The 57,006-nt window shown below is 66.2% G+C and carries 54 protein-coding genes and 3 pseudogenes (1 of these 57 only partly in view); 25 read left to right on the top strand and 32 right to left on the bottom strand.

What is annotated here, in order from left to right; all coding sequences use genetic code 11:
- The 7 genes from QOC76_RS29310 to QOC76_RS29280 all read left to right on the top strand — a co-directional run.
- Positions 1–461, top strand: the 3' portion of a protein-coding gene (locus tag QOC76_RS29310) for an NADPH-dependent F420 reductase (RefSeq protein ID WP_526363175.1). The gene continues 172 nt to the left of window position 1, outside the view; the window shows 461 of its 633 coding nt (coding positions 173–633); its start codon lies beyond the left edge, outside the window; it ends in the stop codon at positions 459–461.
- 40 nt (positions 462–501) lie between these two features.
- A complete protein-coding gene (locus QOC76_RS29305; RefSeq protein ID WP_526363173.1) occupies positions 502–1,446 on the top strand; it encodes an SDR family oxidoreductase in 945 nt (314 codons plus the stop codon).
- Between the two features lie 38 nt (positions 1,447–1,484).
- Positions 1,485–1,910, top strand: a complete 426-nt coding sequence (locus QOC76_RS29300) for a nuclear transport factor 2 family protein (protein WP_526363171.1) — start codon at positions 1,485–1,487, stop codon at positions 1,908–1,910.
- Positions 1,911–3,459: 1,549 nt separating this feature from the next.
- Positions 3,460–4,215: a dienelactone hydrolase family protein gene (locus QOC76_RS29295; RefSeq protein ID WP_526363169.1), complete on the top strand. Its 756-nt coding sequence runs from the start codon at positions 3,460–3,462 to the stop codon at positions 4,213–4,215.
- 5 nt (positions 4,216–4,220) lie between these two features.
- Positions 4,221–4,493, top strand: a complete 273-nt coding sequence (locus QOC76_RS29290; RefSeq protein WP_526363167.1) for a DUF6295 family protein — start codon at positions 4,221–4,223, stop codon at positions 4,491–4,493.
- Between the two features lie 243 nt (positions 4,494–4,736).
- Positions 4,737–5,921, top strand: coding sequence for a cytochrome P450 (locus QOC76_RS29285; RefSeq protein ID WP_526363165.1), 1,185 nt, complete (start codon positions 4,737–4,739; stop codon positions 5,919–5,921).
- A gap of 46 nt (positions 5,922–5,967) precedes the next feature.
- Positions 5,968–7,227, top strand: coding sequence for an ammonium transporter (locus QOC76_RS29280; protein ID WP_526363163.1), 1,260 nt, complete (start codon positions 5,968–5,970; stop codon positions 7,225–7,227).
- Positions 7,228–7,239: 12 nt separating this feature from the next.
- Here QOC76_RS29280 and QOC76_RS29275 read toward each other — a convergent pair whose 3' ends face one another.
- The 3 genes from QOC76_RS29275 to QOC76_RS29265 form a co-directional block, all read right to left on the bottom strand.
- Positions 7,240–9,483: a molybdopterin-dependent oxidoreductase gene (locus tag QOC76_RS29275; RefSeq protein WP_526363161.1), complete on the bottom strand. Its 2,244-nt coding sequence runs from the start codon at positions 9,481–9,483 to the stop codon at positions 7,240–7,242.
- On the bottom strand, positions 9,480–10,046 hold the full coding sequence (locus QOC76_RS29270) for a TetR/AcrR family transcriptional regulator (RefSeq protein WP_526363229.1): 567 nt from the start codon (positions 10,044–10,046) through the stop codon (positions 9,480–9,482). Before QOC76_RS29270 ends, QOC76_RS29275 begins: the two co-directional genes overlap by 4 nt.
- Positions 10,047–10,193: 147 nt before the next feature.
- On the bottom strand, positions 10,194–10,715 hold the full coding sequence (locus tag QOC76_RS29265) for a phosphate-starvation-inducible PsiE family protein (protein ID WP_526363159.1): 522 nt from the start codon (positions 10,713–10,715) through the stop codon (positions 10,194–10,196).
- Positions 10,716–10,916: 201 nt separating this feature from the next.
- On the opposite strand from QOC76_RS29265, the gene QOC76_RS29260 reads away from it, so the two are divergent.
- Entirely contained in the window at positions 10,917–11,441 is a 525-nt protein-coding gene (locus tag QOC76_RS29260) for a GNAT family N-acetyltransferase (RefSeq protein ID WP_526363157.1), read from the top strand.
- Here QOC76_RS29260 and QOC76_RS29255 read toward each other — a convergent pair.
- A complete protein-coding gene (locus tag QOC76_RS29255) occupies positions 11,399–12,802 on the bottom strand; it encodes a purine-cytosine permease family protein (protein ID WP_526363155.1) in 1,404 nt (467 codons plus the stop codon). The genes QOC76_RS29260 and QOC76_RS29255 overlap by 43 nt on opposite strands.
- Before the next feature lie 61 nt (positions 12,803–12,863).
- Between QOC76_RS29255 and QOC76_RS29250 the strand changes: the two genes are divergently transcribed.
- Together QOC76_RS29250 and QOC76_RS29245 are read left to right on the top strand one after the other, a co-directional pair.
- On the top strand, positions 12,864–14,015 hold the full coding sequence (locus QOC76_RS29250) for a DmpA family aminopeptidase (protein ID WP_526363153.1): 1,152 nt from the start codon (positions 12,864–12,866) through the stop codon (positions 14,013–14,015).
- A 48-nt stretch (positions 14,016–14,063) separates the two neighbouring features.
- Complete coding sequence (locus tag QOC76_RS29245; RefSeq protein ID WP_526363151.1) at positions 14,064–15,539, top strand: MFS transporter; 1,476 nt, start codon at positions 14,064–14,066, stop codon at positions 15,537–15,539.
- Here the strand turns inward: QOC76_RS29245 and QOC76_RS29240 are convergent.
- On the bottom strand, positions 15,536–15,964 hold the full coding sequence (locus QOC76_RS29240) for a type II toxin-antitoxin system Rv0910 family toxin (protein ID WP_526363149.1): 429 nt from the start codon (positions 15,962–15,964) through the stop codon (positions 15,536–15,538). The two genes, QOC76_RS29245 and QOC76_RS29240, sit on opposite strands and share 4 nt — an antisense overlap.
- A gap of 370 nt (positions 15,965–16,334) precedes the next feature.
- On the opposite strand from QOC76_RS29240, the gene QOC76_RS29235 reads away from it, so the two are divergent.
- The 4 genes from QOC76_RS29235 to QOC76_RS29220 are packed head-to-tail and all read left to right on the top strand — an operon-like array spanning position 16,335 to position 20,393.
- A complete protein-coding gene (locus QOC76_RS29235) occupies positions 16,335–17,426 on the top strand; it encodes an ABC transporter ATP-binding protein (protein ID WP_526363147.1) in 1,092 nt (363 codons plus the stop codon).
- Positions 17,427–17,483: 57 nt separating this feature from the next.
- Positions 17,484–18,656 (top strand): polyamine ABC transporter substrate-binding protein, encoded by a 1,173-nt coding sequence (locus QOC76_RS29230; protein WP_526363145.1) that lies wholly within the window; start codon positions 17,484–17,486, stop codon positions 18,654–18,656.
- A gap of 4 nt (positions 18,657–18,660) precedes the next feature.
- Entirely contained in the window at positions 18,661–19,536 is an 876-nt protein-coding gene (locus tag QOC76_RS29225; RefSeq protein WP_526363143.1) for an ABC transporter permease, read from the top strand.
- Positions 19,533–20,393, top strand: a complete 861-nt coding sequence (locus QOC76_RS29220) for an ABC transporter permease (protein WP_526363141.1) — start codon at positions 19,533–19,535, stop codon at positions 20,391–20,393. The genes QOC76_RS29225 and QOC76_RS29220 overlap by 4 nt, the downstream gene beginning before the upstream one ends.
- Positions 20,394–20,399: 6 nt before the next feature.
- On the opposite strand, the gene QOC76_RS29215 is transcribed toward QOC76_RS29220, so the two are convergent.
- Together QOC76_RS29215 and QOC76_RS29210 are read right to left on the bottom strand one after the other, a co-directional pair.
- Positions 20,400–20,753, bottom strand: a complete 354-nt coding sequence (locus QOC76_RS29215; RefSeq protein WP_526363139.1) for a nitroreductase/quinone reductase family protein — start codon at positions 20,751–20,753, stop codon at positions 20,400–20,402.
- Between the two features lie 71 nt (positions 20,754–20,824).
- The gene (locus QOC76_RS29210) at positions 20,825–21,694 is read right to left on the bottom strand and encodes an EamA family transporter (RefSeq protein ID WP_526363137.1); all 870 of its coding nucleotides are present in this window, start codon (positions 21,692–21,694) and stop codon (positions 20,825–20,827) included.
- An 83-nt stretch (positions 21,695–21,777) separates the two neighbouring features.
- Here QOC76_RS29210 and QOC76_RS29205 point away from each other — a divergent pair, with 83 nt between their 5' ends.
- The 3 genes and pseudogenes from QOC76_RS29205 (at position 21,778) to QOC76_RS29195 (ending at position 24,211) form a co-directional block, all read left to right on the top strand.
- A complete protein-coding gene (locus QOC76_RS29205; protein ID WP_526363135.1) occupies positions 21,778–21,954 on the top strand; it encodes a hypothetical protein in 177 nt (58 codons plus the stop codon).
- Positions 21,955–22,213: 259 nt separating this feature from the next.
- The gene (locus QOC76_RS29200) at positions 22,214–23,125 is read left to right on the top strand and encodes a LysR family transcriptional regulator (RefSeq protein WP_526363133.1); all 912 of its coding nucleotides are present in this window, start codon (positions 22,214–22,216) and stop codon (positions 23,123–23,125) included.
- Positions 23,126–23,254: 129 nt separating this feature from the next.
- Positions 23,255–24,211: pseudogene (locus QOC76_RS29195) on the top strand (LLM class F420-dependent oxidoreductase).
- Positions 24,212–24,442: 231 nt separating this feature from the next.
- Here the strand turns inward: QOC76_RS29195 and QOC76_RS29190 are convergent.
- The 3 genes and pseudogenes from QOC76_RS29190 to xylB all read right to left on the bottom strand — a co-directional run bounded on the left by QOC76_RS29190 (position 24,443) and on the right by xylB (position 26,878).
- Entirely contained in the window at positions 24,443–24,673 is a 231-nt protein-coding gene (locus QOC76_RS29190) for a DUF6400 family protein (RefSeq protein ID WP_526363131.1), read from the bottom strand.
- A gap of 103 nt (positions 24,674–24,776) precedes the next feature.
- Positions 24,777–25,474: pseudogene (locus QOC76_RS29185) on the bottom strand (MBL fold metallo-hydrolase).
- Between the two features lie 3 nt (positions 25,475–25,477).
- Positions 25,478–26,878, bottom strand: coding sequence for a xylulokinase (gene xylB, locus QOC76_RS29180; protein ID WP_526363129.1), 1,401 nt, complete (start codon positions 26,876–26,878; stop codon positions 25,478–25,480).
- A 59-nt stretch (positions 26,879–26,937) separates the two neighbouring features.
- Here xylB and QOC76_RS29175 point away from each other — a divergent pair, with 59 nt between their 5' ends.
- From QOC76_RS29175 to QOC76_RS29160, 4 genes are read left to right on the top strand one after another with little or no spacing between them, the layout of a single operon-like run.
- Positions 26,938–27,495, top strand: coding sequence for a dihydrofolate reductase family protein (locus QOC76_RS29175; RefSeq protein ID WP_526363127.1), 558 nt, complete (start codon positions 26,938–26,940; stop codon positions 27,493–27,495).
- Between the two features lie 48 nt (positions 27,496–27,543).
- Entirely contained in the window at positions 27,544–28,050 is a 507-nt protein-coding gene (locus tag QOC76_RS29170) for a DUF6328 family protein (protein ID WP_526363125.1), read from the top strand.
- 36 nt (positions 28,051–28,086) lie between these two features.
- Positions 28,087–28,941: a DoxX family protein gene (locus QOC76_RS29165; protein ID WP_526363123.1), complete on the top strand. Its 855-nt coding sequence runs from the start codon at positions 28,087–28,089 to the stop codon at positions 28,939–28,941.
- 41 nt (positions 28,942–28,982) lie between these two features.
- Positions 28,983–29,474, top strand: coding sequence for an RDD family protein (locus QOC76_RS29160; RefSeq protein WP_526363121.1), 492 nt, complete (start codon positions 28,983–28,985; stop codon positions 29,472–29,474).
- 31 nt (positions 29,475–29,505) lie between these two features.
- On the opposite strand, the gene QOC76_RS29155 is transcribed toward QOC76_RS29160, so the two are convergent.
- Together QOC76_RS29155 and QOC76_RS29150 are read right to left on the bottom strand one after the other, a co-directional pair.
- Entirely contained in the window at positions 29,506–30,975 is a 1,470-nt protein-coding gene (locus tag QOC76_RS29155; protein ID WP_526363119.1) for a GntP family permease, read from the bottom strand.
- Positions 30,972–31,490 (bottom strand): gluconokinase, encoded by a 519-nt coding sequence (locus QOC76_RS29150; protein WP_526363117.1) that lies wholly within the window; start codon positions 31,488–31,490, stop codon positions 30,972–30,974. The genes QOC76_RS29155 and QOC76_RS29150 overlap by 4 nt, the downstream gene beginning before the upstream one ends.
- 124 nt (positions 31,491–31,614) lie before the next feature.
- On the opposite strand from QOC76_RS29150, the gene QOC76_RS29145 reads away from it, so the two are divergent.
- Positions 31,615–32,334 carry a FadR/GntR family transcriptional regulator gene (locus tag QOC76_RS29145; RefSeq protein ID WP_526363115.1) on the top strand — a complete coding sequence of 240 codons (720 nt, stop codon included), beginning with the start codon at positions 31,615–31,617 and terminating at the stop codon, positions 32,332–32,334.
- Here QOC76_RS29145 and QOC76_RS29140 read toward each other — a convergent pair.
- Positions 32,331–32,861 (bottom strand): DUF4333 domain-containing protein, encoded by a 531-nt coding sequence (locus tag QOC76_RS29140; protein WP_526363113.1) that lies wholly within the window; start codon positions 32,859–32,861, stop codon positions 32,331–32,333. The genes QOC76_RS29145 and QOC76_RS29140 overlap by 4 nt on opposite strands.
- Positions 32,862–32,945: 84 nt before the next feature.
- Here QOC76_RS29140 and QOC76_RS29135 point away from each other — a divergent pair, with 84 nt between their 5' ends.
- Positions 32,946–33,833, top strand: coding sequence for an SCO6745 family protein (locus QOC76_RS29135; RefSeq protein WP_526363111.1), 888 nt, complete (start codon positions 32,946–32,948; stop codon positions 33,831–33,833).
- Here the strand turns inward: QOC76_RS29135 and QOC76_RS29130 are convergent.
- The 5 genes from QOC76_RS29130 to QOC76_RS29110 all read right to left on the bottom strand — a co-directional run bounded on the left by QOC76_RS29130 (position 33,830) and on the right by QOC76_RS29110 (position 40,151).
- The gene (locus QOC76_RS29130) at positions 33,830–34,168 is read right to left on the bottom strand and encodes a DUF3140 domain-containing protein (protein WP_526363109.1); all 339 of its coding nucleotides are present in this window, start codon (positions 34,166–34,168) and stop codon (positions 33,830–33,832) included. The genes QOC76_RS29135 and QOC76_RS29130 overlap by 4 nt on opposite strands.
- A gap of 6 nt (positions 34,169–34,174) precedes the next feature.
- A complete protein-coding gene (locus QOC76_RS29125) occupies positions 34,175–34,384 on the bottom strand; it encodes an HVA1 family protein (protein WP_526363107.1) in 210 nt (69 codons plus the stop codon).
- Between the two features lie 113 nt (positions 34,385–34,497).
- Entirely contained in the window at positions 34,498–36,483 is a 1,986-nt protein-coding gene (locus QOC76_RS29120; protein WP_526363105.1) for a DUF7064 domain-containing protein, read from the bottom strand.
- On the bottom strand, positions 36,470–38,488 hold the full coding sequence (locus tag QOC76_RS29115; protein WP_526363103.1) for a primary-amine oxidase: 2,019 nt from the start codon (positions 38,486–38,488) through the stop codon (positions 36,470–36,472). Before QOC76_RS29115 ends, QOC76_RS29120 begins: the two co-directional genes overlap by 14 nt.
- A gap of 154 nt (positions 38,489–38,642) precedes the next feature.
- Complete coding sequence (locus QOC76_RS29110) at positions 38,643–40,151, bottom strand: carboxylesterase/lipase family protein (protein WP_526363101.1); 1,509 nt, start codon at positions 40,149–40,151, stop codon at positions 38,643–38,645.
- Between the two features lie 75 nt (positions 40,152–40,226).
- Here QOC76_RS29110 and QOC76_RS29105 point away from each other — a divergent pair, with 75 nt between their 5' ends.
- The gene (locus tag QOC76_RS29105; protein WP_526363099.1) at positions 40,227–40,916 is read left to right on the top strand and encodes a hypothetical protein; all 690 of its coding nucleotides are present in this window, start codon (positions 40,227–40,229) and stop codon (positions 40,914–40,916) included.
- A gap of 7 nt (positions 40,917–40,923) precedes the next feature.
- Here QOC76_RS29105 and QOC76_RS29100 read toward each other — a convergent pair whose 3' ends face one another.
- The 7 genes and pseudogenes from QOC76_RS29100 to QOC76_RS29070 all read right to left on the bottom strand — a co-directional run bounded on the left by QOC76_RS29100 (position 40,924) and on the right by QOC76_RS29070 (position 47,137).
- Positions 40,924–42,015 (bottom strand): LLM class flavin-dependent oxidoreductase, encoded by a 1,092-nt coding sequence (locus QOC76_RS29100; protein WP_526363097.1) that lies wholly within the window; start codon positions 42,013–42,015, stop codon positions 40,924–40,926.
- Positions 42,016–42,022: 7 nt separating this feature from the next.
- A complete protein-coding gene (locus QOC76_RS29095; protein ID WP_526363095.1) occupies positions 42,023–43,054 on the bottom strand; it encodes an ABC transporter substrate-binding protein in 1,032 nt (343 codons plus the stop codon).
- A 28-nt stretch (positions 43,055–43,082) separates the two neighbouring features.
- Positions 43,083–43,847, bottom strand: a complete 765-nt coding sequence (locus QOC76_RS29090; protein ID WP_526363093.1) for an ABC transporter ATP-binding protein — start codon at positions 43,845–43,847, stop codon at positions 43,083–43,085.
- Positions 43,844–44,644: an ABC transporter permease gene (locus QOC76_RS29085; protein ID WP_526363091.1), complete on the bottom strand. Its 801-nt coding sequence runs from the start codon at positions 44,642–44,644 to the stop codon at positions 43,844–43,846. The genes QOC76_RS29090 and QOC76_RS29085 overlap by 4 nt, the downstream gene beginning before the upstream one ends.
- 134 nt (positions 44,645–44,778) lie before the next feature.
- Positions 44,779–45,504 carry a hypothetical protein gene (locus QOC76_RS29080; RefSeq protein ID WP_526363089.1) on the bottom strand — a complete coding sequence of 242 codons (726 nt, stop codon included), beginning with the start codon at positions 45,502–45,504 and terminating at the stop codon, positions 44,779–44,781.
- Between the two features lie 93 nt (positions 45,505–45,597).
- A pseudogene (locus QOC76_RS29075) lies at positions 45,598–46,792 on the bottom strand (alpha/beta hydrolase).
- 12 nt (positions 46,793–46,804) lie between these two features.
- Positions 46,805–47,137, bottom strand: coding sequence for a hypothetical protein (locus QOC76_RS29070; protein ID WP_526363227.1), 333 nt, complete (start codon positions 47,135–47,137; stop codon positions 46,805–46,807).
- A gap of 130 nt (positions 47,138–47,267) precedes the next feature.
- Between QOC76_RS29070 and QOC76_RS29065 the strand changes: the two genes are divergently transcribed.
- Positions 47,268–47,609 carry an RNA polymerase-binding protein RbpA gene (locus QOC76_RS29065; protein WP_526363087.1) on the top strand — a complete coding sequence of 114 codons (342 nt, stop codon included), beginning with the start codon at positions 47,268–47,270 and terminating at the stop codon, positions 47,607–47,609.
- Positions 47,610–47,616: 7 nt separating this feature from the next.
- Here the strand turns inward: QOC76_RS29065 and QOC76_RS29060 are convergent, their stop codons facing one another.
- Genes QOC76_RS29060 through cobN form a run of 7 tightly spaced genes read right to left on the bottom strand, consistent with a single transcriptional unit; the run spans position 47,617 to position 56,714 of the window.
- Entirely contained in the window at positions 47,617–48,387 is a 771-nt protein-coding gene (locus tag QOC76_RS29060; RefSeq protein ID WP_526363085.1) for a polyprenol monophosphomannose synthase, read from the bottom strand.
- Positions 48,384–50,216: an apolipoprotein N-acyltransferase gene (gene lnt, locus QOC76_RS29055; protein ID WP_526363083.1), complete on the bottom strand. Its 1,833-nt coding sequence runs from the start codon at positions 50,214–50,216 to the stop codon at positions 48,384–48,386. Before lnt ends, QOC76_RS29060 begins: the two co-directional genes overlap by 4 nt.
- Positions 50,209–51,801: an amidohydrolase gene (locus QOC76_RS29050; protein ID WP_526363081.1), complete on the bottom strand. Its 1,593-nt coding sequence runs from the start codon at positions 51,799–51,801 to the stop codon at positions 50,209–50,211. The genes lnt and QOC76_RS29050 overlap by 8 nt, the downstream gene beginning before the upstream one ends.
- A 1-nt stretch (position 51,802) precedes the next feature.
- Positions 51,803–52,300, bottom strand: a complete 498-nt coding sequence (locus QOC76_RS29045) for an FxsA family protein (protein WP_526363079.1) — start codon at positions 52,298–52,300, stop codon at positions 51,803–51,805.
- A gap of 40 nt (positions 52,301–52,340) precedes the next feature.
- On the bottom strand, positions 52,341–52,733 hold the full coding sequence (locus QOC76_RS29040) for a PPOX class F420-dependent oxidoreductase (RefSeq protein WP_526363077.1): 393 nt from the start codon (positions 52,731–52,733) through the stop codon (positions 52,341–52,343).
- Between the two features lie 5 nt (positions 52,734–52,738).
- Positions 52,739–53,122, bottom strand: a complete 384-nt coding sequence (locus QOC76_RS29035) for a PPOX class F420-dependent oxidoreductase (protein WP_526363075.1) — start codon at positions 53,120–53,122, stop codon at positions 52,739–52,741.
- A gap of 19 nt (positions 53,123–53,141) precedes the next feature.
- On the bottom strand, positions 53,142–56,714 hold the full coding sequence (gene cobN, locus QOC76_RS29030; protein ID WP_526363073.1) for a cobaltochelatase subunit CobN: 3,573 nt from the start codon (positions 56,712–56,714) through the stop codon (positions 53,142–53,144).
- Between the last annotated feature and the right edge of the window lie 292 nt (positions 56,715–57,006).

Here is a 57,006-nt window from a genome sequence, read left to right as displayed (position 1 = left end):
GGGACATCGTTATCCTCGCCGTGCCGTACGCCAGCGCGGCGGCGGTGGTTAGCGAGTACGGGGACGCTCTGAACGGCAAGGTCATCATCGACATCACCAACCCCGTTACCCCCGATATCAAGGGCTTCGTCACCCCCGAGGGCAGTTCCGGCGCGCAGGAGATCGCCAAGGCCGCCCCCGCAGGCGCGCATGTGGTCAAGGCGTTCAACACCCTGTTCTCCAATGTTCTGGCGGCCGGCCCAGTCGAGGGTCGCCCATTGGACGTGTTCATCGCCGGCGACGACGCGCAGGCGAAGGCACGGGTGTCGGCGTTCATCGAGAGCCTGGGATTGCGCCCGATGGACGCCGGTCAGCTGCTAATGGCGCGGGCACTGGAGAACGCCGGCCTGCTGGAGATGGGCCTGGTCGCCAACTCCGTCAAGCACACCAACTTCTTCCTCGGCGTCAACGTTCTCAGCTGAGCGCACCCGAACCTCCACCTACCCTCAGAAGGACAGCAGCATGCGCGTTTTCATCGCTGGTGGGACCGGCCACTCCGGTTCGTACATCATCCCCGAGCTCATCGCCGCCGGGCACGAGGTCACCGGGCTGGCCCGGTCGGACACCGCCGCGGCGGTCCTGTCCGCGCTCGGCGCCAAGGTGCGTCGCGGCAGCCTCGAGGACCTCGACGGGCTCAAGGAGGCGGCCGCGGACTCCGACGGTGTCATCCACGTCGCGCACAGGCAAGACCTGCTTCCGTCCGGCGGGATCGACGCCGTGACCGCAGCGGAGCTCCCAGTCATCCTCGCGTACGGCGAGGCACTCACGGGAATCGGAAAACCGCTGGTCGCGGCGGGCAGTATGGGCTCGCCCGGGAACCTGGGGCGGCCGGCCACCGAGGAGGACCCGGCCCTTCCCAGCGGCGATGAGTACAAGGGAACACTGCGGTTCCGTAACGCCGTGGAGACCGCCGTAGTCGGCCTGGCCGAGAGGGGAGTGCGGTCTTCGGTCGTGCGGCTTCCCACCATCGCGCACAGCACGACCGATAGTGCCGGCTTCCTCCCGGGGCTGATCGCGCTCGCAAAGGAGAAGGGCTTCGCCGGCTACCCCGGAGACGGCGCGAACCTGTGGGGCGCCGTGCACATCCGCGATGTCGCCTCCTTGTTCCGCTTGGCGCTGGAGAAGGGTCCGGCTGGCAGATCTTGGCACGCGATCGAGGACGGGGGCATCCCGTTCCGCGAGATCGCCGAGGCCATTGGCAGCCGTCTTGGCCTGCCCACCGTGAGCGTTCCCGCGGACGTACTGATGCTGCCGGGATATTTCGGAATGTTCACGAATCTGGTCACGATGTCCCTGCCGGCATCCAACCTCATCACGCGCCGCACCCTCGGCTGGGAACCCACGCAGCCCAGCCTGCTCGCCGATTTGGACAACGGCCATTACTTCTCCGGCCAGCTGAGGGCCTAGGCGCAACCACCATGTCTCACACATCGCGAGGAGTAGCCATGACCACGTTCGCCCCGCACCGCGACACCTTGGAGTCCTTCGTCGACTGCATCCACGGCGGCGCAGACAAAGACACCCTCACCCGTTTGCTCGCTGAGGACGTGGTGCTGTACGGCCCGTTCGGCGATGAGCCAGTCACCGGCCGCGAGGCCGCCGTGGAAACCATAAAGACCGTCAACAGACTGTCGTCCGACGACACCTATATGGAGGTCCTCAGTGGCGGAACGCACCACGCTGCACACTTCCGGCTGCAAGTCGGAGACGCCGCGGTCAACGGCATATTTTTCGTCCTGCTCGACGCGGACGGCAAGATCGCCGAGGTGAGCATCTTTTACCGCACGCTGCCGTCCGGCGTCGCGCTGCAGCGGAACCTTGCGGACGTACTGGGCATGCAGCCCTGGGAACTGCGCACGAACGGGGAGTAACGACGAAGACCGTGCCCGGTCTTCCTCCGGCAGCAGACCACGATCGGGAGAGTGGCGGGGGACGCTGCTCGGCGGACCACCGCTCGCCAAGTTGACATAATGTGGCTTATCGGCAAAAGGTGGTGAGTTGCATTAGATGCAAAGTGCTCGCAGTCCTTGACGAGTCGCCGATCTGACCACGTCACGACGCAGATTTCGGGTACTCAACTCTCCAGCGGGCTCCTTGCATGGAGGTTGCCATCCAGGTCAATCACTTTATGAATGATTCGGGCGTTAGGTGAAGCCTTGAGCATGCCCCTGGCGGTCGGCCCCGTGGTCGCAAATGGACCGCCCATCCTCGCTCTCCCCTGTGCCGCCGGTAATACGTCACAGTGACGAATTGTCCTGTGGCGCAGGGCTATTGGCGCATAGCGCACAGCACGCCGGCTATCGGCCACTGCGGCCCCGAAGGCGCATCCATCTTCGCAATGGTGCCAGAATCGATGCTGGGATAGCGACGGCTTCTTCGTAGGCGGGGTGCATCCCGTTCCCGCGTATTTGTCGGACACCGGCGGGCCGTGTGGGATCAGGCGCTGAGGCGCCTGCCCGATTGCGGGAGGACCTGAGCGTTTTCGTGGGGGCTATGTCCCCGTGGCGAAGGGACGGCCCTTGTCCCGGTGGGTCCGTTCGGTAATCGTACTTTTCAGCTACCAGGACGACGCGTGGCCCCCGGCCGTTTGGCACAGTGTGCTTCACCAGCGAAAAGACTCGTTATGGGAGGACCCTCAATGCCCAACAAGATGAAGAAACTGTCGAAGAGGCTGAAGAAGCTGGCCAAGAATCCGCAGAAAATGTCGAAGAAGATGAAGAAGGTGCTGGCCTAGACAGCGCCTCGCTGTGTCAAGAGCCCGGTATCGGGGTCGGTTGTAGGGAGGCTGCTGGCGGGCCCGGGAAGTGACTTGTCCGAAGCGTCAGTATGCGGGGTTTGAGCTGGCCGTGCTGGATGTTGTAGTCGCCCCCGAGTGTCCTCCCGGGTCTGCCCCAAGTCTGGCTGCGTCGCGCATCTGTTGGCGGTAGACGTCTTCGGAGAGTCGTCGATTGAGGCAGCGCAACGCTTCTCGGTGGCTTTTGCCTCCTCCCGGATCGTCTACCTTCGCTACCGGCGAAATGCGGTGAGCTTGGCGCCGATGAACCGCTTCCAGCGCCGAACCCCCGACTGGCGTGGGTTTAATGTCGGCGTTTTGGCCTTTGAACGTGCTCGGGCGGCATGGCATGCTCAGCGCCGAGACCGCCATGCCATCTCGATGATTGGACACTTTTCTTACCGGAACAGAGTCACTGAAAGACGGAGTCGGCTGGCTTTCGGTGCCACTCCCCTCAGAAGTGCCAAATGGGTCATCCAGACACCCACGCCGAAATCGTCACTGTGACGTATTTTACTGCGCATCAACGTCTTTCGGTACACACAAGTCATAATCAAGTGCCACGAAGCACCCGGCGACCACAGCCATGGAGCACCGGCTAACTTGGAGTCGCACGCGAGCGGCGACACACACGAAGGGACGCAGCGATGAGTTCAGTCAGCCCTGATGCGATCCAAGCCGAGACCATCACCATCAAGGGCCACAACGGTGACGAGATCGAGGCCTATCGCGCCATCCCGCTCGAGCCCGGTCCGCGGGGCGGCGTGGTGTGGATCCACCACATGCCGGGATACGACCGCGAGACCAAGGAATTCGTCCGCCGCCTGGCCGTCGACGGCTACCAGGTCGTAGCACCGAACCTGTATTCGCGCGAAGCTCCCGGCGCTGATCCGGATGACGCGGCTGCGACCGTTCGCGCTGCGGGCGGAGTGCCCGACGAGCGACTGGTGGGCGATGTCGCGGGGGCCGCCGAATACCTTCGCGGCCTCGACGGCGCCAACGGCAAGATCGGGGTCATCGGCCACTGCTCGGGCGGCAGGCAAACCTTCCTGGCCGCCTGCTCCCTGACGATCGACGCCGCGGTCGACTGCTATGGCGCCTTTGTCGTCGAAGAGGCGCCGGAAGGGATGCCGCGGGCGATGCAACCCATCATGAATCTGGCGCCGAATCTCAGTTGTCCGCTGCTCGGGCTGTTCGGTGACGACGACCGCTACCCGCCGCCCCAGTCGGTCGCCACCCTCGACTCCGAGTTGAGCCGGCTCGGCAAGGACCACACCTTCATTTCTTACGAGGGCGCCGGCCACTCCTTCTTCTCGGTCGACCGCCCGGCCTACCGGGTCGACGCGGCCGTCGATGGCTGGCGCCGGATCAACGAGTTCTTCGGCACCCACTTGAAAGGCTGATTCGCATGTGCACGTATCTCACGGAGAAGATCGTGGTCGACGGCAGCGGCAAAGGCGCCAACGGTTGGTTCTCCGCCAGTGAGGCGACCGTCTATGTCGATCACCCGGTTCACGCGCCGTACGGCCACACGCTCAACATCGACATGCAGAACCCCGCGCTCGGCCCGTCTGCGCGCGTGGCGCTGGAACTTACCGAAGAGACCGCGCTGGCGCTGGCCGACGCGATCCATCGCGCGCTCGATTCCGCCCCCGCCGGCCTTGCGTCCAGGGATCAATAACCGACGAGCAGGCCGCATTTCGTTGATTCGTCACGGTGACGTTTCATCCACTCGCCCACGCTCTGCCATACCGTAAGGTCGGACATCATCAGAGACACCGCGACGGCTGCCGCCGAGCAACGACCGCCGGGCCCACGCGCAATCGCGCCACTGCGCCCGTTTGTCGCAGCCGCTTGCGGTGCCGGATATCTGCTCGCCGGAGAGTGGTTGATACGGCGCCTGTTCGCCGTGTACGGGCCCATCGTGTCGATTCCGCTACCGGGCATCCCGGTGGTCCTCATCAAGGACCCCGAGTTGGTCAAGCAGGTGTTCACCGAGAAGCCCGACATTTTGCTCGGCGGCAAGGGCGTTCGTCCTTCGGCGCTCATCTATGGAACGGGCTCCATGTTCGTTCAAGAAGAACCCGAGCACCTTCGGCGGCGGAAACTGATGACGCCGCCGCTGCACGGCAGGGCTCTGGAAAATTACCGGCCGATCATCGAGGACAGCACCCAGCACGCGCTGGCGTCCTGGCCGCGAGACGAGCCGTTCACGATGCTGCGCGCGGCGCGCGACCTCGCTCTCGACATAATCGTCCGGGTCATGTTCGGCGTCGAAGACCGCAACGAGCGCAACCGGCTCGGTCGTCCTTTCGAGGCGCTGTTGGATCTCGGGTCCTCTGAGCAACTGATCCTGCGTGTCGCCCTGCACTCGGTAGGCGGCTTGAAGCGGTGGCCCCGGCTCGACCGCGCGAACCAGGGTATCGACGACCTGCTGACACCGATGATCGCCACCAGACGCCGGGAACCCGATCTGCGCGAGCGCACCGACATCATGTCGTTGTTGCTCAGCATTCGCAGCGAGGACGGCGAGTACTTGACCGACAAGGAGATTCGCGACGACCTCGTGACGCTGGTGCTGGCCGGCCACGAGACGACCGCCACGACACTGGCGTGGATGATCGACTTGTTGCTGCACCACCCACACGAGCTGGCCGCGGTGCAGGAGGAGGCCGAGGCGGCCGGACCGACGGCGTATGTGCAGGCGGTGATCAACGAGACGCTTCGTTTCCGGCCCCCCTCCCCCTTCACCGGGCGCTACACCGCCGGGGACTATCAGCTCGGCGGGTACACGGTGCCGGCCCGAACGCGCATCGTCCCGCACATCGGCGAGGTGAACCTCGATGCTGCGACGTACGACCACCCGCATGAGTTCCGACCGGAGCGATTCCTGAAGACGAGCCCGCCGACCTACGCATGGATCCCGTTCGGCGGCGGAATCAAGCGTTGCCTCGGCGCCAGCTTCAGCACTCTCGAGCTCACGGTCGTGCTCCAGACGCTACTGCGCTCCGGCCGATTCGAAGCCGTGCACGAGACGCAGGATCGACAGGTTCGTCGCGGAATCGTCTTGTTGCCGCATCGAGGGGTTCCTGTTCGCTATCACCGCTAGCACGCCATAATCTGGCGAGCGTTTGCGAAAGACAAAGGAGTCACCGATGGAGATCGACCCTGCCGCAACCGCCTGGCTGCTTGCCTGCACAGCGCTGGTCCTGTTGATGACGCCGGGTCTGGCCATTTTCTACGGCGGCATGGTGCGGTCGACGGGCGTACTCAACATCATCATGATGTGCTTCATCTCCATCCCGGTCGTCACGATCGTGTGGTTGCTCGCCGGCTATTCGTTGGCATTCGGCCCGGACGCCGGCAGCGGTCTCATCGGCAACCTCGACCACTTCGGGCTACTCGGCATCGACCCGACCACCGTTCGGTCCGGCATTCCGGAATTGCTCTTCGTGACGTTTCAGCTCGGCTTCGCGATCGTCACGGCCGCACTCATCTGTGGCGCGATCGCCGACCGCGCCCGGTTCTCGGCATGGATGATCTACATCGCCGTCTGGACCGTCGCCATCTATGCACCCGTCGCGCACTGGGTGTGGGGGCCCAACGGCTGGCTCGCGTCGCTGGGCACCGTCGACTACGCGGGCGGTCTCGTCGTCGAGATCGTGTCCGGGGCGTCTGCATTGGCGTTGGCGCTTGTGCTCGGTCCGCGGATCGGATTCAAGTCCGAGGCGATGCGACCACACAACCTGCCGTTCGTTCTGCTCGGCGTCGGGCTGCTGTGGTTCGGCTGGTTCGGATTCAACGCAGGTTCGGCGCTCGCCGCGGACGGCAAGGCGTCGGTGGTTTTCCTCAACACGCTGATCGCAGGGTGCCTCGGGATGATGGGCTGGATCTTTGTCGAACGTGTCCGAGACGGTCGGCCGACGACCTTCGGAGCAGCATCCGGAGTGATCGCGGGGTTGGTGGCGATCACTCCGTCGTGCGGATTCGTCGCACCACTCGGCGCTTTTGCGATCGGGCTGGCGGCGGGTGTGGTGTGCTCCTACGCAGTCGGTTGGAAGTTCAAGGCCGGCTACGACGACTCGCTTGACGTCGTCGGTGTCCACTTCGTCGGCGGCGTCGTCGGCACCTTCCTGATCGGACTGCTGGCCGCCGAGGTGGTGTCCGGCGGCGTTGAAGGCTTGTTCTACGGCGGCGGGCTGGCACTACTTGGCAAGCAGACTCTGGCCATTCCGGTGGTCGCGCTTTACGCCTTCATCGTCTCGTTCGTCATCGGCAAGGTCATCGAAGCAACATTCGGATTCCGCATCGAGCGTGAGGACGAGATTTCCGGAATCGATCTCGCGCAGCACGCGGAGACCGCCTACACCGAAGGCGTGCACGGCGCACCGCAGAAGCGGCCCGGCATCGGCTGACTTCATTCGTCATCACGCGGTGGCAGCGGCCTCTACGGCCTCGATGCGGGCAGGCACATGCTTGTGCCACGGCGTCCCCGCATAAGCGTCACGCCATTCCGTCGACGTTAATGCGTTCGGTGCAACGCCGGGAACGTGTGTCTGTCCCTCGTCGTCGACGAAATCAAGGCCGAGCCCGTTCGGCAACGACGCGTGGCCGGGAAGCATCGCTTCGCTGATCTCGACGCTCGCCTCGGCGCTGCCGGCCACGGTGGTGATGCGGGCGCGTCCACCTGCGACCAGACCGAGTGACTGCGCATCCTCCACGCTGACGCGCAACGCTCCCTCTCCGTCGCGCTTGCGCCAGCTGGGGTCGCGGAAGATGTCGTTGGCCGTGTAGGCACGTCGCTCACCAGCCGACAGCACGACGGGGAACTCGAGCGTCGTCAGCGCAGACCGCGCATCCCGCAATCCTCGTATCTCATCGAGCATTTCGGGCATCTCCAACGCGATCTTGTGATCGGCGTGGGCGATCAGCCCGAAGTCGTCCTCGTATTCGTGCACCGTGAACGTCACACCGGAACGGCCTTTCAGTATCGCCTCGAAAAGCGCGTTGCCGTCGGCGTGACCAGCGCGCCGCACGGCTTCGGGATACGTCATCGCCGTCCTCTGCGCAAGACCCCACAGGGCCGCGGCGCCCTTGAGATGCTCGGGCAGCGTGGGACCCAGCGTCTCGTAGAGGACGTAGGGCAGCACCCTCGACATGGCGGGATTGGCGCCGACCGCTCCGAGGAACGCCTGGGCGTATGCATCAAGACCCTGATCGGCGGCCTCGCGCAACGGCATGAGGTCGACGTCCTCGACGACACCCAACGCCCGCACGAGGCGTGCCCAGATCTCGGGCTCGGGCAACGTGCCAGGTAGGGGCGCGAGGAGAGGATGCCGAAGCTGGAATGTGTTGTGCGGGAACTCGAGGTTGAAGAAGGTCGCTTCGGGCTTCTCGAACTGGCTCGCTGCGGGCAACACGTAGTGGGCCAGCCGGGCCGTCTCCGTCATCGCGACATCGATGACCACCATGAGTTCCAGCGACTCGAACGCCTCTTTGCACGCCGCGGAGTCGGCGACCGAGTGGGCGGGGTTGCTGCTCTCGACGATCATCGCCCGGAACCGGTCGGGATGGTCGGTCAGGATCTCCTGCGGCACAACGTTGGAGGGCACCAGCCCGGAGATCACCGGCGCGCCCGTGACGGGTGTCCGTCCGACGCCGCCGAAGGTGAACAGCGGCGCGAACGCCGAATGCAGATGCTGACCACCGCGTTTGGCGAAGTTGCCGGTGAGGATCCACAGCAGCTTGTTCAGATACGAACACAGCGTGCTGTTGGGCGCCTGCTGGATTCCGAGGTCCTCGAAGACCGCTGCGCTGTCTGCGGCGGCGATGCGCCGCACCGCGTTACGGATCAACTCCTCGTCCACCCCACAGCGCTCGGCGTAGTCGGCGACCGGGACTTGCCGCAGCAACTCGCGGACGGCGTCTGCGCCGTTGACGTGCTCGGCCAGAAACCCATCGTTGCACAGATTTTCCTGCACCAGCACGGCGGCCATCGCCGCCAGGCACCACGCGTCCGTGCCGGGGCGTACCCGCAGATGGATGTCGGCCATCTTGGCCGTATCCGTGATCACCGGATCGATGACGATCATCGCCCGGGCAGGGTCCTTGGCGATTTCGTTGAGCACGGTGCGGGCGCGGGGGAAACTCTGCGACATCCACGGGTTCTTGCCGATGAAGACCGAAACCTCGGCGTGCTCGAACTCGCCGCGGGTATGCCCGCCGTAGAGGTGCGCGTCGACCCACGCTTCTCCGGTCTTCTCCTGCGCCAACGCATTCGAGCGGTAACGGGCGCCGATCGCTTTGAGGAATGCGCCGGAATAGGCGCCGCCCAAGTGATTTCCCTGGCCGCCGCCACCGTAGTAGAAGACCTTGTCGCCGCCGTAGGTGTCGCGGATGCGTTTGAAGCCGTCGGCGATCTCGGTGATCGCGGTGTCCCAGTCGATTTCCTCATAGCTGCCGTCGGGCCGTCGGCGCATCGGAGAGGTCAGCCTGCTGCGGTTGTTCTGGTAGTGATCGAGTCTCAGCGCCTTGTTGCAGGTGTAACCCTGCGACGCGGGATGTTCCTTGTCACCGCGGATCTTGGCGAGTGTGCGGCCCTCGAGCTGCACGACGATGCCACAGTTGCACTCGCACAGGATGCAGGCGGTCGACTGCCACGCTTCGCTCATCGGGATTTCCTTTCGGCCGTCTCGGCTTCCAGCAGGGTGCGGAGCTGACGCTGCACGAGATCGAGCGGTTTCACGTCGCGGGATGCGCGGGTCACGATGATCGCGCCCTCGATCGAAGTCGTCACCAGCATCGCCAGTTCCTCCGCACGCCCGGCGCTCACGCCCTCGCCGATGAGAAGTTGGCCGATGAGATCGGTCCACATCGCAAATGCGGCCGCGGCACGTTCGATGACCTTCGTCGCGCGCTCGGGATTGTCTGGATCGCCTGCCTCGACGGTCACCGCGACGACTGGACAGCCGGCCCGAAAGTCGCTTCGGATCAATTGCCTGCGGTACAACTCCGTCAGGTCGTCCAACAGTTCGACGGCGCTTTCGGCAGCCGAGATCTTGTCCGCGATGTAGGCGCCGGCGTAGTCGGTCGCCTCTTCGAGCAGTTGCATCCGGCCGCCGGGGAAGTAGTGATAGGCCGATCCCCGCGGCGCACCGCTGTGCTTCAGCACATCAGAGATCGCGGTTGCCTGGGCACCGCGTTCGCGAATCAACAGTGCGGCCGATACGACCATCCGGTCCCGCGGGTTGCTGACCACGCTATTTATGATGGCATACATAACGGACGGCTGGCTAGCGTCCGCGAACGATCACTCACGTACGGTTTCGACCTGCGAATCTGTACGAGAGCGAGCGCTCGGCCGTCATCCGCAGCCGGGCCGTCAGGTTTTCGAGGGCTGCTCTTCGTCTGCGCAATCCTCGCCGACGTCCTGTGTGTCCCGACGACGTTCACGCAGCACGAAGGCGGCCAGAGCCAGCGCCAGAACGACGCCGGCGAGCACGCCGATCTCGACGACCGCGCGGGCAAAGGCGGGCCCCTTGTCCAGCAGCGTCGCGGCCTCGACGGACAGCACGACGATCTCCTTGATGCCGGCCAGGATGCCGACGATCAGGAACGGTTCTGCCACGATCTCGTGTGATCGCAGGCAGGCCCGCACGGCGTAGAGCAGCTCGACGAAAATGAAGATGAGCAGTAGGCCGTCCAGGATCTCGAGCATCACGGTTTTCGCGGGCCCGGTGCGCAGCGTCAACATGGTGTTGAACTGTGCGATCAACAGCGCGACCGAGCCGATGATCAGAACCAGCGCGATCCCCCAATAGACCGCGTCTTCCAGCCTGCCCAGAACTCGGTCGGCGAGGCGCTGGCGCTCCTCGTCTCCCTCGGATTCCGACTGCTGCGCCATGGTCAGCGGTTCAACCGGAACGACGGTTTCCGCAGCCTGGCGTACCAGCCGGAGTCAGCGGGCCGACTCGCCAGGCGTCCGACCACAGCCGAGACGAAGACCGTGGCTGCCGATGTCGCGACGGTTCCCGGGCGCATGGACATTAATTAAACACCGCGATGACCGAGATCCTCTCCGGGTCGGTTGAGCTAGCGTGACCGGATGGCGACTGCGTGGCGGCTGCGGGAAGGCAACGCAGACGATCTCGATCTGGTCGGACCACTGTGGGTCGCTGTACATCACCGGCACTGCGAGTCCATGCCCGAGCTTGCTCCGTATGTGGACGACGCCGGAACTTGGTCTGCCCGCAGAACGCTCTACGAAGGGCTGCTGGCGAAACCGGAGACCCTGCTGCTGATCGCACTCGTCGACGAGCAACCGATCGGCTACGGCTTGACCCACGTGATGCCGGTGGCGGATTCGTGGATCGAGGACACCTGGCGGACCGGCGACCGGATCGGCGAGATCGAGTCGCTGAGCGTGTTGCCCGAATACCGCGGAAGTGGCCTCGGCTCAGAACTGCTCGAGCGTCTCGAGGCACATCTGCACGACCTCGGCGTCGAGGACCTCATCCTGGGCGCGCTGGCCGGCAACCACCACGCCATCCGGCTGTACGAACGACGCGGCTACCGACCCACCTGGCTCTACCTGTCCAAGTTCGCGGGACGCGACCGCAACAGCCGGTAACCGCCGTAAAAAAGCGCTGCGACAAGGAAATTGACGAAGTAGGCGATGTCGGCTCCGTGCCACGCCCTGGCGACGGGACCGGTGAACAGCGAGATGTTCATGAACGGCACCGCGGCGGCGTAGGCGAGCACGAACGCGACCACCGCAGCGATCGCGTCGCCGCGGCCGGTGTGCTCCTCGGCGGGATTGATCGTCGGACGCCCTCGCACGCGCAGCGCCCAGTCGATGACGACCACGGCGACGAACGCCGGGATCCAGTAGCTGACCAGAAGCAGCATGTTCTCGAACCGGGACGCCGTGTCACCGCCGTGCAGCCACAGGATCAGCCCGAACGCGATCACGGTGACGACGACCGCCGAGATCGGCCTGCGCACGCGCACCCCGATGGTCTGCAATGCCAGCGATCCGCTGTAGTCGTTCATCACGCCCGAGCCGATCGACGCCAGCGCGATGATGAGTAGTGCCAGCGCCCCGATGATGCCGCCGCCCATCACCGTCCGCACGCCCTCGGCGGTGTGCTCGGACACCAGATCGCCCGCCGCGATGCCGATGCCCTGAACAAAGGTGTACGCCAAAACGATTCCGGCGAACGTGAACCCGAAGACACGAAGGCGGGAGGAGTCGGCGGGCAGATAACGGCTGAAGTCCGCCGCATAGCTGGCCCACGAGATGGACAGGCTCAGTGCGATGGTGACCTCGAGGATGAACGCCCCAACCAGGTCGGCCCCGTGCACCGCGGGCGGCGCGACGACCTCGTGGCCTGCCGCGAGCTTGACGGCGAACACGACGAAGGTGACGAACAGAACCACCGTCAGCACTGCCTGGATTCGATGGATCATCTCGTAGCCGAAGAACCCGACCGCGCCCTGCACGGCGAGCACGATGAGGACCGCGCTCCAGAACGGGATGCCGAGCAACACGGCAAGTGCTTCCGCACCGAACAACCCGACCAGCGCATCCCACGCAATCGACGAAAGCCATTGCAGCACACCGGGAAGAATCACCCCGCCGCCGAAAGCCATCCGAGAGTTCGGCAGCTGGGCCGTGCCTGTGCGCGGACCCCACGTCGACAGGTAGCCCACCACCAGTGACCCCAGCACCGTCCCGATCACCATGGCGAGCATGCCGAGCCAGAACCCGAGCCCCAGCGCGATCGCCAGTGCACCGGTGAAGACACCGGTCATGTTGACCTGCGGCGCGAACCACACGCTGAACAGCCTTCGCGTGCTGCCGTAGCGCTGGTCCTCCCTGATCGGCGCGATGCCGTGCGTCTCGACCGACAGGTCCCCCGTGCCGGACGGCGTACGGCCGCTGAAACTCGGCGCGGTCAGCGCGCTTCCGGATCTGCCGCCTTGTGTCATGGGTCCATTCGACCATGACGAGATAACGCGGCAGACGCCGTGTCCGCCTAGATTCCCTGACGTGAGCACAACACACACCGTCGACGGCCGGCCGCGGGCCCGGGCGCTCGGCATCGCGCCGCCCGGTGAGCCGGGACCGCTCAACGCCATCACCGACGTCGGCGGAGTCGAGGTAGGTGTGACGACGTTGATCGACGGCGAGGGCCCGCTCGTCGTCGGCACGGGTCCCGTCCGCACCGGTGTCACCGCGATATTGCCGCGAGGCCGCGCCGGGGTCGGCGAACCGTGTGCGGCCGGCTGGTATTCGCTCAACGGCAATGGCGAGATGACCGGCACCACCTGGATCGAGGAGGCCGGGTCGTTCGATCTGCCGGTCGTGTTGTCGAATACGCATGCGGTGGGCGCCTGCCACACCGGCGTCATTCGGTGGGTCAACCGGGTCGACCCGCGGCTGGCGCGCCAGTGGCTGCTGCCCGTGTGCGCCGAGACGTGGGACGGCTATCTCAACGACATCAACGGCGGCCACGTCCGCCCGGAGCACGTCGAATCGGCGCTGGACGCCGCCACCACGGGCGCGGTCGGCGAGGGCTCGGTCGGCGGCGGCACGGGCATGAACTGCTATGGGTACAAGGGCGGCAACGGCACCGCATCGAGGTTGGTCCGCTATGGCGAGGCCGCCTTCACCGTGGGCGCCTTCGTCCAGGCCAACTTCGGTTCTCGCGCCGAATTGACCGTTGCAGGAAGGTTTATCGGCCCCGAACTGCTCGACGACGATCCGCTGGACGGCGACTGGTTCGAGGTTGACCTCGGACTCAAGCCACCACCGGGCGCGGGATCTGTCATCGCCGTCGTCGCCACCGATGCGCCCCTGTTGCCCGGTCAGTGCAAGGCACTCGCCAGACGTGTTCCGCTCGGGCTGGCCCGAACCGGAACCTCGGGCAGCCATTTCTCCGGTGACATCTTCCTGGCCTTCTCGACAGCGGACGTGCCCGGGCTGGCGAGCGCGTTTCCGGTCGGTCCGGCCGGCGTCGACGAGTTCGGCACCATCTCGTTCGTTCCGTGGGGCCGGATGGACGATCTCTACACCGCCGTCGTGCAGTCCGTCGAGGAAGCGGTGCTCAACGCGCTGATCGTCAACTACGACATGGTGGGCCGCGACGGCCACCGCTCGCCACGCCTTCCACTCGAGCGGTTGTCGGCGCTGATGGGGTGAAGGACATAATCGACGGAACCGAAGACGGGCTAACGATCGGAGCATGGAGTGGTCAGGGCGCAACCGACACACTCCACACGTCACTATCAGCGGCTTCGACGACCACGGGCGCTGATCGTCGGGCTCAGCATCGTCGTCCTGACGGTCGCCGTCCTGCAGACGGCGGTCGTTCCCGTGCTCGGCATCATCGCCGACCAACTCAACAGCTCCGCCGTCGGAGTGAGCTGGGCGGTCACGGCGAACCTACTCGCCGCTGCGGCGGCCACGCCGTTGATCGGCCGCCTCGCCGATCTGCACAGCAAGAAACGCGTGCTGTTGGTCGTGCTCGCCGTGGTGCTGGCGGGTTCGATACTCGCTGCCACCACCTCATCGCTGGCGCTGCTGATCGTGGGGCGGATTCTGCAGGCCGCCTCGTACGCGCTCTATCCGGTCGGCGTCGCGATCCTCCGCGAGGAGTTGACCGAAGACCGCATGGTGTCGGCGATGTCGGTGCTGTCGGGAACGCTGGGCTTCGGCGGCGGCACCGGACTCGTGGTCGTCGGCCTGCTGGTGAACCATGGCGCCGACTATCACCGCGTCTTCTGGTTGACCACCGCCTTCACCGTCGTCGTGATCGCCATCGTGGTCCTCGCGGTGCCCGCACGGCCGCGCAGCGCAACGGGGTCGATCGACTGGCTCGGCGCCGCCGGCCTGGCGGCCGGACTGTCGGCGGTCCTGCTGGCGATCACCCAGGGTCACAGCTGGGGCTGGACGTCACCGCGCACGCTGGTGTGCGCGACGGGCGGCATCCTGATCACAGTCGGCTGGTGGTTCTGGGAGCGGCGGGCCAAGCAGCCCCTGGTTTCGACGAAGATGCTGAGCCGGCGCCCGATCCTGCTAACCAACCTCGCCACCGTCTTCGTGGGCATGGGCCTGTACTTCGCCTTCCTCGGCCTGACACAGTTCGTCCAGATCCCGCACCAGGCGGCGGGATACGGCTTCGGCGCAACCGTGCTCGAGGCCAGCGTCGTCTACCTGCTGCCCGGCGCCGTCACCGGTTTCCTCGTCGCATTGATCAGCGGCAGGTTCATCGACCGCTTCGGCGCCCGGCCGGTGCTCGTCGTCGCGGCCGCCGCGGGCATCACCGGGTTCCTGTTCATCGCGTTCGTGCACTCCGCCCCCTGGCAGGTCATCGTCGCCAGCATCCTGGCCAATGCCTACATCAGCCTCGGCTACGGCGCGCTGCCCGCGCTGGTCGTCAGCGAGGTGACCGCTGCCGAAACGGGCGTTGCCACCGGCATGAACGCGATCGCGCGCACGATCGGAAGCTCTATTGCGGCCGCGCTCGTCGCGGTCCTGTTGGGCCGAACCGCCGGTGGTACCTCGGTGCCGATGGAGAGCAGCTTCGTCGCGATCTTCGGCGGCGGCGCCGTGACCGGCGCGGCGGCGATGGTGCTGATCGCCCTGTCCCGGGTGAAGACGGGTGGTGTCGATACCGTCGAGGCGCGCTACGAATCGCGTGCCATGAACCACGAATGGGGCTAGCGCAATGCGGCCAGGTTGGTCACCGACTTGCGGATCTCCGACTGCAGCACCTTCGCGACCAGTTGTCCGATCCTCGTGCTCAGCAGGCCGCCCTTCAGCTCGGCCGAGACCTTGAACTTCGAACCCGGCGGGTCGTCGAGAACCTCGATGGTCAGATTGATGCGGATGCCGCCGCGGCCCGCACCGCTCATCGAGATCAGCCTGGGCTCCTCGTAGCGCGTCACCCGCCAGTGGATGATGTTGCGAAATCCCTTGACCTTGATGCACGACGAGACGCAGGTGCCGACTTCGATTGCTGTAGGCACCTCGCTGCGCCAGCCGCCGAAGATGGTCAACCACTCGTCGAAGCGGTGGAGGTCTGACGCCAGCTTCCAGGCTTGCTCGGGGGCGAGGTCGGTCTTTACCGTCACGTCAATCGTCGCCATAACGCTTTCGTACCCCGCACAACGGGGTGACGAAACTAAACTGACAGGTCTCGCGCGATCCGCTGCGCGAATCGGCTGGCCATGGTCAGCCGGGGGCAGTTGCGGCCGCATCCGCGAAATCTGTTTGCCGATCGCGACTCGGACGAGTGATTCCATTGTCAATATGTAAATTCGTTGCGGAATCGCTTGCGAAGGCCGACGGAATCCGCGATTGTTTACCCGAAAGCTACGGGGGCTTTAGGGAGGACTCGCCCTGACCGGCATACACACCACCGACGCGGACCAGTCGACTGGACAAGAAGGGGCCGCCCGCACCACGGGCAGTCCGGTCGTCGAGATCGACAATGTCACGAAGCGCTTCACCGACTACGTGGCCGTCAACGAAGCGGACTTCTCCATCGCTTCCGGCGAGTTCTTCTCGCTGCTGGGGCCATCCGGTTGCGGCAAGACGACCACACTGCGGATGATCGCCGGGTTCGAAACCCCGACAGAGGGCGCCATCCGGCTCGAGGGCCGCGACGTCTCGCGGGTGCCGCCACACAAACGCAACGTCAACACGGTGTTCCAGCACTACGCGCTGTTCCCCCACATGACGGTGTGGGACAACGTCGCCTACGGGCCGCGCAGCCAAAAGATAGATAGGGCCAAGGGAAAAGGAGAAGTGAAGCGGCGCGTCGACGAGCTGCTCGAGATCGTGCGCCTGACCGACTTCGCGAAGCGCAAGCCCGCGCAGCTCTCCGGCGGACAGCAACAGCGCGTGGCGCTGGCCCGCGCACTGGTGAACTACCCCAGCGCGCTGCTGCTCGACGAACCGCTCGGCGCTCTCGACCTCAAGCTGCGGCAGGTGATGCAGTTCGAGCTCAAGCGCATCCAACGCGAGGTCGGCATCACGTTCGTCTACGTGACCCACGACCAAGAGGAAGCGTTGACGATGAGCGACCGCATCGCGGTCATGAATGCGGGCAACGTCGACCAGATCGGCAGCCCGACCGAGATCTACGACCGGCCCGCAACGGTGTTCGTCGCCAGCTTCATCGGACAGGCCAACCTGTGGGCGGGCCGGCAGACCGGTCGGGCCGACCGCGAGTTCGTCCAGGTCGAGGTGCTGGGTAGCTCGCTGAAGGCCAGGGCCGGCGATACCACCATCGAGCACGGTGGCCACGCCACCTTGATGATTCGCCCCGAACGGGTCCGGGTGTCGATGGATGCGCCCGCCGGCGATGTCGCGACGGTGCCCGCCACGGTCACCGACCTCACCTTCCAGGGACCGGTCGTGCGGCTCTCGCTCGCCGCAGCCGACGACTCGGCGATCATCGCGCACATCGGACCCGAGCAGGACCTGCCGCTGCTGCGGCCCGGCGACAAGGTTCACGTCAGCTGGGCGCCCGAGGCGTCGCTGGTGCTTCCCGCCGCCGACATTCCCACCACCGAGGACCTCGAGGAGATGCTCGACGACTCGTGACGGCCCGCCGTCAACCCGTCCCCTTTCACCCGGAATCCCACGAAAGGCACAGTCGCCATGCCACGAGAAATGACTCCGTTCGATCTCAAGCTTGCCGCTCGACTCGCCTCCAACCGCACATCTCGCCGGCGCTTCATCGGCGGCGGTGCGGCCGCTGCCGCGGCGGCGATCCTCGGCCCGACCTTCTTGGCTGCCTGTAGCAAGGGGGGCGGTGGAAACCAGGAGGCGGCGTCGGGCTCATTGCGCATCTCCAACTGGCCCGCCTACATGGCCCCCGACTTCGTCAAGGAGTTCCAGGACAAAGTGGGCATCACAGTCGACTACAAAGAGGACCTCAACGACAACGAGGAGTGGTTCGCCAAAGTCAAGGAGCCGCTGCAGCGCAAGCAGGACATCGGCTCAGACCTGGCCGTCCCGACGACCTTCATGGCCGTACGCCTGCAGCAGCTCGGCTTCCTCAGCGAGTTGAACCACGCCAACATCCCGAACATCAACAACCTGCGGCCTGATCTTCTTGAGGCCAGCGTCGACCCGGGACGCAAGTTCAGCGCGCCATACATGTCCGGCTTCGTTGGCCTCGGCTACAACAGGGCCGCGACCGGCAGGGACATCAAAGGCATAGACGATCTGTGGGATCCCGCGTTCAAGGGCCGGGTCAGCCTGTTCTCCGACACCCAGGACGCATTGGGCATGATCATGCTGTCGCAGGGCGCGTCGATCGACAAACCCGACGAGGCGAGCATTCAGAAGGCCGTCGACCTGGTCAAGGAACAGAAGGACAAGGGTCAGATTCGCCGCTTCACCGGCAACGACTACCTCGATGATCTCGCCGCAGGCAACCTCGTTGTCGCTCAAGCATATTCGGGTGACGTGGTGCAGCTGCAGGCAGACAACCCCGACGTGCAGTTCATCATTCCTGAGTCGGGTGGCACGACCTTCGTCGACACCATGGTGATTCCCAACACGACGCAGCACCAGGACTGGGCCGAGAAGTGGATCAATTACATCTACGACCGGGCCAACTACGCCAAGCTGGTGTCGTTCGTCCAGTACATTCCGGTGCTGTCGGATATGACCGACGAGCTGGCGAAGGTGGACCCGGAGGCGGCCAAGAACCCGTTGATCAACCCGCCGAGGGAAATGCTCGCGAAGGCCAAGGGCTGGCCTGCGCTCTCAGACGAGCAACTGCAGAAGTTCAACACCGCCTACGCCGCGGTCACCGGCGCCTGACCCAATGGCAGGTGTAGCCGCCAGCAGTCGACAGCGGAGCAAGATCGCTCCGTACTTGATGATCGCGCCTGCGCTCATCTACCTCGGGATCTTCTTCGTGTGGCCGATCATCTCGCTGGCGATGACGTCCTTGTCGACCGAAGGCGGGTCGGTGTTCCTGCCCACGATGCAGTTCTCGTGGAACTTCGGTAACTACTCCGACGCGTTCAGCCGGTATCAGGACCAGATTCTGCGGTCGTTCCTGTATGCCTTCGTTGCCACGGTGGTGTGTCTGCTGCTGGCCTACCCGTTGGCGTATGTCATCGCGTTCAAGGCGGGCCGATACAAGAACCTCATCCTCGGGCTGGTGATTCTCCCGTTCTTCGTCACCTTCTTGATCCGCACCATCGCGTGGAAAACGATTCTGGCCGACGACGGCTGGGTGGTGAGCGCCCTTGACTCGCTCCACCTGCTGCCAAGCGACGGCCGACTGCTGTCGACCAGTTGGGCGGTGATCGGCGGCCTGATCTACAACTGGATCATCTTCATGATCCTGCCGCTGTACGTGAGCCTCGAGAAAATCGATCCCCGATTGATCGAGGCGACGAAGGATCTGTACTCGTCGAACACCCGCAGCTTCACCAAGGTGATTATGCCGCTGTCGATGCCGGGCGTCCTGGCCGGAAGCCTGCTGGTCTTCATCCCCGCCGCGGGCGACTTCATCAACGCGGAGTACCTGGGGAGCACGCAGACGACGATGATCGGCAACGTCATCCAGCAGCAGTTCCTGGTGGTCAAGGACTACCCGGCGGCCGCCGCGCTCAGCATGGTCCTGATGGTCATCATTCTTGTCGGCGTGCTGGCGTACACCCGTGCGCTGGGCACCGAGGACCTGGTATGACGACGCAGGCCGGTGCCGCGGTGGCGAACGCGGCCGAAAAAGCGGACAAGGCCCCGAAAACCGTTAAGGGAAGCCCGAAGTGGGGCGACGTCATACTGCGGGTCATCGCCGGCTTGGTGCTGCTCTACCTATTCCTGCCGATCTTCGTCATCATCCTGTTCTCGTTCAACAACCCGAAGGGCAAGTTCAACTACAGCTGGCAGGGCTTCACACTGAAGAACTGGCTCGACCCGTTCAAGTACCCGGCACTCACCGACGCATTGAAGCTCAGCATCAACGTCGCGGCCGTATCCACCGCGATCGCGCTGGTACTCGGCACGCTGGTGGCCATAGCCCTCGTCCGGCAACGGTTTCGGGGTAGTGGGGCCGTCGACACCTTCCTGGTGCTGCCGCTGACCGCCCCCGAGGTCGTGATGGGTGCATCGCTATTGGTGCTGTTCCTTGACCTGGGCTGGGCCACTGGATACGTGACGATTCTGTTGGCACACATTGCCTTCGAGGTGAGCTTTATCGCGATGACCGTGCGGGCGCGCATGCGCGGATTCGACTGGACGCTCGAGGACGCATCGATGGATCTGGGCGCGAACCCGGCACGCACGTTCTTCAAGGTGACGCTTCCGCTGATCGTGCCCGGCATCATCGCTGCAGCGATGTTGTCGTTCGCGCTGTCGCTCGACGACTTCATCATCACCTACTTCGTCAGCGGGTCGGCGGTGACCTATCCCCTCTACGTCAACGCCTCGGTAAAGGCGTCGGTGCCACCGCAGATCAATGTGCTCGCCACCGCAATCCTGCTCATCAGCCTCGTCCTGCTCGGTGTCGGGACGCTGTATCGGCGCAAGAGGCTGGACGCCTGAGCGGTCTCAACCGTCCAGTCGAACGGTCACAGAAACGCGGCCGCTCGCGTCTCTTTCGGCGACCGCGTGCCGGTTTTGGTCTCGGCCGTTCAGCTTCACAAGGGTGATCGGGCCGCCCTCGCCAAGGAAGTTGCGCCACCAGTTCTTACCGTCGGGTGCGACGACGTTGATCGTCAGCGTGTTGCCCGAGCGTCGATAACCCACCGGGGTCTCGAACGTCTTGCCGGAGCGACGGCCGGTGTAGCGGATCACGACGAGCCCGCGGCCGATAAGCCGCCCGATGCCGGGGGCGTTCATGAGCGCGACGAACGCCCTATTGACGATGCCGAGCACCGGCGTGTCGAAGATGCCCCTTGCCATGTCGTCCAACCTACCAACGAGCTTCGTAGCCGTTGTCGCACTAGTCAGTCGCCGCTGCGATTCCCGATAGCTCAGCCGACTTCGGCGGGCACCGGCGTCGTTTTTCGTGATCCCGTGCGTGCCGCGCCGACACCGGCGGCGACCACCAGACAGATGCCGACCACGCCGGCCAAGCCGGGCTCTTGGTGCAGGATCAGCGCGCCCACGATCATTGCGAAGGCGGGCTCGAGCGCCATCAGCGTCCCGAACGCGGCCGTGTTCAAACGGCGCAACGCCATCAGCTCGAGCGCGAACGGAACAACGGGCAGAAGGATCGCCAGACCGATGCCGATCAACAGGATGTCCGGGGTCATCCGGGGCAGTACCTGAGGCCCGACAACGATCGTGGCCACCACGCCCGCCACCGGCATCGACACCGCCAGCCCGTTGATGCCGGCCACCTCGTCGCCGACCCGCTGGGTCAGCAGGATGTAGCAGGCCCAACATGCCGCCGCGCCAAGGGCGTACAGCACGCCGATCGGGTCGACGGCGCCCGCCCAAGGCTGGGTGAGAAGTACGACGCCGATCGCGGCGAGGCCGGGCCACAGCACGCGACCCCCACCCCTGCCGTTGGCGACGGCGACACCCAATGGTCCGAGGAACTCCAGCGCGCTGGCCGTGCCCAATGGGATCCGACCCGCCGAAGCCATGAAGAGCATCGTCACCATGGCGGTCACCACGCCGAGCACCACACACACCAGGAAGGTCTTTTTGGTGAACGCCGCGGGCCGGGGCCGAACGATGACGAGCATCAGCACCCCAGCCCAGGCCAGCCGCAGCCAGGCCGCACCCTCCACGCCGATGCGGTCGATGAGCGTGACCGCGATCGCCAGACCGACCTGCACACACGCCATCGACCCCATTGCCATGAAGGCGCCGCTGCGGGCTTGATTGTCGGTCACATCTGCATTGAACGGCAGCGAGACCGTTCACGTCCACGTGATTTTTCTGGACATATTGTCCAATAATCATGAACGATAGAGGCATGGAGACCTGGGAATTGGCGATCCGCGAGTCCGCCCGGCAGACGCTGGCCGACTACACGGCGGGCACCGACCGCAACCGAATCGATGACGTCGCGGCTGCTTCGCGCCAAACGGTTCCCTCACGTTCCCAGGCGGGGAACCGATGGTCGGACCGACGGCCATCGTGGCAGGGTTGAAAGCGCAGGTGAGCCGATTCGCCTAGAATCCGGTGCCGTTGACCCATGTGCGCCATCACGTTTCGAGCATGCGATTCGGTTCCGTCAGCCGGGATCGTGTCGAAGTGGGCAGTTACTTCCTGGCGCTCACCGACATCGGTGTCGATCACTGGGCCCGTATCGCGACGTGCTGGTCCCCGTGGACGACCGCTGGCTGTTCACCTCGCGCGAGGCGATCGCCGAGGGGTTCTCGGCTGACAGCCTGATGCGGTAGCCGTGGATGGACACCCGACGACTGCAACTCCTGCTGGCCCTGTCGCGGCTGGGCTCCATGCGCGCGGTCGCCGACGTACATCACCTCACCACGTCCACCGTGTCGCAGCAGATTGCCGCGCTGGCAAAGGAAACCGGCGCGCAGTTGATCGAACCTGAAGGCAGGCGCGTGCGCCTGACGCCTGCGGGGCAACGCCTGGCAGACCATGCCGTCACCATTCTGGCTGCCGTCGACAGCGCACGCCTTGACCTCGATCCCGATGCCGAGCCCGCGGGCACCATCCGCGTTGGCGGATTCGCCACCGGTATTCGCGTCTCCCTGCTGCCCGCCGTAGCCGAGATCGGTACGCGTTACCCGAAAGTCGAATTCCTGATCAGTGAATACGAACCGATCGAGGCGTTCGCGATGCTCACCAACGACGATCTCGATCTGGCGCTGACTTACGACTACAACCTCGCGCCTGCCTCCCCCGGCCTCGTGCTGGAAACCGTTGCGCTGTGGTCCGTCAAATGGGGACTGGCCGTGCCCGCCGGCGGGCAGGCAGACATCGGCGCGTACGCGGATCACACCTGGATCGTCAACTCGCGCAACACCGCCGACGAGGACGCCGTCCGGACGCTGGGCTCGCTCGCGGGATTCAAGCCGCGGATCGCCCACGAAATCGACAGCCTGGATCTGGTGGAGGATCTGATCGTGTCCGGACACGGTGTCGGGCTGCTACCGATCAACAGGCCGACACACCCCGGCGTCACCGTGCTTTCGCTCTCGGATCCCGCCGTGGTGATGACCGCCTACGCCGTGACTCGGCGAGGCCGGGCGACATGGCCGCCGCTGCGTGTGGTGCTCGACCGGCTGAGCCCGGCGTTCGGTGAGCCGTTGCCGTGGCCCGTTTGGCCCCGCCCCGAGGCGGCTCCGTAGCTCAAGACCGAAGTGGCACAGTCACTGGATGCTCTCGATGTCGGCGCCGCGAGCACGGATACCCGACGATCGAGAGGGCAACTTCGGCGCGCGCGCATAGAGGCGCTGTGTTTGGGCATGCGCCGGTCCGTGGCAAAGATCGGATACTTCCTCTCATGCGAGCAGTTCGGCCCCAAAGAGCTCGTCGAACAGGCGAAGCGCGCGGAAGCTGCAGGCTTTGAAGCACTTTGGGTTTCGGATCACTTCCACCCTTGGAACGACGAACAGGGACAGAGCCCGTTCGTCTGGGGTGTGATCGGTGCGGTGTCGGAGGCGGCGTCGTTACCGGTCACGACGCCGGTGACCTGTCCCACCATCCGCATCCACCCCGCCATCATCGCCCAGGCGTCGGCGACCGCCGGGGTGCAACTCGACGGCAAGTTCGTTCTCGGCGTCGGCAGCGGCGAAGCGCTCAACGAACACGTGCTCGGCCATGCGTGGCCGTCAGTGGGCGTTCGCCAGCAGATGCTCGAGGAGGCCGTCGACGTGATCCGGCTGCTGCACCGCGGTGACGAGATCAGCCATCACGGGCGGGTATTACGAAGTACAGGAAGCACGTATCTACACGCTGCCCGACCAACCCGTGCCGATCTACGTTTCCGGCTTCGGACCCCAGGCCGCGGAACTCGCAGGCCGGATCGGCGACGGCTACTGCATCGCGATGCCCGACGCCGAACTCGTGAAGACATTTCGGGGAGCAGGCGGTGGCGACAAACCCGTCCAGGCCGGAACCAAGGTCAGCTGGGAACCGCGACGCGGACGCCGCCCTTGACGTCGCACACCGGCTGTGGGCCAACGAGGGCCTGCCGGGACAGCTGGCGCAGACGCTGCCCGGCGAAGGATTTCGCGGATGCGATGACCCTGGTGCCGCGCGAAGCCGTCGCGGAATCCGTCGCCTGCGGACCCGACGCTGACAAGCACATCGCACAGGTGCGGAAGTATCTCGACGCCGACGTCGACGAGGTCTACGTGCAGCAGATCGGACCCGACATGGACGGGTTCTTCACCAGCTGGGAACGCGACGTACTGCCGCAGCTACGGAACTAAGAGGCCGCGAATCAGGCGGCTTTGGACCGCCGAGAGCCCCGCATGCGGGTGTCGGTCGACCACACATGGGCGCAGGTGGGGCACTGCAGGTGCACCAAAGTGCCCTGGTTGGCCAGCAGGAACTGCCAGTGGGTGGCGCAGTTGCGGGCGCTCTGACAATCTCCGCACGCGCGACCGTGCTCGCAGCGGGGGCACTCGAGCCAGGCGCGACGGGCTCGGTCTGCGGTCGGATCAATCGGTAACACGGTCACCATCCCGATCAGGGAGGACTCCCGCACCGACCAGTTCGTCGTAGATGCGTTGCTGCTCGTCGTCGAGGTCGGAGTAGAGCATGTCGTACGCCTTGTTCTCCTCGGCGAGAACGGCGATCGGGTCCCAATCGTCACCGATCGCTTCCAGCACCGCGGTGCGCCGCCGGGACTCGTCCAGCGTCAGGTCATAGGCGAAGTCGAGGTCGGCCATGAGACACCTGCAATCTTTCAGTCATGCGATTTAAGACTGGAAGAGTTCCCTACGCGTGCGGGGTTAGGCAATGAATTAGGTCACGTCGAGAGTGCGAAATTAGTCACACCTGAGTGCTGCGCAGCATCCATCCCTGGCGCTGGACGAACTCCGCGTCGACGACCGCCCCGTGCCCCGGCACATATGCCGCATCCGGCCCGCCCGCAACGAGCACCCGGCCGAGCGTCGCGGGCCAGGCCTTTTGGTCGGAGTCCCGGACCGATGACCGGATCGCGGGACTCCTCGACGAGGTCTCGCAGAAGACGACGGCAGGCTGCGCATCCGCCACGACGACGATCAGGTCGTGATTGGTGTGCCCCGGTCCGGGATGGATGATCGTCACCGATCTGCCGCCAAGGTCCAGCCCCGCCTCACCCGCCCTGTGCCGGGGCACCCGGAGCGCGGCGATGGCGCTCGTGACCTCGTCGGCATCGGCGCCGTGGCGCACCGCATCTGCCCGCAGCTCTTCTGTCCGACTGGCGATTGTCGCCGCCACCTCGGGCGCGCAGTACACCGTTGCGTCGGCGAAGGCCGACGATCCGAGAATGTGATCGAAGTGGTTGTGCGTCAACACGATATGGTTGACCAGGCCGCCGGCGAGTTCCGCGACGTCGCCTTGACGGCGTTCGCTTCGAGCAATGTCGTTCCGGTGTCGATCAGCAGCGTGCCCGTCCTGCCGCACACCAGGCCGACGGTGACGTCGAGAAACGGCAGACGGCAACGGTGTATGCCCTCGGCCAGCCGCTCCCAGGCCAGGTTCACCGGTCAGTTCTGGCCCAGCGTCAGCGGCTGGGCCCGCCGGTACTGGTCGAGCACCTCGCGCGTCGGGGCGGCGGTGAACATCGTGGTGATCCCGAATGACCACCCCGGCGGTGAATCCTGTTGCGACAGTGTCCAAGCCGCCTGTCGGGCCGCGCCCAGCGCCACGTATTCCGCGGGTGTGGGCACCAGTACCGGCTTGCCGAAGATCGCGGGCGCGATGACGCGAACCGCCTCGGAACGCGCCCCTCCGCCCACCAGAATGATCCGCTGGGCGTCCACGCCATGGGCCGAGATCTTGTCGAGGCAGTACGCCAGCGAGCAAAGCAGTCCCTCTACACCGGCGCGCGCGATGTTGGCAGCGGTCAGGTTGCGCGCCGTCATCCCCTGCAGAGCCCCGGCGGCGTTCGGCAGGTTCGGTGACCGTTCACCCTCCAGGTAGGGCACCAGTGTCAGCCCGCCCGCACCCGTCGGCGCCGACAACGCCAACCGGTCCAGCTCGTCGTAGTCCACGCCGAGCATCGACGCGACCGCAGCCAGCACTGGCGCCCCGTTGAGGGTGCAGACCAACGGCAGTTGGCGTCCCGTCGCATCGGCGAATCCGGCGACGATTCCCTCGGCGTCATGCGGTGCGGTGTGACTGATCGCGCTCACCACACCCGATGTGCCGAGGGAGACGATGCAGTCGCCGGGTTGGGCGCCCAGACCCAATGCCGCCGCCGCGTTGTCGCCCGCACCCGGTCCGAGCATGGCGCCGGTCGGCGTGTGGCCGGCGGCGTCGTGCGGGCCGAGCACCGTGGGCAGCCCGGGGCGCCTGCCTCGCGTCGCCATTTCGAGCAGGTCGTGGTCATAGGCGCCGGATTCTGCGGAGAAGTACCCGGTTCCGCTGGCGTCGCTGCGGTCGGTGCGCAGATCGCCGATGTCGGTCGAACCGCTCAGCCGCCATGTGAGCCAGTCATGCGGCAAGCACACCGCCGCAGTGGCGGCACAGTGTTCAGGTTCGTGGTCGGCGAGCCAGCGCAGCTTGCTCGCAGTGATCGCGGCTACCGGCACCACGCCGGTGCGGTTGGCCCATTCACCTGCTCCGCCGAGTTCGTCGACGAGTTCATCGGCTGCCGTTGCCGAGCGAGTGTCATTCCACAGCAACGCATCCCGGACGACTTGGCCCGCGCCGTCCAGACAGACCATGCCGTGCTGCTGGGCGGCCACCGAGACGGCTTGCACGTCGGCGAATCCACCCGCCTTCTCGGCGGCGGCCTGCAGGGCCGCCCACCAGAGTTGAGGATCCACCTCGGTGCCGTCGGGATGCGGAGCGGTTCCGGACCGCACGATCTCACCGCTATCCGCATCGCACACCAGCACCTTGCACGACTGCGTAGAGGAGTCGACGCCGGCAACGAGGGTCACGTTGCGAAGCTACCCGAAACGGGCGATGAGTTCGCCCACGCCGCGAAGTCAGTACCGGTATGCGAAAACTCGTGATCACCCAGAACATGACGCTGGACGGGTCGATCGAGATGCTCGACGAGTGGTTCGACCCACAGTTACAGGACGACGAGTTACTGGCCGAGAGCCACCGCCAGGACGCCGACTCCGACGCGCTGCTGCTCGGGCGCCGTACCTTCGAGGATTTCCGCGGTTACTGGCCGAGTCGCAGCGACGATAAGACTGGGATCACCGACTACCTGAACGGGGTGGCCAAATATGTGGTCTCGACGACGATGACCGACCCGCTTTGGATGAACTCGACGATCGTCTCGCGCGACCCCGTGCGGCGGGTACGCGCCTTGAAGTCCGAGACCGGAAACGACATCGTGCTCACGGGCAGCATCAGCCTCGCCCACAGCTTGATTGCGGCCGGCCTGGTGGACGAGTACCGGCTGTTCGTCCACCCCGCCGTCCAAGGTCGCGGCCGCAGGTTGTTTCCCGAAGGCGCGCCTAGATCGACGTCGACGTTGACGTTGGCCGGACCGCCGAAGTCATTCGCGTCGGGCATCGTTTTGCTGCGGTACACCACCCGGTGAAACGGCCGAACCGCTCATAGGGTGCGGTCGTGCTGCCACACTGTTGTCGTGGACATCGAGCATCCCGAAGCGGACAAGCGATGGGATGACGATCGCGACGAGACCGAAGCACAACGGCTGGACCGTAATTGGTCAAGCCTGCTGCAAGAGCTAAGGGTGAGTCAGACCGGTGTTCAGCTGCTCACCGGTTTCCTGCTGACCTTGCCGTTTCAGCAACGCTTCACAGAACTCGACGGCACGATGCGCACGGCCTACCTCGTCACGGTCGCGTGTTCGCTCGGGGCGACCGTGCTGCTGGTTGCGCCGGTCGGCATGCACAGGGTGTTGTTTCGCAGGCACCGTTTGGATGCACTCATGTCGGCTTCCCACGCCTGCGCCCTCGCGGGCCTGATCCTGCTCGGTGTGGCGCTCGTCGGCGTCGCCGTGGTCATTTTCAACACCGTTGTAGGACGGACCGGTGCCTGGATTGCGGGCGGCGCCACACTGGCGGCGTTCGTTACGTTCTGGTTCCTGGTTCCGCTACCGCTTCGTCGCCGAAGCGACAGGTCTTATTGACGTTTGTGCCGCGCTGGCCGGGGGAACCCCCCGACCATGTTGATCCGACGAATCGCGCGCCCCCTGCTGTCAGTGGCTTTCATCGGGCAGGGTGTGGATGCCCTTCGCAATCCCAAACCCGCCGCCGACGCGGCGCGACCTGCCCTCGAGGGCATCCGCCAGCTCCCCGATCCGATCGGCACGAAGGTGCCGTCGGATGCCGAGACCTTCGCGCGGATCAACGCCGCGGTGCAGGTCGGCGGAGGGCTGCTGTTGGCCACCGGCAAGGCGCCGCGGTTGGCCTCTGCGGCTTTGGCCTTCACCGTTGTTCCGGGCAGCATCGGCGGCCACATGTTCTGGAACGCCTCCGACCCCCAACGCAAGGCCGACGAGCGCCGCGCCTTCCTCACCGACCTGAGCCTGCTCGGTGGGTTGATCATCGCCGCGGTGGACACCGAGGGCAAGCCGTCGCTCGGATGGCGTGGCCGCCGCGCGGCGCGCAAGATGTCCGAGGCCGTCAGCTCCGCACTTCCGGTCGGCGCCGCCACCGGTGGGGCGCTGGCCGACAGCGCCATCGCCGAAAGGTTGGGCCACGGCCTGCACGCGGCCCGGGAACGCGGTGCCGAACTGGCCGACGTCGCTCGTGACCGCGCACCGGAAATCGCCGAGGCAGCGCGTGAGCGCGCCGCCGTACTTGCCGAGATCGCGCGCGAACGCGGACCCGAGCTGGCCGAGGCCGCCCGCGGACGCGCCGCGGAACTGGCCGAGGTCGCACGCGATCGCGCACCCGAGTTCGCCGACGCGGCGCGCGGACGCGCCGAAGCCGCGCGTGACCGGGCGGGCGATCTTGCCGTCACCGCAAGGAAAGAGTCCAAGAAGCAGTCCAAGAAACAGCGCCGCCGCTTGAGTTGAGTCGCACCCTGCGTGCGAGCCGGTCGGTAGATTGACCGCTTATGACAACCGATCCGGCGCCAGGACAGTACGGAAGCGATCCGAGGAAATATCCGCCACCGTTTCCCGCGAACCTCGAAGCGGGCGGGTTAGCCGTTCGGTTCTTCGCCCGTCTCATCGACGGGCTCATCGTCGGGATCGCCAGCGTTGTGCTGTTCCTCGTCACCGACACGTTGTCCAACTACTGGGTGACGGGTTTGTTCACCGGGGCACTGACGTTCGTCTACTTCCTGGCATTCGAGATCACCCAGGGCTGGACGCCCGGCAAGAAGCTCCTCGGTCTACGTGTGCACGGCCCCGGCGGTGCCCCTAAGCCGACTGCTCAGCAGTCCGCAATCCGCAACGCGTGGACGCTGTTTCCGATCATTCCGATCATCGGCGGGCTGCTCGGGTTCATCGCCATCGTCGTGATCGCGCTGACCATCAACGGCAGCCCGACCAAGCAGGGCAAGCACGATGAGTTGGCCGGCGGCACCCAGGTCGTCAAGGGCTGACCGGGTCTACTTCCTCCGTGCGTCCGGGCGCTCAGATCACCAATCCGAGCAGCAGCACCAGCACCAGCCCGGTGACCGAGAGCACGGTCTCCATCAACGACCAGGTCTTGATGGTCTGACCCACACTCATCCCGAAGTACTCCTTCACCAGCCAGAAGCCGGCGTCGTTGACGTGGGAGAAGAAGACCGAGCCCGCTCCGACGGCGAGCACGATCAGCGACACCTCTCCGGTGCTCATCCCCTCGACCAACCCGAGCATCAACGAGGATGCGGTGATCGTGGCGACCGTCGCCGACCCCGTTGCCAGCCGGATCAATACGGCGAGCACCCAGGCCAACAGGATGGTCGAGATATGGGCCGCGGTAGCCCATTCGGCCAGTTTCGTACCGATGCCGGTGTCAACGAGGACCTGCTTGAACCCGCCGCCTGCGGCGACGATCAAGATGATGCCCGCGACGGGCGGCAACGATGTCTCCAGGCACTTGGCGATCTGGTCACGCGTCATGGCCGCACCGCGACCGAGCGTGAACATGCCGACCACGACCGCGATCAACAACGCCATCAAGGGACGGCCGATGATGTCGAAAGTCTGCCTCAGCGTGGCGTTTTCGTCGTCGATGAAGATGTCGACGAGCGCCTTGCCCATCATCAACGCCACCGGCAGCAGAACCGAGAACAGCGTCACGCCGAACGACGGACGCTGACGTTGCGTGCGCGTGGCGGTTTGCGTCGCCGCTCCGGCTCCGCCCGCTTCCACCTCACCCGCGGCGGCCCCGGCTCCCCCGTTACCGCCGAAGTCGTCGGCGTCGAACCGGTCGGGCACATCCAGAACCACCCAGCGCCCTGCCAGACGTCCGAACAGCGGCCCGGCCACGATCACTGTCGGAATGGCGACAGCGACACCGAGCGCCAGTGTGATGCCGAGGTCGGCGCCGAGCAGGTCGATGGCGGTGAGCGGCCCGGGGTGCGGCGGCACCAGTCCGTGCATGGCGGAAAGCCCTGCCAGCGCCGGTATTCCGACCGTGACCAGTGACAGCTGCGAGCGCTTGGCCACCAGATAGATCACCGGCATCAGCAACACCAGGCCGATCTCGAAGAACATCGGCAGGCCGATGATCGCGCCGACCAGCGCCATCGCCCATGGCAGCGCCCTTGGCGACGCGTGGCCGACGATGGTGTCGACGATCTCGTCGGCGCCGCCGGAGTCGGCCAGCAGTTTGGCGAACATCGCCCCGAGTGCGATCAACACCCCCACCCCAGCCGCCGTCGTTCCGAATCCGTCGGCGAACGATTCCAGAACATCGCCCATGTTGACCCCGGCCACGATGCCAACGGTGATGCCGCCGAAGATCAGCGCCAGGAACGGATGCAGCTTGGCGACGGTGATCAACACGACGATGAGCGCGATGCCCGCGAGTGCGGCGAGCACCAGTTGCCAGCCGGCCGCGACGGGTTCGGCCAACTCGGTGTCGGCCGCCAAGACCGTGATTGCCGGGGTCATTTCGTCTCCTGTTCGGTTGCGCGCGAGGCGGATAACGCGAGATAGGTTTCGACTATCGAGTCGATGTCCTGGTCGACGTCGATGGTGACGCCGTGTTCGTCGGCCGCAAGGGGCTCGAGTGTCTGAAACTGCGAAGCCACCAGCGACGCGGGCATGAAGTGCCCCGGGCGGCTGGCCTGACGCCGACCGATCACCTCCGGTGACCCGGCGAGGTGAAGGAAGATGACTTCTGGACAATGCCGCCGCAGCTGGTCGCGATACTTGTGTTTCAGCGCCGAGCAGCTCATCACGCCGCCGTCTTTGCAGCGCACGCCGAGCCAGTGCCCGATCGCCTCCAGCCACGGGAACCGGTCGTCGTCGTTCAACGGCTTGCCGGACGTCATCTTCTGGATGTTCGCGGGTGGATGGAAGTCGTCGGCGTCGGCGAACGGCATGCGCGTGCGCTGCGCCAACGCCGCGCCCACCGTCGACTTGCCGGAGCCGGAAACGCCCATCACGACGATCGGTGACCGCATCCACACCACCTACCCTTTTGTGCCTGACGTCACACAGCTTGCATTAATCGTCATATGATTGCAAGCAGGTCACAAAAAGATCTGCTGTTAAAGACCGACAGCAACCGTATGACAAGATGTATAGGTGGCATCGCCATCAAACGTCAGCGCGTTGCATCGCAATCTGCTGGCCGCGCTCGGCACCGGAATCGCTTCCGGGAAGCATCCGCCCGGGCAGGTGCTCACGCTCGACGGCGTCAGCGCCGAACACGGAGTCTCTCGCAGCGTTGCCCGTGAAGCGATCCGGGTGCTCGAGTCGATGGGCATGGTGGCGTCCCGCCGCCGGGTCGGCATCACGATCCAGCCTTCGGAGAAATGGAACGTCTTCGACCCGGTGGTGATCCGGTGGCGCCTCGAATCCGATGACCGGGCAGCCGTTCTGGTGTCACTGTCCGAACTTCGACGGGGCTTCGAGCCTGCCGCGGCCGCGCTGGCCGCCCGCCGAGCGGATCCGCATCAATGCCGCATCATGGCAGCGGCGGCGTCGGACATGGTGATGCACGGGCGCGCCGGTGATCTGGAGTCCTACCTGTTGGCGGACAAGGTATTTCACCGGACACTGTTGGAGGCCAGCGGCAACGAGATGTTCCGTGCCCTCAACGATGTTGTGGCCGAGATACTGACCGGGCGCACGCACCACCACATGATGCCTGCCACGCCGGATCCGAGGGCTATCGAGTTGCATGACGAGGTCGCCCGCGCCATCCGGCTGCGCGATGAGGCCGCCGCCGAACTCGCCATGCGCGCGATCATCGACGAGGCCGCCGCGGCCGTGGCCGACGAGTTCTCCGTCGACGCCGATTAGGCGGGCGGCGGCAGCAGTTCGAAGGTCATCATCAAACCTCTGACGCCGGACACCGTCACGGTGTGCGGCGTCCACACGCCGTCGGCATCGAGATCACAGTGGGCCACCGCTCCGATCGTGCCTTGCAGGCCCGACTCACACGACACCACTTTCACCTGCGGCCCTCCGGAGTCAGCGACCAGTCTCGCGACGACGTCCTCGAGTTGTCGTGGCGACACCGCGGGCGCCATCTCGTAGTCGATCGCCGCGCCGTCGACGGCGGTGACCGTGACGATCGGCTCGAAGCTGTTGCTCGCACTCACGACGACCTCGCAGTGGGCGGTCGTGCCCACGTCGCCGACCAGGTCCTGCCGGCAGGTCACCGACTCCGGCTTCTCGCCGGCATCGGCGAGCCGCTGCGCGATGTCCTGCTGCAGTGCCGTCCTGGAGACCGTGGGTACATTGAGGCCGCCGCCGTTCACAGTGCAGCCGGACAGCGCACCGCACAGCAACCCGGCCGCAGCCAGAACGGCAGTCGGTAGATGCACCCAACCTCCTGGTGTTTGCTAAATCTGCATGGCTCGTGGATTTCGACAGACGGTATCAGGAGAAACGAACGGAGCTAATTAACTGTGACAACGGGCAGGCAACCACGGCTGGCACGTCGGTTCTTCGATCGGTTCGAACCGGTGCACGCCGTGACCTACTTCTCGCCGGAAAGCCGGGCGGCATTCGATGGTCTCGGCTACCGCGGATTCTGGATGGGTTACTTCGCGGGACGATCCGCTCCGTTGGGAATCGTGCCCGCGCAAGTCGTGACCGCGCTGTTCTACAACTTCGCCGCCAGTCGGGTGGCGAAGGCGCTACCCGCCGCATGGGAAGTCGCCCCGCCCGGCGCGGCGTTGCGTGCCCGTGAGGACTCCGCGGTCGCCACATTGCGGCGATACGGGCTGACGGACGACGGCGTTCGGCAGGCCGCCGACCTCGCCGCCAAGGCCGCGCGCAGCGCGCCACTCGACGGCAGACCCTTGTTCGCCGCCAACTCAGCGCTGCCATGGCCCACCGAACCGCTGGCCACGTTGTGGCATGCCACGACGCTGCTTCGCGAGCAGCGAGGCGATGCGCATGTGGCCGTGTTGGCGTCGTCCGGACTGTCCGGCCGCGAGTGCAACGTTCTGCACGCCGCGGCAGGCCGGGTTCCGCCGGAAATGATCATGCGCGGCCGGGACTACGACGAGGACCAGTGGCGCCACCATGCGAACCGGTTGACCGAGCGCGGCCTGTTAGACGGTCACGGCGCACTCACCGACGCCGGTCGCGCGCTCAAACAGCACATCGAGGACGCCACCGATGTGCTGGCCCTCAGTGCACTCGAGGGACTCGACGACGCAGAAGTCGAAGACCTCTTTCGGGCTCTCACCCCGCTCGCCAGGGCGGTTGTCGCGGGCGGGGGCGTCCCCGCCGCCACTCCCATGGGCCTCAACCGGGATGAACTCGACGACGACAGCGCGCGGCTCTAGCTCTTCTTGACGGGGTCGTGGCCCCAGTCCATCAGTGAGTAGCGCCATGCAGTTTTCTCGACGTCGCCGGAAGGTCGCTGCGCAAGATGACGTTTCGTGTAACCGACGACTTTGCGCATATGCGAGTAGTCGCTGTCGGACAGGTCCGACTTCTTCGACTTGAGAATCTTGATGATGTGGCGGCCGCTTTCATGCCCCGTCGACTCGCCGCTGCCACCGGATTTCTGGCCCACCGACTTCGACTCGTCGGTGTCCAGCCATTTCTCCAGTTCGGTCGCCGTCATGTTGACGGCGTCGTCGAACTCCCTCTTGGTATCGCTGTTGTCGTCGGGCACTGTCGGTCACTTCTTCTTCAGCGACTCGGGCTTGTGCACGGCATCATCGCCACTCTTCTCGCTGTGCACCCGGTATTGCGGATCGTCCTTGGATGCGCGCACGGTGCGCTTGGCCGCCTTGGTGTCGCTGGTGATCTTCTCCTCGACGGTGCCCTCGGCCGTACTGCCATGGCTCTGCCAGCTGACCTTGTCGCCTTTCTTGAATTCCTTGCTCATGCGGTCGGTCTACCCGCTCGCCGGATGGTCGATTCATCGGTTCGCGAGCGACCGCGGAATGTCACAATTGCGTCGTGTCGCCGCGCAGACTCCCCTCGCTGGGGGCCTCGCCGTCATCGCACGTTGCGGTTCCACTCCAGCCAACCGACGCCGGTCCGACCGTCCGCGGTGGCGACCGACGCCCACGCGCGGGGGAAGTGGCTGACCCGGCCGTCGGTCGCGGTGAGCAGAGCCGGGGCGTGACCCTTGATCTGCACGGTGGCGGTGACATCGCCGGGCCTGAAGGTGAGTTCGGTGGTCAAGGGTAAATCGTTGTCGCCGAACGTTTCCCGGGCCGTAACCGCTAGCAGCTCGATCAGTGCCCCTTCAGACGGCTGGATGTAGCCGACGCCCAGCGGCGGTGCGCCGGGGATCCGCAGATCGACACCGTGCAGATGAGTTCCGTCGCGCAGGTGCAGAGCGCTCCACACCCAGTCCATGCCCCACCAGTCGCGCACTCCCCACGAATGGTCGCGCTGTCCCGGTACCGCATGCACCTCGACCGTCCTGCCGTCGAAGGCGACGGTGCCCGACACCGTGCACGGGATCTCGTATCTGGGTGTCAGGCGGTAGAGGTACGGGGTGCCCGCCGTCGTCCAACACAGATCCATCGACAGCTCAACCGGGCGCCCCGACTCCCCTCGCAGCAGTGCGGACGGGTCGCCATACGCCTGGCCGCGACCGCGCAGGCTGACGCGATAGCGCCGCAACGGGTCGGTGGCCGCCTGCGTGAACTCGACGGCGTCGGTGCCGACGACACCGGGATCGTCGGGCGGCGCCAGGTGGAAGTCGTTCACGGCGACGGTCGGAATATCGGGACCGCACAGCAGCGCGTTCACCCATGCCGTCTGTTGGTTGGGGGTCAGGCCCAACCGGAACCAGCCGCCGATGCCCTGCCCTTCGTCGACGAAGTCGGCGTACCAGCTCTCGCTCCACAGTGGCTCGTCGCCGGGTTGATGCACGCCCTCGTCGTCGGCGCAGGGCTGCAGCGCTTCGGGCGCCGCGGGAGCGGGCAGCGTCGCCAGCGCGTCGTTGTCGAGCACATGCTGACTGTGCCTGCGCAACATGGTCATGAACATCTCGTCGCCACGCTCGGTGCGCTCGACGAGCATCGAGGAGACGATCGCCATCATCACCCCGAAGAAACTTTGGCCGCGAACGCCGTCGCGAACATCCTCCAGGCTGAGTTCGGGCTCCGGGCCCAGCGCATCGTGGTAGGTGCGCAGCAGCGCGTCGTAGTTGTCTCGGCGGATGTCGTCGGGTAGTGCGCAGCCGAGAAAATAAGCGACGTCGATCATCGCGGGGCCCCAGGTCACGGTCTGCCAGTCGACGACGGTGAGCGGCCGTTCGGCGCCCTGCTGTCCGAAAAGCATGTTGTCGAGCCGGTAGTCGCCGTGCACCAGCCCGTGCATCCGGTCGGCCGCCGACTCTCCAGCGAGGTACGCGTCGAAGCAGGCGACCAGCTTCTCGCACACGTCGCGATGCGCCGGCTCGATGCGATCCGCATAGCGTTCAGCGAATCCCGCATACAGCTGCGCGATGAGTGCCTGGTTCATCGGTCCCTCGCGGTTCAGCCATTGCACGTCGGCCATCGCCGTCTGACCTAGCAACGGCGCGTGCAGCCGGCCCAGCTGGGCCATCGCCAGCATCGCCTGTTCCACTGTGGCACCGCGAATCTCGTCGCCGACGACCGCCGGAGCGGCATCGCCGAGCAGAAGGTGAAACACACCCGTCTGGTCGTCGAAGCCCGAGCTGTAGCACGGCGCGACGGGACCACCGATGCGCGGTGCGATGTCGGTGTAGAACCGCACCTCACGTTCGTAGAGCCCCAGCGCAAGACCAGTCTGCCTGCTCGCCGGATCGGTTGCCGCGACCTTGAGCACGACGGATCCCGGACCGGTCTGCCCCTGCGCGTAAGTCAGTGCGACGCGGTAGCATTCGCTCATCTGGCCGGTGCCGATCCGCTCGGTGACGAAACGTTCGACTGTGCCCGCAGCCAGCGCAGCCGTCAGCCACTCCGCGGTCAGCTCGTCTGGCCCCTCGATGTCAGTGACCGGCACTTGTGCTCTCCGTGTGGCAGGTGTCCGGCGGTGTGCCGACGACGTCGAGCGCCGGGTTGCGGTCGAAGAAGCCGTACGGCTTGAGCCAGAAGGACACCACGTCGGCCGGCATCACCGGCCAGTCCTCAGGTCGGGTGATGTGGTGGATGCCGAACACGTACCAGAGCACGACGTCGGTGTTCTCGATGTTGCGGTCCGCCTTGGTCCATTCGGCGAGCCCGGTGTCCTTCGACGACTGGTTGACGAATTCGCCTGCCGGCCAGCGCTCACCGGGACTGTTCGGGGTCACCCACAAGGTGTGTCCGATGACGGTGGCGCGCTGGAACACCGGGGAGGCGGTATCGAACATCATCGGTATCGCGCCACTGGGCACCAGCTTGTACGACGGATGCGTGCCCAGACCGTTGACGACGTTGGTGTTGACCACTTTCCACGACCGCTGCGTCGCGAAGTTGACGTCTTGCTTGCCCTCGCTCTCCGTTTTCAGCGGGACGCTGCGCAGCACAACGGAGAGTCCGTATGGATTGTCGGACCCCATCGGCTCGGCATACGACTCCGACATGAAGACCGTGTTGTCGCCGCCGTCGACGTCCATGTCGAGCCGGGCCACCAGAAAGTGTTGATGGAACGGTGCATACGTGCGTTCGTCGACGAGCGTTCCGTTCGGATGCGGCTGTCCTTGCGCCACCGGTGTGGTCACCATGATGCCGGTGGCGCGGATCTCGCATTCGATGTTGCCATCCTGGTAGAGCCGCCAGTAGGCGAGGTATTCGTAGTTGGCGACGGTGACGTGGAACGAGATCGTCAGCCTGCGCATCCGCCGCACCTCGGCGCCGGCGTCGTGGTCGACGTGCTTCCACAGCACGGCGTTGTCTTCCTCGTGGATACAGATGGCGTTGGTGATGGTGTAGGGCTCGCCCGTGCTGTTGTGCAGCACCGCGTCCAGATAGCGGATTTCGCCGAGACAATCGCAGCCCAGCTCGAGCGAGGTCGTCATGAAGCCGAGGCCCCACTCGCCGATGTCGAATGCGGTGCGCCGGTAGTGATCCTCGGATGAGTCGCGGTAGGGCACGATCATCTCGGCCAGTGAGATCCGGTGTGCCACCGAACGGGTCCGGTCCCCGTCGCGGTAGCCGATGGTGTGCAGGGTCATGCCTTCGCGGTGGTTGAACCCGACCCGCAACGACCAGTTCTGCCACTGCAGCAGATTGCCGTCGAGGGTGAAGGAAACCCCTTCGGGCTGCGTGAGGTGCAGCGGCTTGAGCGGCTCACGTCGCGACGCGGAGCGGATGCGCTCCGGGATGTGCTTGGGCACGTACTCGCCCATCACGTTCGGTTCGTCGACCCCGCCGTTGTCCTCGACCCGCAGCACTTGCATGGTGTTGACGTCGATGACGCAGTGCAGCCCGCTGACCGGGTGGGCGTAGGGACTCTGCCCCGGACCGTCCTTGCGCCAGGTGTCCGACCAGCCGAGGCGCCGATCGCGGTACTCCGGAGGTGCGACGGCGTCGCCGTAGGTCCAGGTGTCGACGAACACCAGGTCCGTGTCCGTGATGCCGCGCTTCTCCAGTGCCGCGATGAACTCGGGATGCTTGCGGACCAGCTCGTCGCACTCGAGGAACTCGTCGACGGTGAAGTTGGCCTGCACGCCGGGGATGTGGTCGAACGATTCGACGGTGTCGTCGTCGAGCGACACCACGCCCTTGTAGGTGGCGTTGGTGGCGCGCTGCAGGCAGATCACCTCGGCGCGGCGAGGCGGGCTCGCACCCCCGCCGTCGAAGTCCGCCAGCTCTGTCTTCGTCGGTTCGACGAGTTCGATGGAAGCGATCCGCCAGCCCAACTCGGATGTCGCCGGCACCCCGGCTCCGGTGCCCGATGTCGCCGGCACCCCGGCTCCGGTGTCCGATGTCGCCGGCACCCCGGCTCCCACCCCGTGCTCGCGCCTCAGGATCGCCGCCACCGCCGTGAACTCGTCGGCTGACAGCGGATCCAATGGGTGGCTCACCCGAACACGCAATCACATGAGGCGATCCCGCGCAGGAGGTTCGGCTCCCTTTGAGTCCCGCCGATCAACGTTCCGCAGAGGGCTTCTCGCAGTTTTTCTGCGAAACGTCGATCGCTGTGGCTTCCGCCGCGGCGGAGCACGCAGCCCAGGGTTACTAGCGCGACGCCAACGTGAAGCCCGCCCACGCCTCGCGACGGTTGCCGTGCGGGTCGTGCACGACGTGAGACCGGCGATCGAACACCATCACCGCACGGTCGGCGCGCGTATAGGCCGGCCAGTCGTCACCGGGCACGCCGGTGCGGCTGAACTCACGCCATCGTGTCTGCACGTCGTCGCTCACCCGCCGTGCCGACCGACCGTCGGCGGCCGCGGTGAGCAACGAGCCGAACCGCGTGCGGTACACGTCGAAGACGGCGAACAGCTCCGTCGCGTGCGTCGCGCCCAGCCCCGACCAGTGCAACGTGCGCGGTGCGTAGTCGTAGCGGTACCGATAGGTCGGCGCGTGAATACTGTGCGCCTCGGCGATCTGCCACGCCGCCGTGCCGAAGGCGAAGTCACCGCCCAGCCGAATGCAGGCGGCCTCGTCCGGATAGCCGGGGTAGGCCGAGGTTATACGTTCGCGCTGTTCGGGTTCGAGGCCGCAGAGCAGAGCCTCGATCATCGACTCGTTCGTCGGCAGCAGCTTGAGCCATCGGGTGAACAGCCTGCCCTCGTGAGCATTGCTCCCGATGATGAGCGGCACGGGGTGCACCGTCCCGGTCCGCATCGCCTCGACCGGGTCGAGCGGCAGGTAGTCGGTGCCGCTGGTCGGGCCGACCGCGAACGCGCCGAGCATGCCCGACTGCGCATCCTTGATCAGCTCGTCGAGGGTGTTCACCAGCTTGGCGGGCCTGGCCGCCATCAACGCCTGTGCCGCGTCCTGTTTGGTCACCCCGAGCAGCGAGGCGAACTGCTCGGCGTATTGCGCCCTGACATCGGAAGTCCCCACCATGCCGCTGGCCGGGCTCTCCGAGATGGCATGCGCGAAAAGGCCTTTCGCCGCCGGCACCGCGAGCAATGTCGCTACCGCCTGTGCGCCCGCGCTTTCGCCGAAGATCGTCACGTTGTCCGGGTCCCCGCCGAACGCCGCGACGTTGTCGCGCACCCATCGCAGCGCCAGGACGAGGTCGCGCAGGAACAGGTTGTCGTCGATGGTCACGTCCCCGGTCGACAGCGACGAGAGGTCGAGGCAGCCGAGCGCCCCCACCCGGTAGTTCACCGAGACGTAGACGCAACCCTTACGGGCCAGCGCCGCACCGTCGTAGATCGGCGTTGCGGAGCTGCCGAGGATATAGCCGCCGCCGTGGATGAACACCATGACGGGCATCGGTTCGTCACGTCGCCGCTTGGGCGTGGTGACGTTCAGCGTCAGGCAGTCCTCCCCCATCGACTGATACCTGCCGACACCCAGCGCCGTGTACATGCGCTGCTGTGGAGCGCAGTGGCCGAACCCGTGGCAGTAGCGCACACCCGGCCACGGCTGCACCGGCCGCGGCGCCTTGAATCGCAGCGGACCCGTCGGCGGCTGGGCGAACGGAATCGAACGCCACCGGTGCACGCCGTCGCGGGTGAAGCCCTCGACGGTCCCGGAGCCGGTCGTTGCGCGGACGACGTGTTCGTGCATGAATCGACCGTATCGAACGAACTCGCGGGCCGCGCCTTGCCGGTATTCGGTTGTCGGCCCGCTAACCTGGCCGGTATGCGGATTGCTGTGCTGATCGCGGCGTCTGTGCTGGTCGGGGGCTGTTCCCAGGGAGTTGGCGGAGATGCCAAGCGGACCGAGCCCTCCGTGTCGGCCCCGACAAGGACGACAACGTCACCGCCGCGCACCACCACCTCGACGCCGACGCCCCCGGTCAAGCCGCCGGAACCGGGTGCCGACGTCGCCGACGCGATCATGTTCATCGAATCGGGGACCCCGGCCGACGTGAGCCGGTTTCACACCGCCACCAGGGACGGTGCCGCGACGCAACTCGGTGACGACGTCGCGTTCACCACACCGTCGGGCAAAACGCAGTGCATGACCGACTCGAAGAACTTCGGCGGCGCGCTGGCGTGCCTGGTGGACCTCACGATTCCGCCGCTTCAGCCGCCCGACGTGTACGGCCAATGGAAGGGCGGCTGGGTCGACTTCGCCGGCCCCAGCATCGAAATAGGTTCGACGCACGGCGATCCCGGCCGGTTCGGCAACGGCACCGGCCCGGAACTGCCCTACGGATCGGCGCTCGCCTTCGGCGACTATCGGTGCCGGTCAGACCCGGCCGGGCTGTACTGCGTCAACTACGCCAACCAGTCGGCCGCCCGGTTCAGCGACGCGGGCATCGTCGCCTTCGGATGCCTCCAGAAGGTGACGCCGCCTGCGGGGATCGGCGAGAAGTACAGCTGCTGAACCCGTTTCAGGCGACGCCCTTCTGACGCAGCAGGGGCAGCACGCCCTCGGCGAACCAGTACGCCTCTTCCAGGTGCGGGTAGCCCGACAAAATGAACTCGTCGAATCCGACCGAGTGGTATTCATAGATCAGGCTGGCGACTTCCTCATGGCTGCCGACCAAGGCGGTGCCCGCCCCGCCGCGGACCAACCCGACACCGGCCCACAGGTTCGGGTATATCTCGAGCTGATCGACCCGTCCGCCGTGCAGCGCCGTCATCCGGCGTTGGCCCTCGGATTGCGATTTGGCGTGCAGCTGAGTCTGTTTGGCGATCTGTTCGGGCGATAGCTCAGCGAGCAGTTCATCGGCGACCGCCCACGCCGCTGCAGACGTGTCACGGCTGATCGTGTGCAGCCGAATCCCGAAGCGCACGCTGCGGCCCCTTGCCGCCGCGAGTTCGCGGACCTTCTCGATCTTGGCGGCGGCCGCCTCCGGCGGCTCACCCCAGGTGAGGTAGACATCGACGTATTGAGCGGCGATGGGAAGGGCAGCGGCTGACGAACCGCCGAAGTAGATCTGCGGCAACGGGTTCGGCGGTGCCGACACCCGGGCGTCCTCGACGGTGTAGTAATCGCCGTTGAAGTTCACCGAGTCCTCGTGCCAGACCGAGTTGACGATGTGGAGGAACTCCCCTGTGCGGGCATAGCGCTCGTCGTGGCTGAGCCAGTCGCCGAAGCGGCGCTGCTCGAGGTCATCTCCGCCGGTGACGATGTTCAGCAGAACTCGGCCCTCGGAGAACCGCTGCAGGGTGGCTGTCTGTTGCGCGGCAAGCGTCGGCGGCACCAGGCCCGGCCGGAAGGCGACCAAGAACTTCAGCCGCTCGGTCTCCGACAGCAGTGCGGCCGCCGTCAACCAGGCGTCCTCGCACCACGTGCCGGTCGGTGTCAGCACACCTTCGTAGCCGAGTCGGTCGGCCGCGCGTGCGACCTCCGCCAAATAGCGGCGGCTTGGCCGTCGATAGGTGTCGGGCACGATGTGGTTCGACGACGCGTGCGAGGCACCGACGATCGAACGGCTGTCGCCGCTGGTGGGCAGGAACCAGAAGAATTTCGCCGGCATGTCGCTCCTAGCGGTTGATCAGAAGGGGAGTAAGCGCGTCGCTATAGCGGCGGTCCACCCAGTTGGCGAACTTCGGCGCATCAGCGATCTGCTTCGATTCGGCGAAGAGGTCGGCCAATTGCTGCTCGGAGCCCACCAATTGGTCGGACAGCGCTGCCGGCAATCGCAGGCTGCGCGCTTGCGACGTTGCGGCGACCTTCGGATCGAGACCTACCGCCGCGGCGTAGTCCCTGGCCCATTGGTCGGGATTGTCCTTGGCCCAGCGCACCGCCTTGGCGTACCGCACCAGCAGATCGTTGAGCGCAGTGTTGCGTTTCGGGTCGGCCAGCGCGTCGTCGGACGCGATGCCGAAGCCGGCACCGTTGGTGACGTCTGTTGCCTCCGCGATGCTGCGCACCGGGATGTCGGCCTCGGCCTGCGCCGTGTAGGGATCCCAGATCGCCCATGCGTCGACCTGGCGCTGGGTGAATGCGCCGAGGGCGTCGGCGGGTTGCAGGAACACCAGGCCGACGTCCGAGGGCGAAAGCCCCGCGCGATGCAGCTGAGCCAGCACGTTGCCGTGCGCGGAGCTGCCCTTGCCGACCGCAATCCGCTTGCCGCGCAGGTCGGACACGGCGCGAATCGGTGAATCGGCGTGCACCAGGATCCGGTCGCCTCGGCCGCTTCCGTCGTACGCGGAAACCACCTTGACCTTCGCGTTGGAGGCCGCGCCGAAGATCGGCGGCGTGTTGCCGGTGATCGCGAAGTCGATCTTGCCCGCCGTCGCGGCCTCGATCTGCGGAGGGCCCGACGTGAACGTCGAGAACGCGACCTTGTACGGCAGGTCGTCGAGTGCCCCTGCAGCGCGCAGCAGCGACTCGGTGCCGCCCTTCTGGTCGCCCACCTGCAGTGTCAGGCCCGACAATTCCGACAGCGGGACCGTCGCAGGCGCCTCCTTGGCGCCCGAGCTGTCCTCGCGGGAGACGCAGGCGCCGAGCAGTCCGACGAAGATGGCGAAAACGGCAACACGGAATGCCAGTGGCCGCCGTGATACGAACATGAAAGATCCCTTCCTTCAGCGATTTCCGTTAGATACGGACGCCGAGCTTGTCCAGAAGATCGATGCGGTAGCGCTCGGATTCGGCGGTCGCCTCCCCCGCGGGCGGGCGCGGCTGGTCGATCGACAGCGTGTACACCACCCGCCCGTCGTTCAGGACGAGCACCCGGTCGGCGAGCGCGACGGCCTCGTCGACGTCATGAGTCACCAGCAGCACACCGAACCGGTGGGCACGCCACAGGTCGAGAAGCAGACCGCGCATCGTCAGCCGGGTCAGCGCGTCCAGAGCGCCGAACGGCTCGTCGAGCAGCAGCAGATCAGGTTCGGCGACGAGCGCACGCGCAAGCGAAACCCGTTGCGCCTGACCGCCTGACAGCGTCGACGGCCAGACGGTCGCGCGATCGGCCAGGCCGACGTCGGCCAACGCCCGGTCGGCTCGCGACCGGGCCTCGTCCCGGCGGAGCTTGCTCCGACCCATGTGCTCCTCGCATGCGCGGTGGTTGAGGCCGTACACCACATTGGTGCGCACGTCTCGCCACGGGAAGAGCCGTGGCTCCTGGAAGGCCAGCGCGGGTGATCCCGTCACGGTGCGCTCGCCGGTGTGGTCGTCGGAAAGGCCGGCGAACACCCGAAGCACGGTCGACTTTCCCGAACCGCTGCGACCGATCAGCGCGACGATCTCGCCGCTGTTGACCGCCACGGTGACGTCGGTCAGGACGCGATGTTCGCCGTACCACTTGTCGATACCCCGCAATTCGCCTGCCAGCGAGGTGTGCTTGTCGGTCAGAACGGTCATGTGCGATACCTCAGGGCTCGTCGTTCCAGCGCGCGGACGATGGCGTCGGTGCCGATTCCGAGCAGTGCGTACACGGTCAGGCCGAAGATGATGATGTCGATGCGCAGGAAGTCCCGGGCGTTGTTGATCATGAATCCGATGCCCTTGTCCGCGTTGATCTGCTCGGCGACGATCAACGTCAGCCATGCAATCGCGAGCGACTGCCGCAAACCGACGAGCACCTGGGGCGCGGAACTGGGGACAATGATGATCCGGAGCCGCTGCCAGAACGAGAAGCCAAGCACCTGAGCGGTTTCGAAGAGCTTCGGGTCGACCTGACGAATCGCCGAGAAGGTGTTCAGATAGAGAGGGACGCTCACACCCAGTGCTACCAGGAGCACCTTCGGAAGCTCGCCGATGCCGAACCACAGGATGAAGAGCGGAATCAGGCCGAGGTGCGGCAGCGCACGCACCATCTGCATCGGTGGGTCGACGGCGGCCTCGAACCACCGCGAAAGGCCGACCGCGATACCGAGGGCGACCCCGAGGAACCCGCCGAGCAGCAGCCCTTCGACCACCCGAATGCCGGAGACCCGCAGGGCGTCGCCGAGTTGTCCGTTCTCGACGACTTCGACGCCGGCCCCGAGGATCAGCGACGGCGCGGGCAGCACATCCTGTGCGATGAGTCCGATCGCGCTTCCCAACTGCCACAGCGCAAGCAAGGCCACCGGCGAGGCCCATCGGATGACCGTCCATCTGCGGTCGCTTCGGCGCGCCGGGGCGGTGCGGGCAGGCGCCAGCTCGGTTGGTGTCGTCACGGTGCTTCGACGCTACGGCGCACGCGAGCGACGGTGAAGGTTTGAATTCTGCGTGAAATAAACGACCCTGCCGGAGTAGGTATCGAAACACTCACTCCGGCACGGCCGTTTCCTTACGCGCTATGTGGTTGTGGTCACAACCGGAAGTCACCGTCGACGATCACCGGCGTCACCTCGTGGCCGTTGATGGTCGACCTGGCTGACTTGTTCGCCAGCAGGGTGATCTGCTGGGCCTGCTGCAGCTGACGCTTGTTACGCACGCTGTTGCGGAACTGCAGCTCGTTCAGCTGCTGCAACTCGGCCTGCTCGAAGTCGCGGCCGCTGATGCCGCCGTTGAACTGCACGCCGGTCGCAGTGCCGTCGAGACGGACCACCCACGATGCGCGCACACCGTCGAAGTCGGCGGTGTACATGCCTGCAGGCGCCGGAACGGCGAGTGCGCTGAACTTGAAGGCCACGCCGTTCATGGTCAGGTCGCCGACCACGTCCTTGCCGTCGAACTCGGCCTTGAGGGTGTCCTTGAAGCGGGACGTGATGTCGATCTTGCCGTCCTTCTGATCGCCGAAGAACCAGGCCTCGTCGTCGGTGCCGTTGCAGGCGTACGCGGCAATCTGGGTGCCATCGACGGCTATGCCGATGACCATTGGCTTGCCGTCGGCCGCCTTGATGTCGGCAATGTACTTCGCCGACTGCGGGAACGGGGCTGCCGTGGCGGGAGCGGGTGTGGCGGAACTTGCGGAGGCCTTGGAGGCTTCAGTGGACTCGGTCGCTTCTTTCGTGCCGCTCGAGCAAGCGGACAGGGAGCCGAGCGCGAGAAGCGCGATGACACCCAGTAGCAGGATGCGGAGATGCTTTTTCATGTGACCAGGATGAATCGCTCACAGCGACCGCACATGAAGAATGCATGGAGATTGCGTGGAGATCCGAGGCGCCCGCAGGCGACCGTGCCGGGCTCACTCCGCCAGGAAGCTCTCCACTTTGTCGAGAAACACCTGCCATCCCGGCTCGTTTGCAGTCAACAGATGGTTGTTGCTGTTGAGGGCGACCAGATGAGAATCGGGGATCAGCGCGGCGAGTTCCTCGGCGACGCGCAGCGGCTGCCGGTGATCGTCGCACGAGTGCAGGATCAATGTGGGGCAGGAAACCAGACCCGCCTCGTCGCGCACATCGATACGCCCGAACTCCTCGAGGAACCGCACCGCGTTCTCCGGCGAGGTGGTGCGCCGCTGCAACTGGTCGAAGGCCGCCCAGTCCGCCCTGGTGCCGTCGGGCAGGAACTGCGCAGCGAACACCTGCCGGAAGGCCGGGTCGTCGCGGCCCCAGCTCACGCGCGCGAGATCGAGGTCCAGTGCCGCTGCCCGCTTCTCCTCCTCGTTGACCGCTCGGGTGCCGCGGCCACGAGCGTAGGAGCTGCACAGCACCAGCTTGCTGACACGGTCGGGATGCCTGGCTGCGTAGGCGACGGCGACCGCGCCGCCCTGGGACACACCCAGCAGCGGAAAGTGCTCCAGTCCCAGTGAATCGACAACGGACTCCAGATCGCTGACCCAATCGCCGAAGCTGAAATCCGTTGCGCTCCAGTCCGATAGACCACAACCTCGTTCGTCGTACCGAATAAAGGTGTGCCGTCGCGAGAGATCGCGAACCCAGTGCCGCCATACCGGGCTCTCGATGTCGTAGCCGAGATGTGTCATCCAGTTGGCTGCGCGCTACCAGCGGCGGGCCCTCCCCCGCCACCGCGTAGGCCAGCCGCACCCCGTCGGCCCCGCGACAGAACGCGATGTGCTGTCGCGGAGGCGGCGGCTCGGCCTGCGCTTCGGGTTCCTGCGGCGTCGGCGGTGTGTCGTCGAGCACCGTGGCGACGAATTGGTACCCGCGACCGCGCACCGTCCTGATGAAGCGCTGCGATTCGCCGTCGTCGCCCAGCGCCCGTCGAGCCGCCTTGATCCGGCTCGTCAACGCCGCCTCGCCGACGAATCGGCCGCCCCACACCGCGTCGAACAACTCCTCTTTGGTGACGCAGCGTTCGCGGTTGATGACCAGTTGCGTCAGGACGTCGAACACCTGCGGCTCGACGCGGACGACCTCGTCACCGTGACGCAGTTCGTAGCGCTGCGTGTCGAGCACGAAACGGTCGAAGCGCCACACGGCGGGTCCCGCCTATCGCCAGCCGTCGGCCGCCCTGGCGGCGCGCATCAGAGCGTCACACAGTTCACGCAGTTCCGTAGGGTGCGCGCCTTCTTCGATCGCGGTGGAGACGTCCTCTGCAGCGCATCTCACCTGATAGACACGGTCGGACAGCTCGGAGGCCTCTTCGGCGGTCAGCACCACCGAATCCGGGGCCAGCGAGGTGCCCCTGACCTGCGCCCGCTGCTCGTAGGCGCGCTGCCGACACGACTGCCTGCAGTACTGACGGCGCCTGCCGAGACCCGCGTCGGCCACTTCGCGACCACACCACCGGCATGATGCGGGACGTCGGCGGGTTCGGGTCAAAGTCTCCACGGATCCCGACTGTAGACGGGGAAAGACGCATATCCCGGTATCATTTGCGGCTGAGTCGGGAACTCGTAGTAAGTGTGCTGCGTTGTTTACCCGGACTGATTGATTTGAGGAGTGTTGACGAATGGCTGATCGGGTGTTGAGAGGCAGTCGCCTCGGAGCCGTGAGCTACGAGACCGACCGCAACCACGACCTGGCGCCGCGTCAGGTCGCGCGCTACCGCACCGATAACGGCGAGGAGTTCGACGTCCCCTTCGCAGACGACGCCGAAATCCCCGGCAATTGGCTGTGCCGCAACGGCATGGAAGGCACCTTGATCGAGGGTGACGTGCCGGAGCCCAAGAAGGTCAAGCCGCCGCGTACCCACTGGGACATGCTGCTGGAGCGCCGTTCCGTCGATGAGCTCGAAGAGCTGCTCAAGGAGCGCCTCGACATCATCAAGACCCGGCGTCGCGGCAGCAGCTGACCAGCGACTAACGCATCACGCCGCGGGCGCGATCCAGGCGCCCGCGCACACCCCACTCTGCGACCTTGAGCATCGCTTCGCGGATGTTGGATCCGCTCATCTTCGACTGCCCCAGCTCGCGCTCGGAGAAGGTGATCGGCACTTCTACCACGACGAATCCGTTGTTGATGGCGCGCCAGGTGAGGTCGATCTGGAAGCAGTACCCCTTCGAGTCGACGGCGGCGAGGTCGATCTTTTCCAGCACCTCACGCCGATAGGCCCGGTAGCCCGCGGTGATGTCGCGCACGCCGACGCCGAGTAAGACCCTGGCGTACGTGTTGGCGGTCTTGGAGAGGGCGAACCGGCGACGCGGCCAGTTCCGGATGGCGCCGCCTGGGACATAGCGCGACCCGATCGCCAGGTCCGCGCCGCCGCCGTCGATGGCGTCGAGCAGCCGGTGCAGTTCCTCGGGCGCGTGGCTGCCGTCGGCATCCATCTCGACCAGGACCGAATACTCGCGGCTCAGCCCCCACGCGAAGCCGGCCAGGTAGGCCGCGCCGAGCCCGTTCTTGCTCTTGCGGTGCATGACGTGGACCCGATCGGGGTCGGCGAGCGCCAGTTCGTCGGCCAGCTCGCCGGTGCCGTCCGGGCTGCCGTCGTCGACGACGAGGATGTGCACGTCGGGCAGGGCGGTGTGCACCCGGCCGGCGATCAACGCCAGGTTCTCCCGCTCGTTGTAGGTCGGGATGATGACCAGAGTGCGCTGACTCGGGCGTTCTGCTGGCCCTGGGCCGCTCATGTGGTTCCTCTTTCGGTGCCCCCGTCATCGGGCGGCGTGTCTTGACCGCCGGCGTTCTTCACCCGGCGGCGGCTGCGCACGAACCTCTCATTGTGCAGTATCGCGGCGATCAGGGCTCCGATCCCGACGGCGACCAACAGCCCCTGGACCAGCGGGCCGAATCGGGTTGCCGGTGTGAGCTGGGTCTTCAGCCGGATCGCCATGTCGAGATAGGCGGGTTCGAACCATCCGGTGCGAGCCAGCACACGGCCGTCTGGCGCGACGACGGCGCTGATGCCCGTAGTGCCGGCCACGATGACGAAGCGGTTGTGCTCAACCGCCCGCAGCCTGGCGAACGCAAGCTGCTGAACACTCATCGATTCGTTGAACGTGGCGTTGTTGGACGGAACCGTCAACACCTGGGCGCCGCTGAGCACCGACTCCCGCGGCGAGCGGTCGAAGATGACCTCCCAGCAGGTCGATACGCCGATCGGCACGCCGGCCGCCTGCACGACGCCGTTCCCGCTGCCGGGTGCGAAGTAACCCGCACGATCGGCATACGGCGAGAAGTGCTTGAAGAAGCTGCGCCATGGCAGGTATTCGCCGAACGGCTGGACGATCTGCTTGTCGTGCCGGTCGCCGGGACCGGTGCCGGGATTCCAGACGATGATCGAGTTGGTCGAGACCGGGTTGTCCGGGGTGTAGCCCGCACCTTTGAGCACTCCACCGACAAGGATCGGCGCCTTGATGGCCTCCACGGCGACCCCGATCTGGTCGGCGGCGTCCTGGTTGGCCAACGGGTCGATATCCGACGAGTTCTCCGGCCAGATGACGAACAACGGCTGCGGCGCACGGCCCGCCCGCACGTCATCGGCGAGCCTCATCGTCTCCCGCACGTGGTTGTCGAGCACCGCACGGCGCTGCGCGTTGAAGTCCAGCCCGAGCTGCGGCACATTGCCCTGCACGACCGCCACGTTGACAGACGGTTCGTCGGCGGCCCCCGCGCCGGAATGCCTGACGGCGGGCGAGATCGCTGCGGTGGCGATCAGCACGAGACAGATGCAGGCGCCGGGCAGGACCACCGAGGGCGGCGCCGAGTCCGCGGGCTTGCCCTCTTCGCCGCCGCGCCACCAGTCGAAGATCTCGAAGGCCAGAGCGGCGAGCGCGAAGCCGAGCAACGTCACCGCAAACGACACCAGCGGCGCCCCACCGATTTGCGCCAGCGACAACAGCGGACTGTCTGTCTGGCCGAAACCGACCACGCCCCAGGGGAATCCGCCGAACGGCACCGTCGACTTCGCCCACTCGGCGAGTGCCCAAAGGCCGGCGAACCAGATCGGCCACGCGGTCAGCCTGCGTACCGCGACAGCGCAGAGGCCGAACAAAGCAGGGAACACGGCCTGCACGAGCGAGAGCACCAGCCATGGCAGGAGCCCGACCATCGCGCCGGTCCACGGCAACAGCGGTATGTAGAAGGCCGCCCCGAAAAGGAAGCCGTAGCCGAATCCGCCGACGAGCTTGGTGGTGTCCCTGGTCAGCACCCAGGCCAGCAGTGCGAACGCGACGATCGCGGTGTACCACCAGCCGAACGGCGGGAAGCTCAAGCAGAGCAGCAGCCCGCCGACGAGCGCGGCGCTGATGTGCGAGAGCCGGGCCACCAAGGCCGTGCCGAACCGCTGGACCCATGCGGGCACCTCGCGTTTTGCGGCCGGCTCGTCGGCTGTCGTGTCGGCGGACGTGGCCTCGCCGTCGCCGTCGCCCTCGTCGGCGCGTTCGTAGTCGAAAACCGGGAACGAGTCGGTGTCGTCCTCGGCGCGGCCCCATCGCCGGTGTGGCGTCCGCTTAACCATGGATCACCGCACCTCGGTGCACGGTCTGACGGCATCGCGGCAGCAGGTCGTCGACGCCGAGACGGGGCAGCGCGGGCACTCGCGAACGCGGGTCGGTGGACCAGCGTTGCACTGCGTTGTCGGGGGCGCTGACCTCCAACTCGTCGACCTGCCACACCGCGTACGAGGCGGCTGCGCCGGGAACGAGCGTGCCGGTGATGCCGTCGCGCACGCCGGCCGCGCGCCACGCGCCCCTGGTCGCGGCCGAGAACGCCGCACGCACCGATATCGCGCTGGCTTGCGTCTTGTGCCTGGCCGCCGCACGGACGGTGACCCAGGGATTCATGCCGGTTACCGGCGAATCGGAGCCGAAGGCGAGTGGCACGCCTTGGGATGCTAACAGCGCGAGCGGGTTGAGCCGCAAAGCCCGGTCCACGCCGAGACGCTGCGCATACATTCCGTCGTCGCCGCCCCACAGCGCGTCGAAGTTGGGTTGCACGCTTGCGATGACCCCCCACGCGCCTAGCCGCGCCGCCTGCTCGGGTGTGACCATTTCGAGGTGTTCGAGCCGGTGCCCGCAGCGCGCGACGGCCTGCGCGCCGAGTCGGTCGACCACCTGCTGCACAGCACCGACGACGGCGCCGACCGCGGCGTCTCCGATCACGTGGAAGCCCGCCGGGATACCGGCTTCGGTGCAGGCGTGCAGGTGCGCGGCGATGGCCTCCGAATCGAGGTAGGTGTTTCCGCAGCGGTCCGGCGCATCGGTGTACGCCTCGTGCAGCCAGGCCGTCCGAGATCCCAGGGCGCCGTCGACGAACAGGTCGCCCGCCAACCCCCGCGCGCCGGTCGCGTCCATCAGGGCCTCGGCCTGACGGCGGTCGGTGACCGCTTCGCCCCAGTAGCCGACGACCTCGACGCCGTGCTGGGTGCCGCGCAGTTCATGCCAGTCGTCGAGACCACCGATGTCGGGACCTGCGCATTCGTGGACGGCGACGATGCCGTTGGCGGCGGCGAGGTCGAGGGCGGCGGTGCGGGCGCGGGCACGTTGATCGGGGGTCAGCCGGTCACGAGCGGCGCCCCGGACCAGGTGGTGGGCGGCAGCGGTCAGCGGACGTTGCGCGTCGAAGCCCTGCGCCGCCGACAGACCCGGCGCCAGCCGGCGCAGCGCCGTGGACCCCGCCGCCGAATGGACGTCGACGCGGGCCAGATAGGCAGGCCGGTCGCCGACGACCGCGTCCAGGTCGTCGGTGCTCATCGGAGTCGCCTCCGGCCAGCCCGACTCGTCCCAGCCGTGGCCCCAGATGGGTCCGTCGGGATGGGCCCGGGTGTACTCGGCGACGAGCTGCAGGCAGTGCCGTGCCGATGTGGCATGGCGCAGATCGAGGCCGGTGAGCATGAGACCGGTCGCGGTGACATGTACGTGGCTGTCGACGAAAGCTGGCGCGACGAACCCGCCGTCCAAATCGACGACCTCGGCGTCCGGGAACTGGGCGAGACCGACGCCGTCGCTGCCCAGCCACACCACGGCGCCATCGCGGACGGCCATCGCGGTGGCGTCCGGCATGGCCGGACTGTGAATCCGGCCGCGACGAAGCAGCGTCGTCAAGTCAGTCTGGCTGGCGGGGCAACACCGGAGGCTCGACATCGACGACGTCGATCACTTCACCGTCGATGTAGTCGCCGCGCCCCGCTTCTGGCCGGCTCGCCGCGGCGGCCCATGGATCTGGTCCTCCTCGCGTGCGGGACGCGACCGTGATCAGCGGCATGCGGCGGGCGGCCATGGCCGTCAGCACAGGGCGGGCGACGGCGCGGGTCGGCGGCATCAGCAGCAGCAGGCCGGCCGCGGTGGTGACCAGGCCGGGCAAGAAAACCAGCACGGTGCCCAGCGCGACCATCGCGCTGTCGGTGACCGCGCCCTGCGGTGTGGTCAAGCCCGACCGCAGACGCTGGATGTGGCGTTTGACCTGGGAACCGGCGAGCACGAAGCCGAGAACCGACGTGCCCAACAGCGCCAACACGGTCCAGCCGAACCCGATCGTCGAGACCAGGGCCACAACGACCCCCAGTTCGACGACCAAGTAGATCAGGAACAGACGCATCGCCATAGTGTGCCAACGGTTCGAAAGGCGGCCAGGTTCCGAGAACCTAGACGGGCGCGGGCGCGGTGACCTCGATCGCGCGGTGCACCTTGTCGATGCCGCCGCGGAAGAGCGCCTGCGGCACCCACCACCATGCGTGCCACCAGTAGCGCTTGGTGACTTTCTCGAACACCTGGCGGGTCTGCGACGGGGGCAGATTTCGCGCCACGGCCTCGACGGGCTCGCCCTTCGGCTTGCCGAGCGCACCGGCCTTCTGGATGGTCACCCGCGGCGTGTTGTTGATGCGTTTCGTCTTCCACGAGCCGTCGTCGGTGATGATCAGCAGCTTGTCACCCTCGAGAACTCCCCACACCGTTGTCGGCTTGGGTGTTCCGTCCTTGGTGAAGGTGGTGAGCAGCAGGTATTTCTCGTCGTAGACGTCTTTGAAGATGGCGGCCATGAGAGTCAATTCACCGCTTTCAGCTCGATCGAAACGTTGTTCTTCATGCCGCCGCGCAGCTTGGAGAACAAGTTGAAGGTCTTTCCGAGCAGGCCGTACCGCTTGCCGATGGCGTCGTAAGTGGCACCGTTCGCGGACTTGTCGAGGATCGTGGCGACGGCCTCGACGGCCTCGCCCTTCGGGTTGCCGCTCCGGTCACACTCGGCGATGGTCACCCGCGAGGTGTTGCGGATGCGCTTGACCTTCCACGACTTCTCCTGGGTGATCACGACCAGGCCGTCGCCGCTGGGCGCCGCCCAGATGGCGGTCGGCTTGGGGCGGCCGTCCTTGGTGAACGTGGTCAGCAGGATGTATTCGTTCTTCGCGACGTCGGCAAAGGTGACAGGCACATGCTCAACGTAGCGGGAACTAGCCTTCGAGGTCGCCCTCGGCTTCCAGCAGCGCCGCACGCAGCGCGTCGATCGTGTCGGCGTCGGGCTGCGCCCACATGCCACGATCGGCCGCTTCCAGCAGTCGCTCGGCCATGCCGTGCAGCGCCCACGGGTTCGACTCGGCCATGAACTTGCGGTTCTCCTCGTCGAGGACATATGCCTGCGTGAGCCGTTCGTACATCCAATCGGCCATCACGCCCGCGGTCGCGTCGTAGCCGAACAGATAGTCGACGGTGGCGGCCATCTCGAATGCCCCCTTGTACCCGTGCCTGCGCATCGCCGTCATCCACCGCGGGTTGACGACCCTGGCCCGGAACACGCGGGTGGTCTCCTCCGACAGGGTGCGGGTGCGGACGGCGTCGGGGCGGGTGTTGTCGCCGATGTAGGCGACGGGCGCCGTGCCGGTCAGTGCGCGGACGGTGGCGATCATACCGCCGTGGTACTGGAAGTAGTCGTCGGAGTCGGCGATGTCGTGTTCGCGGGTGTCGGTGTTCTTGGCGGCCACCGTGATTCGGCGGTACTGCCGGTTCATGTCATCGGCGGCGGGTGCTCCGTCGAGCCCGCGGCCGTAGGCGAAACCGCCCCATGCCGTGTACACCTGCGCGAGATCCGCATCGTCCCGCCAGTTGCGGCTGTCGATCAGTTGCAGGAGGCCGGCGCCGTAGCTGCCCGGCTTCGAGCCGAAAACCCTTGTAGTGGCGCGCCGTCGGTCGCCATGCTCGGCGATGTCGGCGTCCGCGTGCGCGCGGACGTAGTTCTGCTCGGCGGGCTCGTCGAGACTGGCAACGATCGCGACCGCGTCGTCGAGCATGGTGACCACGTGCGGGAAGGCGTCCCGGAAGAAGCCGGAGATCCGCACGGTGACGTCGATGCGGGGCCTGCCGAGTTCGGCGAGTGTGATCGGCTCGAGGTCGACGACGCGCCGCGACGCGTCGTCCCATACCGGCCGGACCCCCAGCAGCGCAAGCACTTCGGCGATGTCGTCGCCCGACGTGCGCATCGCCGACGTGCCCCAGACCGAGAGGCCGACCGACCGCGGCCAGTTGCCGTGGTCCTTGCGGTACCGCTCCAGCAGCGAGTCGGCCATCGCGGTGCCGGTCTCCCACGCCAGTCGTGACGGCACTGCCTTTGGGTCGACGGAGTAGAAGTTGCGTCCGGTGGGCAGCACATTGACCAGACCCCGCAGTGGTGAACCCGACGGACCCGCGGCGATGAATCGGCCGTCGAGAGCGCGCAGGATCTCGTCGATCTCCCCCGCCGTGCCCGCGAGCCGCGGAACGACTTCGGTCGCCGCGAACCGCAGTATCGCTGCGACGTCACCGTTGTCGGTCAGTCGGTCGGCGACCGCGGGCTCCCAGCCAGCCCGTTGCATATCGGAAAGCATTGTGCGAGCACGGTTTTCGGCCTCGTCGACGGCTGCGCGGTCGTCGCTGCCGTCCTCGGCCAGGCCGAGCGCCTGTCGCAGGCCGGGCACCGTCTTGTCGCCGCCGAACAGCTGGCGGGCCCGCAGTATGGCGAGGACGAGGTCGAGCTGGGGTGCGTCGGTCGGCGCCTGACCCAGCACGTGCAGACCGTCGCGGATCTGGACGTCCTTGATCTCGCACAGCCAGCCGTCGACATGCAACAGCATGTCGTCGAACGAGTCGTCCTCCGGCCGCTCGGCCAGACCCAGGTCGTGGTCCATCTCGGCGGCGCGCATCAGCGTCCAGATCTGCTGGCGGATTGCCGGCAGCTTGCCCGGGTCGAGTGCGGCGATGTTGGCATGCTCGTCGAGCAACTGCTCCAAACGCGCGATGTCCCCGTAGCTTTCGGCGCGGGCCATCGGCGGGATGAGGTGGTCGACGAGTGTGGCGTGTGCGCGCCGCTTGGCCTGAGTGCCCTCGCCCGGGTCGTTGACGAGGAACGGATAGATCAGCGGCAGGTTGCCCAGTGCCGCGTCGGCGCCGCACGCCGCGGACATGCCGAGCGTCTTGCCGGGCAGCCACTCGAGGTTGCCGTGCTTGCCGAGGTGGACGACCGCGTCGGCGCCGAAACCTTGGTTCAGCCAGTGGTACGCCGCCAGGTAATGATGGCTCGGCGGCAGGTCCGGGTCGTGGTAGATGGCGACGGGGTTCTCGCCGAAGCCCCGCGGTGGCTGCACTATCAGCACGACGTTGCCCGCCTGCATCGCGGCGATGACGATCTCGCCGTCCGGGTCCTGCGTGCGGTCGACGAACAGGTTACCGGGAGCGGGGCCCCAGTGCTTCTCGATCGGATCGGTGAGCTCTGCGGGCAAGGTGCCGAACCAGGCCCGGTAATCCTTGGCGGACAGCCGGATCGGGTTACCGGCCAGCTGGCCTTCGGTGAGCCAGTCCGGATCCTGGCCGCCGCGTTCGATCAGCGCGTGGATCAGCGCGTCGCCGTCCTGTGCGTCGACACCGGGGATGTCGCCGATGTCGTAGCCGGCCTCGCGCATGGCCCGCAGCAGGGCGACCGCGCTGGCCGGGGTGTCGAGCCCGACCGCGTTACCGATGCGGGCATGTTTGGTCGGATACGCGGAGAACACGACCGCCACGCGCTTGTCCTTCGGTGCGACGGCCCGCAGTCGTGCGTGCCGCACAGCGAGGCCTGCCACGCGGGCACAGCGTTCGGGATCGGCGACGTAGGAGATCAGGCCCTCGTCGTCGATTTCCTTGAACGAGAACGGGACGGTGATGATCCGTCCGTCGAACTCCGGCACCGCCACCTGCGTCGCGACGTCGAGCGGGCTGAGACCGTCGTCGTTGTCGTGCCATTGTGACCGCGAGCTGGTCAAGCACAGGCCCTGCAGTATCGGGATATCCAGTGCGGCAAGGTGTGCCACGTTCCAGGTGTCGTCGTTGCCGCCTGCCGACACGGTGGCCGGAACCGCTCCGCCTGCGGCCAGCACGGTGGTCACCATGGCGTCGGCCGATTTCAGCAAGTCGAGCATGTCGCCTTCGGCGGTACGCAACGAGGCGCAGTAGACGGGCAGCGCGCGCCCGCCGGCGTCTTCGATCGCATCGCAAAGCGCTTGGACGTAGCCGGTGTTGCCCGCCAGCTGCTGAGCCCGGTAGAAGAGCACGGCGATCGTCGGGCCGTCACCATTGGTCGACGCGCGTTCGAGCACACCCCAGTTCGGGATGATCGCGGGCGGCGCGAACCCGAAGCCGGTCATCAGCACGGTGTCGCACAGAAATGCGTGCAGCTGGCGGAGATTCTCCATGCCGCCCTGAGCGAGATAGATGTGAGCCTGCACCGCCGCCCCAGCCGGAACCGTGGAGCGGCTCATCAGCTCGGCGTCCGGAGCATGCTCACCGCTGACCACCACCGTCGGCACGCCGCTGCCGATCACGGTGTCGATGCCGTCCTGCCAGGATCGGTAGCCACCGAGTATCCGCACCACGACCAGATCCGCGCCGTTCATCTGCTCGGTCAGCTCACCGTCCACGAGCCGCGACGGGTTGGCCCACCGATACCGCGCGCCACTCGAACGGGCGGCGATCAGGTCCGTGTCAGACGTCGACAGCAACAGGATGGTGGGCTCAGGCACCCACCATTCCTATCGCAGTGGGCTGTCAGTCGCCGAAGCGGCCGTGCCAGGTCTGCGGGTAGGGCAGGCCGGTGGCGGCGGCAAGGGCGAGGAGTACAGCGCCGAAGACGATCAAGGAGAACATCGTTGGTCCTTCCGTACGTTGTTACACACGCGTGCAACTGCGAGCACCGTACGACGACACCGGCGGTTAATGATCGACATGTGCCTGACGGAACTCGCAGACCAGCGGTGTGACGACGGTCACATTCACGCACTAACGAAGCCCTTGGAGACCATCCAGTCGCGCGCC

Source organism: Mycobacterium sp., from assembly GCF_032159565.1.
Lineage (GTDB): Bacteria > Actinomycetota > Actinomycetes > Mycobacteriales > Mycobacteriaceae > Mycobacterium.
The sequence above is the reverse complement of the archived record's forward strand: the minus strand, read 5'-3'. Positions and strand labels throughout refer to the sequence as shown.

Excerpts from the sequence above, each read along its gene's own strand:
- QOC76_RS29040 (WP_526363077.1), bottom strand. The coding sequence starts at position 52,733 with ATGGCCGCCATCTTCAAAGACGTCTACGACGAGAAATACCTGCTGCTC.
- QOC76_RS29260 (WP_526363157.1), top strand. The coding sequence starts at position 10,917 with ATGGCGACTGCGTGGCGGCTGCGGGAAGGCAACGCAGACGATCTCGAT.
- QOC76_RS29200 (WP_526363133.1), top strand. The coding sequence starts at position 22,214 with ATGGACACCCGACGACTGCAACTCCTGCTGGCCCTGTCGCGGCTGGGC.
- QOC76_RS29080 (WP_526363089.1), bottom strand. The coding sequence starts at position 45,504 with ATGAAAAAGCATCTCCGCATCCTGCTACTGGGTGTCATCGCGCTTCTC.
- QOC76_RS29300 (WP_526363171.1), top strand. The coding sequence starts at position 1,485 with ATGACCACGTTCGCCCCGCACCGCGACACCTTGGAGTCCTTCGTCGAC.
- lnt (WP_526363083.1), bottom strand. The coding sequence starts at position 50,216 with ATGGTTAAGCGGACGCCACACCGGCGATGGGGCCGCGCCGAGGACGAC.
- QOC76_RS29305 (WP_526363173.1), top strand. The coding sequence starts at position 502 with ATGCGCGTTTTCATCGCTGGTGGGACCGGCCACTCCGGTTCGTACATC.
- QOC76_RS29220 (WP_526363141.1), top strand. The coding sequence starts at position 19,533 with ATGACGACGCAGGCCGGTGCCGCGGTGGCGAACGCGGCCGAAAAAGCG.
- QOC76_RS29105 (WP_526363099.1), top strand. The coding sequence starts at position 40,227 with ATGCGGATTGCTGTGCTGATCGCGGCGTCTGTGCTGGTCGGGGGCTGT.
- QOC76_RS29275 (WP_526363161.1), bottom strand. The coding sequence starts at position 9,483 with ATGAGCGAAGCGTGGCAGTCGACCGCCTGCATCCTGTGCGAGTGCAAC.
- QOC76_RS29095 (WP_526363095.1), bottom strand. The coding sequence starts at position 43,054 with ATGTTCGTATCACGGCGGCCACTGGCATTCCGTGTTGCCGTTTTCGCC.
- QOC76_RS29060 (WP_526363085.1), bottom strand. The coding sequence starts at position 48,387 with ATGAGCGGCCCAGGGCCAGCAGAACGCCCGAGTCAGCGCACTCTGGTC.
- QOC76_RS29125 (WP_526363107.1), bottom strand. The coding sequence starts at position 34,384 with ATGAGCAAGGAATTCAAGAAAGGCGACAAGGTCAGCTGGCAGAGCCAT.
- QOC76_RS29090 (WP_526363093.1), bottom strand. The coding sequence starts at position 43,847 with ATGACCGTTCTGACCGACAAGCACACCTCGCTGGCAGGCGAATTGCGG.
- QOC76_RS29265 (WP_526363159.1), bottom strand. The coding sequence starts at position 10,715 with ATGGCGCAGCAGTCGGAATCCGAGGGAGACGAGGAGCGCCAGCGCCTC.
- QOC76_RS29110 (WP_526363101.1), bottom strand. The coding sequence starts at position 40,151 with ATGCACGAACACGTCGTCCGCGCAACGACCGGCTCCGGGACCGTCGAG.
- QOC76_RS29190 (WP_526363131.1), bottom strand. The coding sequence starts at position 24,673 with ATGGCCGACCTCGACTTCGCCTATGACCTGACGCTGGACGAGTCCCGG.
- QOC76_RS29270 (WP_526363229.1), bottom strand. The coding sequence starts at position 10,046 with ATGGTCGTATCGGCCGCACTGTTGATTCGCGAACGCGGTGCCCAGGCA.
- QOC76_RS29155 (WP_526363119.1), bottom strand. The coding sequence starts at position 30,975 with ATGACCCCGGCAATCACGGTCTTGGCGGCCGACACCGAGTTGGCCGAA.
- QOC76_RS29240 (WP_526363149.1), bottom strand. The coding sequence starts at position 15,964 with ATGGCGACGATTGACGTGACGGTAAAGACCGACCTCGCCCCCGAGCAA.
- QOC76_RS29175 (WP_526363127.1), top strand. The coding sequence starts at position 26,938 with ATGCGAAAACTCGTGATCACCCAGAACATGACGCTGGACGGGTCGATC.
- QOC76_RS29100 (WP_526363097.1), bottom strand. The coding sequence starts at position 42,015 with ATGCCGGCGAAATTCTTCTGGTTCCTGCCCACCAGCGGCGACAGCCGT.
- QOC76_RS29225 (WP_526363143.1), top strand. The coding sequence starts at position 18,661 with ATGGCAGGTGTAGCCGCCAGCAGTCGACAGCGGAGCAAGATCGCTCCG.
- QOC76_RS29045 (WP_526363079.1), bottom strand. The coding sequence starts at position 52,300 with ATGGCGATGCGTCTGTTCCTGATCTACTTGGTCGTCGAACTGGGGGTC.
- QOC76_RS29290 (WP_526363167.1), top strand. The coding sequence starts at position 4,221 with ATGTGCACGTATCTCACGGAGAAGATCGTGGTCGACGGCAGCGGCAAA.
- QOC76_RS29280 (WP_526363163.1), top strand. The coding sequence starts at position 5,968 with ATGGAGATCGACCCTGCCGCAACCGCCTGGCTGCTTGCCTGCACAGCG.
- QOC76_RS29205 (WP_526363135.1), top strand. The coding sequence starts at position 21,778 with ATGGAGACCTGGGAATTGGCGATCCGCGAGTCCGCCCGGCAGACGCTG.
- QOC76_RS29215 (WP_526363139.1), bottom strand. The coding sequence starts at position 20,753 with ATGGCAAGGGGCATCTTCGACACGCCGGTGCTCGGCATCGTCAATAGG.
- QOC76_RS29165 (WP_526363123.1), top strand. The coding sequence starts at position 28,087 with ATGTTGATCCGACGAATCGCGCGCCCCCTGCTGTCAGTGGCTTTCATC.
- QOC76_RS29160 (WP_526363121.1), top strand. The coding sequence starts at position 28,983 with ATGACAACCGATCCGGCGCCAGGACAGTACGGAAGCGATCCGAGGAAA.
- QOC76_RS29295 (WP_526363169.1), top strand. The coding sequence starts at position 3,460 with ATGAGTTCAGTCAGCCCTGATGCGATCCAAGCCGAGACCATCACCATC.
- QOC76_RS29150 (WP_526363117.1), bottom strand. The coding sequence starts at position 31,490 with ATGCGGTCACCGATCGTCGTGATGGGCGTTTCCGGCTCCGGCAAGTCG.
- QOC76_RS29065 (WP_526363087.1), top strand. The coding sequence starts at position 47,268 with ATGGCTGATCGGGTGTTGAGAGGCAGTCGCCTCGGAGCCGTGAGCTAC.
- QOC76_RS29255 (WP_526363155.1), bottom strand. The coding sequence starts at position 12,802 with ATGACACAAGGCGGCAGATCCGGAAGCGCGCTGACCGCGCCGAGTTTC.
- QOC76_RS29230 (WP_526363145.1), top strand. The coding sequence starts at position 17,484 with ATGCCACGAGAAATGACTCCGTTCGATCTCAAGCTTGCCGCTCGACTC.